Raw genomic sequence first — 57671 nt, 5'->3', positions numbered from 1 at the left:
TTATCTGTGCCTGTACTTCCACCTGAACCTGCTGCAAAGATAACTTGGTCGCAGCCATTAATGGCACTTGAAAAGTCACCTTCTAAATCCTGTTCAACAATACTTAAAAATGGGCTATCTAAATCACGCAGTTTGCTTTTGTCTCTTACAAGTGCAACAACATTTTGCTCATTTTCTAAAAGTAGTTTGGTAGCCATTTTACCAATTTGACCACTTGCGCCAATAATTAAAGTCTTACTCATAATTAATTCCTTCTCAATATAGTGTAAAGATTGTTCGTACAAACAGACCTTGGGGTAGGAAATTATTTTTAAAGAGTAAATGGGATTTAAACGAGCTTATTTAAAAAAAACATATTAGTGAAAAGTTATTACTTAACTGAGTATTAAAATTAGCTATTTTTTTAGGCGTTTTTTAGAACTTTTTACTCGATCATTATACTTACTTCGGTTACAAAGCTACGGTGGTATAAGCCAATACGTACACTGCGTTCTTGGTAATTACAGTAAAGGGCTTTGTAGGTATTATTACCTTTAAATTTTATTGCGAATAAGGTCACGAACAATAAAGCGGCCTGGGTGAATAGCTTGGCTTACGCGTTCGCTTAGTGGGCGAGGTTCATTGTTTAAACTACTAATTAGGTGCTCGGCAGATAGCGGTGCACTGCATAATGCTCGCGCGCCAAAGCCGGTAAAAATATGCAGGCCCTGTTGTGGTTTTTTTAATGCTTGGTATTGATAGCGCTTACCCAAACGTAAATTAGCAAATGCATGTGTATAGTCAGTTTGCTCCACCCATTCACCGGCCATAGGTAAGTGATCAATAAAACTACAGCGAACAGCGGCTTTAGCAGAGCTAATATCGCCTAAGCTGGTGGCAAATTCAGTGTTGTTATAAAAGCTCAGCAGTTGCTCGCGGTTAGTGTGGTTGTCTTGCTCGGTCACTTCACGGCTTTTACTGTTTTTTTCAAAGGTGGCGCCCATACAATGGTGATCTAAATAAGCGGGGGTGAAATACCCCTTGTGACACAACACGGTTTTTAGCTTACGTGATTGCGTGCTTGCTTGAACATGTGACACCTGTCCGCGTACGCCAACAATAGGGAGCGTTTTAGTTTGCGCAAATGCATCGCTGTGTTCACCGGCGCAAATAATCACATCGCTAAAGGGGCCAAATGTTTGTTTTTGCGTGGTTAAGTACCAGCCATCGGGTTGTTTGTTAAGTTGCTCAATGTGGCAATTAAATAGGCTCTCAAACTCATTTAATTGCTGTGCGGCATCTAACATAGCACTGACTAACTGGGGGGGATTAACCCAGCCGCCTTGTTCAAAAAACACCCCTGAGTAACCTGTTTTAACCCCAGCAATAGCATCACCCTCATCAGCAGTCATATTTCGCATAAGCAGCTCTGGCCACAGTTGTTTATCAGCGAGATTTTGATGACGCTCTGCCAATGGTTTTTTTACTGCATGTTGCAGCACACCACACCACTGGTGATCAAACAAAAAGCCATTGTTGAGTAATTGATTGTAAAGCCGCTTTGCGTATAAAAAACTATGGGCAAATAGTTCACTGTGTGGCGAATTTTTTGCTTGTAAATGCGGATATATCGCCCCTTGTACATTGTGAGATGCCCCCATGGCCGGTTGTTTATCTTGGCAAAATAAGTGGCTTGGTATACCGCGTTTCGCAAGGCTATAAAGAATACAACTGCTGGCTATACCACCGCCAATAACAGCCACATTGGTAAGGGGAGAGAAGTGATGCTCAAAATAGGCGGGGGCCGATTGTTTTGAATTAGCCTGAGCGAGTGTGCCAACTAGCATCTCTCGTTTTCGGCCAAAGCCTTTAGCTTTTTGCATGCTAAAGCCCGCTTCAATTAAACCACGGCGAACAAAGCCCGCAGCGGTAAACGTGGCTAATGTCGCGTTGCATCTGGAAATATCAACCATGGCGTTAAATACACTTTGCTGCCACATGTCGGGGTTTTTACTCGGTGCAAAACCATCTAAAAACCATGCGTCAACGAGTCCACTTTGTGGGTAGCTCATGCTATTAATACATTCCAGCACATCACCAAAGTAGAGGTCGAGCACCACAAGGCCATTGGCAAATTCAAGGCGATGACAACCGGTTAAATTAATCGGGTAGTGGGAGACGAGTTGGGCGCTTAAATGACTTAAACTAGGCCAAGCTTGCAAGGCTTGTTTTAAATCATTTACGCTAAGTGGATATTTTTCAAAAGAAATAAAATGCAGTCGTTGCACGTTATTAGACTGTTGACTTTGAACTTGTGGGCATTGCAGGTGGTCATAAAACTGCTGCCATGCATTTAAAAAATTAAGCCCTGTACCAAAACCGGTTTCGGCTATAACAAAGTGCTCACGGTCATGATTTTGTAACCGTGACTCTATATTGTTTTGTTGATAAAACACATAATGAGACTCAGCGAGGCCGTCGTCATTAGAAAAATAAACATCATCAAAGTCATTAGCAACCGGTGTCCCTAAATCATTAAAGTGTATGTGGGCGTTTTTTATCATGACCAATTCATTTTTATAGATAATTTTTTAATTATTTTACGTGTTTTCTTTGAAATAGTCTGGCGTTATTTATAAGCTGTAGCTTCAGAGTACAAGTGTACGCTAGAAAGCTGACCACTTAGATGATTAAATTCGCGTAAAATAGAACACAATTAAGTATTAAGCTAAGGGAATTACCCATGAGAAGAGCCGTAATAACAGGCATCGGTGTTGTATCAAGCATCGGCAATAATAAAGAAGAAGTATTAGAGTCACTAAGAGCGGGTAAAAGCGGTATTGCTTTTAACCAAGAATTTGCTGATTACAAATTGCGCAGCAATGTATCAGGTAAAATTGATATTGATGTTAAAGAGCATGTTGACCGCAAAGCAATGCGCTTTATGGGTGATGCAGCGGCTTATTCTTATATCTCAATGGCACAAGCGATTGAAGATGCGGGCCTTAGCGACGAACAAGTATCAAACGAGCGCACTGGTTTATTAGTGGGTTCTGGCGGCGGTTCATCAAAATGGCAAGTAGAAGCGGCCGATATCCTTCGCGAAAAAGGCGTTAAGCGCGTTGGCCCTTACATGGTGCCACGTACTATGGCGAGCACCACCTCGGCTTGTTTAGCAACGCCATTTAAAATTAAAGGCGTTAACTATTCAATTAGCTCTGCGTGTGCAACCTCTGCGCATTGTATTGGCCATGCTGTTGAGCAGATTCAACTAGGCAAGCAAGACGTTATTTTTGCAGGTGGTGGTGAAGAACTTCACTGGACGCTAGCGATGGAATTTGACGCTATGGGCGCGCTTTCGACTAAATATAACGACACACCTGAAAAAGCATCACGTACATACGATGCTAACCGTGATGGTTTTGTGATTTCAGCCGGTGGCGGTATTGTGGTTGTTGAAGAGCTAGAACACGCACTTGCACGTGGCGCGCACATTTATGCTGAAATTACCGGTTACGGCGCAACCTCAGATGGTTACGACATGGTTGCACCATCGGGTGAGGGCGCAGTACGTTGTATGCGCCAAGCAATGCAAAACGTTGATAGCATTGATTACTTAAATACCCATGGTACGTCAACACCCGTAGGCGATGTGAAAGAGCTGGGCGCTATTCAAGAAGTATTTGGTGGTAACTCGCCAATGATCAGCGCAACTAAAGCAATGACAGGCCATGCACTGGGTGCGGCAGGTGTACACGAAGCCATCTTTTCATTGCTAATGCTTGAGCATGGTTTTGTTGCGCCATCTATCAATATTGATGAGCTTGATGAGCAAGCAGCGGGCTTGAACATTGTAACTGAAGCCAAAGACGTTGAACTAAATACGGTTATGTCTAACAGTTTTGGTTTTGGCGGCACCAATGCCACATTAGTAATGAGCAAATACAAAGGCTAAGTTAACCTTTAACTATTTTAAAGCCGAGCAAAATGCTCGGCTTTTTCGTTTGTGCAAATAGGCGGTTGTTCGTTACAATAGAGCCTCATTTTGCCAAACGGATTCACAATGAAAATTCTTGCCGATCAAAATATGCCTTTAGTTGAGCAATTCTTTAAAGATATGGGTGAGGTTGAACGATTTGATGGCAGGCAATTAACTCCAGAACAACTCATTGATGTTGATGTATTACTCACTCGTTCAGTCACGCAGGTCAATAGTGAATTATTAGCACAGGCTAATAAGCTAAGCTTTGTAGGTACAGCCACTATTGGTGTGGATCATATTGATACCGATTTGCTCAACGCAAAAAATATTGATTTTACCAGTGCGCCTGGCTGCAATGCGATTGCGGTTGCTGAATATGTGATCAGTAGTTTATTTGCATTAAGTCAAGAAAACGCCAGCCCATTAAGCGGGAAAACAATTGGTATTGTGGGTGTGGGTAATATTGGTAGTTGCCTCGCGCACAAGCTAAAAGCACTTAACGTTAATTTACTATTGTGCGACCCAATAAAGCATGAGCAAGGGCTATTAACCGAGCACGTTGAGCTTGATGAGCTATTAGCGCAGTCAGATATAGTCACGTTTCATGTGCCGTTAGTAAAAACAGGTACGCATAAAACACTGCACATGCTTGATAAAAAGCGCTTAACTACGCTTAAACCTGGACTTACTTTAATTAACGCCAGCCGAGGTGATGTGATTGATAATCAAGCATTACTTGAGGTGATGGAAGCCGGCGCTGAGCTCGATTTAGTGTTGGATGTGTGGGAAAACGAACCTAACATTTTAACCGAGTTACTTGAGCATGTTCGCTATGCCAGTGTGCACATTGCCGGACATACTCTTGAGGGCAAAGCTCGGGGTACACAAATGTTGTATCAAAGCTTGTGTGAGCTAAAAGGGGTTAACGCAATAAAATCGCTTGATGATTTTTTACCGCCTCCTGCAATTAAAAAAGTCGCCCTAGGAAGTAGTTTTAGCGAAACAGATATAGCCCGTTTAGTGCACTTAGTTTATGACGTACGCCGTGATGATGGCATTTTACTGCGTCACTTGGCCGATGAAGGCTTTGACAGTTTACGAAAAAATTATCCAACCCGACGTGAATTTAGCACCGTGGTGGTTGAAGGTGATAGCACCGAGCTTGCTGCATTTGCGCAGCTTGGTTTTACTACAGCAAACTAATTTAATTAGCACGGTTGTTTTAATCGTGCTTACAGAGGATGAAATATGTCGCAAAAATATAACGTTGCCGTACTCGGCGCTACAGGCCTTGTAGGTCGTCAAATCATTGAAACTTTGGAAGATCGTAAATTTCCGGTCGATCAGCTGTTTTTATTAGCAAGCAGCCGCAGTGCTGGCGAAGATATAAAGTTTCGTGGTGAGACCATAGAAGTACGTGATGTTGAAGGCTTTGACTTTAGCCAAGCGCATATCGGTTTATTTTCTGCTGGTGGCAGTGTATCAGAAAAATATGCCCCTATTGCCGCAGACGCTGGCTGTATCGTTATTGATAACACATCGCACTTTAGAAATGACTTTGAAGTGCCGCTCATTGTGCCAGAAGTAAATGCATCGAGTTTAGCCGATTTTAGAAATCGTAATATTATTGCCAACCCTAATTGTTCAACCATTCAAATGATGCTTGCGCTTAAGCCTATTTATGATGCATACGGCATTGATCGTATTAACGTTTCAACTTACCAAGCGGTGTCGGGAGCGGGTAAAGAGGCAGTTGATGAACTGGCTAAACAAACTGCAAATTTAATGAATGCACGCCCAATGGAAAACGAAATATTTCCTAAGCAAATTGCGTTTAATGTAATACCGCAAATCGATAGCTTTGAAGATAACGGCTATACGCGCGAAGAAATGAAAATGGTAAACGAAACGCATAAAATTTTAGGCGATACAACCATTGCGGTAAACCCGACTTGTGTTCGCGTCCCTGTATTTTTTGGTCATTCTGAGTCAATTAATATTGAAACGCGTATGCCTTATGATTTTGAGCATGTAAAGCAACTATTGAGTGATGCGCCAGGTGTTGAGCTAATTGATGATGCTGGCGACTACCCAACGGCTGTGTCGGATGCCAGTGGTAATGATACTGTTTATATCGGCCGTTTACGTGCTGATATTTCACACCCACATGGATTAAATATGTGGGTAGTAAGTGATAATACCCGTAAAGGGGCTGCAACCAATAGTGTACAAATAGCAGAAGAACTGATTGCTAATTATATGTAATTAGCCTGAAAATAGTGATAATTTCAATAAACGGTAAACCACAGTGGTTTGCCGTTTTTTTATGCTTTAACCGCCATTTTTTTGCCACTTATTAACTGAGAGAGTGTAAACATCTTGATAAACAACATAAAAACATTTTTATCATGATGTTTAAGGTATTTATTTTCAATGCGTTGCGATGGATATTATGGCTTAACTGGTTTATAGTTTGTAACTGGAATAGAGCTTGCAATAAAAATAGATTGTAATAAAAATGTGCGTTGGCCACGTGGCTAACAACGGCAAGAATAATCAATGTTTAAGCGCCAATTTTAAAGCGCTGCGTTAACATTTAAACATTAAAGGATCAGCATGCGCGGTTTCGTTTCACTTATTATATTAGCGTCTGCACTGATGGTAACGACTGTTTACTCTCAAGACAGTACCCAATTAAGAGGGCCTAAAGGCGCAGATTACGGCGCGCAGGGTCGCTCTATTGGGCCAATAAAACCAACCGATACACTTTGGCGTATTGCCGTTAAAGTTCGCCCAGATAACTCAGTCAGCATTTATCAAGTTATGCAGGCCTTGTATAACAAAAACCCCAACTCATTTTTAGAACAAAACTTAAATCACATGCAAAGTGGTTCGTATTTAAAAATACCTACTTTGGCAGAAATTAGACGAGTAAACCCGCAATTAGCTAAGCAACGTTCTGAGCAAGACGATGAACTGTGGGAAAAAAAGAAAAATGGCACACTCACTCAAGCAGAGATCAATTCAGCACAAACACAAGTAACCCAAGCCCGCAAAGCAGACGTTGATGAAGCCAAAAAAGAATTACAACAAGAATTAAAAGCGATTAAAACAGATCAAGGTAATAAATTAGTTGAGCTTCAGCAGCAGTTTAAAAGTTCGGTTAGTAACGTAGAAGAGATTTTAGTTGAAAACAACAACCTTAAAAAACAGCTGACAGGTATTTCAAACGAGTTAGAAAACGTTCGTTTACAACTAGGCCAAGATAGTGAAATTCAACAACAGTTAAAAGAATTAATCGTTAAGCAAAACGAGATCATTGCACAGCAAAAATTAAAAGATGCAGAGCAAGAGAATGAATTTAGCTTTGCTGCATTACTCTCGAATCCTTTGGTACTCATTTTATTAATGACCATTCCAGCGTTGTTGATTATTTTTGCTGTAGTTATGTGGCTGCGTAAGCGTGGTAATAACCAAGAGCCTGAGAGTAACGATGATGAATTTATACCACAAGCGCCTGCTTATACTGACCCTCTAGATGAAATGCCAGAACCCACGCTTGACGAAGCGCCTGCTCCCGATCCACTTGATGATTTAAGTGTGCAGTTAGATGAGAACATGGATGACGTATTACTTGATGATGATGTGGAGTTTAATGATGATCTCGATGATGACAGTTTATTAGATCAAGATGAGTTAGAAAGCTTACTTAATGATGATGTTGTTTTTGAAGATGAAAATACTGAGGGCGATGAACTTGATGTTTTCATGCAACAAGATTTTGATAGCCCTGATGAAGATGACACGGGCGATACAATTAATCTTGACGAATCGGATGATATTTTAAGTGCGGATGATTTAGATAGCCTGTTTGATGAAGAAGATGACGATTCATTACCAGATGAACCCCAAGGTGAATCGAATGATGATATGGCTGCACTCAGTGAAGAGCTCGCCGAAGAGGGCGAAGACTTCGACATTGATGATTTACTCGATGAAAATAATGAGCAGGCAACTGACACATCAGCAGACGATGACGAATTTGATATTGACGATTTACTCGATGCAGAGCAACCCGCTACTGCACAGAGTGAAGAAACCGATATTGACAGCTTAGTTGATGAAGATGACGAATTTGATATTGACGATTTACTCGATGCAGAGCAACCCGCTACTGCACAGAGTGAAGAAACTAATATTGACAGCTTAGTTGAAGAAGATGACGAGATTGACATTGATGACTTGCTTGATGCAGAGCAACCCGCTGCTGCAGAGAGTGAAGACGCGGATATTGACAGCTTAGTTGATGAAGATGACGAGATTGACATTGATGACTTGCTTGATGCAGAGCAACCCGCTGCTGCAGAGAGTGAAGAAACTGATATTGACAGCTTAGTTGATGAAGATGACGAGATTGACATTGATGACTTGCTTGATGCAGAGCAACCCGCTGCTGCAGAGAGTGAAGACGCGGATATTGACAGCTTAGTAGATGAAGATGACGAAGTTAATATTGACGATTTACTTGATGCAGAACAATCGGCTACTGAAGCTCAAAGTAAAGAGCCAGACATCGACAGCCTAGTTGATGAAGACGAAGTAGATATTGACGATGTACTGGATGCGGAGCAACCTGAAAGTGATGTTCATGATTCTGAAATAGATCATGCATTGGCGGACTCAATTGAAGATTTAACTGACGCGCAAGAAGAGTTAAATAGTGAAGATGTAGAATCTATCGCTTCATCTTTTGCTGAGCCAGAAGTTGAAGCTGAGCCGGAGCTTGAAGTAGAACCAGAGCTTGAAGCTGAACCTGAACTTGAAGTAGAACCTGAGCTTGAAGTAGAGCCTGAACTTGAAGTAGAACCAGAACTTGAAGCTGAGCCAGAAGTTGCAGCTGAGCCAGAAGTTGCAGCTGAGCCGGAGCTTGAAGAAGAACCTGAACTTGAAGTAGAACCAGAGCTTGAAGCAGAGCCTGAACTTGAAGTAGAACCAGAGCTTGAAGCTGAACCTGAACTTGAAGTAGAACCTGAACTTGAAGCAGAGCCTGAGCTTGAAGCAGAGCCTGAGCTTGAAGCAGAGCCTGAGCTTGAAGCAGAACCAGAGCTTGAAGTTGAGCCGGAGCTTCAAGCAGAACTTGAACCTGAGCCTGAGTTTGACGTTGGATCTGAAGGTGATTTCACCGATACATCTTCTACATTACTCGATCAAGAGGATGCCTTAGATGAATTTAACGATGAAAACCTTGAAAGTATTGATGATCTGTTAAGTGAGTTAGAACAACCTACCGACGACTATGTAGAAACACCAGATTGGTCAGTTGATGGTGTAGATGATGAACTTAAAGTAGAATCTGAATTTGAAGTAGAAGCTGAGCCAGAAATTGAAGCTGAGACAGAACTTGAAGCAGAGCCAGAACTTGAAGCAGAGCCTGAACTTGAAGCAGAGCCTGAACTTGAAGTTGAGCCTGAACTTGAAGTAGAACCTGAGCTTGAAGCAGAGCCTGAGCTTGAAGCAGAGCCTGAACTTGAAGCAGAGCCTGAGCTTGAAGTAGAAACTGAGCTTGAAGTAGAGCCAGAACTTGAAACTGAACCTGAGCTTGAAGCAGAGCCTGAGCTTGAAGCAGAGCCTGAACTTGAAGTAGAGCCTGAACTTGAAGCAGAGCCTGAGCTTGAAGTAGAGCCTGAAATTGAAGCAGAGCCTGAGCTTGAAGCAGAGCCTGAGCTTGAAGCAGAGCCTGAGCTTCAAGCAGAGCCTGAACTTGAAGTAGAGCCAGAGCTTGAAGTAGAACCAGAGCTTGAACAAGATCCTGAGTTTGACGTTGAATCAGAAGATGACTTTACCGATACGTCTTCAACCTTACTCGACCCAGAAGATGCGCTCGACGAGTACGACGGTGAAAACTTTAAAAGCGTTGATGATCTTTTAAGTGAACTTGAGCAAACAAGCGATGAAGGTGAACACGTTCCTGATTGGTCACTCGACGATTTAAACGATGAGCTTGATGAAGATGAAATTGATTTAGGTGATGATCCGCTTGCTGGTGATATCCAAAACAATGATTTATCGACAGATGACGATGAGCTATACGAGCCAGAAATAGTTACACCGAGTGAAGAGCTTGAAGAGTATCCTGAGTTAGAGCTTGATGATGAGTTGCCTTTATCTGATGAAGAGCATCAATTACTAACACCAGAAGAGCTACAAGGTGATAATTTAGACGGTGATGCAACGGGCATGTCACCAAGTCAAGCAGAGCAAGATCTCGCTAATGCACTATCCGCAGGCAATGATCTCGATAGCTTAGAAGACGATTTTGATGATGAATTATTACTAGACAATGAGTTTTCAGAGTCAAACACTGCGCAAGGTCTAGATAATGAAGCTTCAGAGCCTGAAAAGCTGACTGAACAAATTACAGATGAGCAAAGCGTTAGCACAGACGATGAGTTTGATGATGAACAACTTGATGTTTTAGCTGAATCATCAGAGTTTACTGACGAGCAAACGAACGCTGACCGTGAAGCTGATTTAACGCAAAGCCCAGTATCGCCAGAATCAGACATGATTTCAGATGATGAGCTTGACGATGAGTTCATGGCTGATTTAACACAAACTGATTTTGATGCCTTGCTTAATGAACTGGCAGAACCTGAAAATGTTGATTTAAGTGACAGCAGTGAGTTTGATGTTGATTTTAATAGCTTACTAAGTGAAGACTTAGCTGACGAAAGCGCATCCTCGTTGCAAGAGCCTATTGAGCAACCTGAGGTTACTGAGCCATTAGCGCAGGATGACTTTGTTGATATTGATGCATTGTTAAAGCAAAGTGATGAAGCTGATTTAGATCACGAACCTTACACAGACGTCGATATGGATGTTGGTTTAGGTGAGTATGATTCACTTCTGGCTGGTGATAACCCTATGGATGTTGATACCCAAAGCGGGGGTTACTCAGCTAAGCTTGATCTTGCACATGCCTATATTGAGATTGATGATGCAGACTCAGCAGTTAAAATCCTGGATGAGATCATTAATAATGGCCCGGATGATGTGCAAGAAGAAGCGCAAAGCTTAAAGGCTAAACTTAAAAATTAATAACCAAGCTCCTGTAAGGTATGGTTGATATGAAAACCCGTTATTAGTGATGCTAATAGCGGGTTTTTTGTATTGCATAGTTAGGAACCTTAGTTCGCTGCTTTTATTGAGACGCCATATAGCATAAAATGCAGCGTCGATTAGCACAGTAGGTAAAGCAGTAATTATGCGAGTAGCACTTGGAGTAGAATACAATGGCGCACGTTACAGTGGTTGGCAGCGTCAATCACACGTAAATAGTGTACAACAAGAAGTAGAAAAAGCGTTGTCGCGCATTTGTAATCATCCAGTTGAAATTGTATGTGCAGGGCGTACCGATGCCGGTGTACATGGCACTGGACAAGTAGTGCATTTTGATACACATGCTGAGCGTGAAATGGTGGCCTTTACATTAGGTATGAACACCTTATTACCCAAAGATATTGCTATTCGTTTTGCACAACCTGTGGCAGAAGACTTTCATGCCCGCTTTAGTGCAACTGCTCGTCGTTATCGTTATGTTATTTACAATTATGCGTTTCGTGGTGCGGTATTAAATGAAGGTGTTACACATTTTCATCACCCACTAGATGAAGTGAAAATGCAGCAGGCGTGTCAATATTTACTAGGTGAGCATGACTTTACCTCGTTTAGAGCGCTGCACTGCCAAGCTAATACGGCAACGCGAACGATTCATCATTTATCGGTACAGCGCCAAGGTGCTTATGTCATTATTGATATTAAAGCCAATGCGTTTTTACACCATATGGTACGTAATATTACGGGTTGTTTAATGGATATTGGCTTACATAAACATGAACCAATTTGGTTAAAAGAGCTGCTAGATGTTAAAGAGCGAGCTAAAGCGAGCGCTACAGCAAAAGCAGCAGGTTTATATTTAGTGGATGTTGATTATCCAGAACATTTTAATATCCCTAGAACGCCGCTAGGACCATTGTTTTTAGCCGATAGTGATATTTGATAAGTAACGAGATGTGTATATTTTCAGGCTAAATTTATACGCTGTTATTCGTATTGCTAACTACTAAGACCAGTTTTTTATACCGTGACAGCGTAATTCATGTTTTAATTGGAAAAATTTGTTTGCATGGTTAACATGTAGACTCGCGACACAGAACAGCATTAAGAGAGTTGCAAATGAGTTGGCTAGAAAAAATCTTACCAAAAACGACTAAATCTTCAGGTCGTAAAGAAATTCCAGAAGGTGTATGGGCTAAATGTACGTCATGTGATTCAATTTTATATAAAGCAGAATTAGAAAAATCACTGAACGTATGCCCTAAATGCGATCATCATATGCGTGTTAGTGGTCGTAAACGTCTTGAACAGTTTTTAGATGAAGGCGATCGTCACGAGTTAGGTGCCCAACACGAACCTAAAGATGTGCTTAAATTTAGAGACTCAAAAAAATACTCAGATCGTATCAATGCAGCTCAAAAGTCAAGCGGTGAAAAAGACGCGCTTGTCGCAATGAAAGGGAACCTAAAAGGCATTCCGGTTGCTGCTGTTGCATTTGAATTCTCATTTATGGGTGGCTCAATGGCATCGGTAGTGGGTGCTCGTTTTGTTGACGCGGTTGACCAATGTTTAGAGCATAATATGCCGCTGATTTGTTTTTCTGCATCGGGCGGTGCTCGTATGCAAGAAGCCCTTATGTCACTTATGCAAATGGCTAAAACCAGTGCGGCACTGGCTAAAATGACTGAAAAAGGCCTACCGTTTATTTCTGTAATGACAGATCCAACAATGGGTGGTGTATCAGCATCATTGGCAATGCTTGGTGATATTAATGTTGCAGAGCCTAAAGCTTTGATTGGTTTTGCCGGTCCGCGTGTTATTGAACAAACTGTTCGCGAAACGCTACCAGAGGGTTTCCAACGCAGTGAATTCTTGTTAGAACATGGCGCAATCGACATGATTATAGACCGTCGAGAAATGCGCGATACGCTAGCACGTATCTTAGCAAAATTTATGAACTTGCCTTCTACGGAACAAGAGCATAGAGTAGCGTAAATTTCAGCTTTACTGATTACATGCTATGACAAAAACAATTCCTAGCCAATCATCAAGCCTTGATGATTGGCTTTGTTATTTAGAGAGTGTTCACCCTGCTAATATAGAAATGGGTTTAGAACGCGTTGCTCGTGTTGCTAACAACATTGGGCTTTTAACCTCCTCAAGTAAAATCATTCTTATTGCAGGCACCAATGGCAAAGGCACAACAGCACGTTGTTTAGAGTCACTGTTATTAGCCCAAGGTTATCGTGTTGGTACGTATGCTTCTCCGCATTTAATTCGTTACAATGAGCGCGTACGCGTTGATGGCGCAGAGCTTGACGATCAATACCATGTCGATGCGTTTAATTTATTAGAACAAGGTCGTGGTGACACCCCACTGACATATTTTGAATATGGCACCTTAGGCGCGTTAGCAATATTCAAGCGTTTAGAGGTTGATTACGTGCTGTTAGAGGTAGGTTTAGGCGGGCGTTTTGACGCGACCAATATTGTTACCCCCTATGCCAGCATCATCACCACCATCGACTTAGATCATAAAGAATACTTAGGTGACACGCGTGAATTAGTTGCTTATGACAAAGCGGGTATTTTTCGAGAGAGTACTCCTGCAATTATTGGGGACTTAAATATTCCGCATACAATGACCGATTATGGTAAAGAAATTAACGCTAATATGGTGTTATCTGGCAGCGACTTTATTTTTAAAGAGCACGCGCAGAGTTTTAGTTGGCAATTTAAAGAGCATAATCTTGAGTTACCTAAACCAGCAATTCCTTGTCAAAATGTAGCCACGGCATTAACCGCTCTATCGGTATTAAACTTATTACCGAGCGATGAGGTGATTACTCAGTGTTTAGCGAGCTTAGTCGTTGAGGGACGTTTTCAACAACTAAGTGCAGAGCCATTAGTGTATACCGATGTGGCACATAACCCTGAATCAGCTCGCTATTTAGCGACTAAATTAGCAAGCTATAAAGATAAAGGCTTTAAAATTCATGCATTAGCCGCTATGCTTGCTGATAAAGATAAGGTTGGTGTGCTTAAAGAAGTTAGTGATGTAGTAGATGAATGGTCGTTTGCGAGCTTAGAGGGCCCCCGCGGCGATAGCGCTGCTAATTTACATCAGGCACTTCTAAGCATTCCTAATAGTTATTTTAAACAGGGTTATAATAGCGTAGAGGCAGCATTGGATGCTATCTTGCCAAACCAGCCAAGTAACACACTATTAATTGTATTTGGTTCATTTTTTACCGTGGCTGGCGCTATTCATTACTTTAAAAAATAGAGAGGATGTCGGTGAACTCAGGTTTTATTAATCGCTTAGTCGGAACAAGTATTGTGGTGATCGCAGCAATTGTGTTTATTCCCAATATACTCGATGGTGAAAAAGTGCACTACAAAGAAGGCTTTAAAGCGATTCCAGAACGCTCTGAGTTCAAGACCATTGATTTGCAAGAATCAATCGATCAAAAAGTGGCAAATGCACAGCCTTTAAAAGAGGATGAAGTTGAAGATATTCAGCCTGATGATGCCGCATTTGAACAGCAAAACAGTGCTGCTCAAACAGACATTACCGACCAGCCTGCAATGGTTGAAGCGGTAATACCTGATACAAACCAAAGCAGTACGGCTGCAATTCAAGAACCTACGCGCCCAGCTAACGAAAACTTAACTAGCATGGCGTATGTTATTCAGTTAGGTAGTTTTTCACATGCAGCCAATGTAAAAGCGCTGCAAGCTAAGCTCAAGGCTAAAGGGTTTAAAACTTTTACTAAACCAGTTAAAACGCCAAATGGGACGTTAACGAAAGTTTTTGTCGGACCATCACTGAATAAACAAGAACTGCAATCTCAACTTCCTGCACTTAAAGAGTTAACCAAACTCAACGGTAAAGTCACCCAATTTGAAGTGACCAAATAAATTCAATAAGGAAGTGTGTTTATCGCGAGATATTACACACTTACCTCGTCTTATTTTATACGTTTAAATAGACCTTTATCGCATTTTTAGCTCGCTACCTTTACTTATCAATGCCCACACAAAAATAGCAAAATAGATGCGCTATAAACAAAATGTTTGTTGTTTTTATAACGGTGAGACTGCGCTATTTTTAATCTAAAAATGGTGCGTGTTTACTCACCTGTAATCTCACGCTTAAACTTGCATCACAAGGAGGTTTAGGTATAGAATGCGCCCAAAATTAGCGACTAATTGGTTCTTATGATCTGGGTTGATTACGCCATTCTTGGCATTATTGCACTCTCTACCATCATCGGTTTAATACGCGGCTTTGTTAAAGAAGCTATGTCATTAGCGGTATGGGCAGGGGCTTTCATCATCTCCAGCTTATTTTATCAATATTTAGCTTCCTTCCTAACATCCATTTCTGAACCCCTTTTAAGAAATGCGGCGGCCATTGCCATATTATTCTTTGCGACGCTATTGTTAGGCGGTTTACTAAACTATATTTTAGGTGAGCTTGTACAGCGAACCGGATTATCCGGCACAGACCGTGTTTTTGGTGTGGTGTTTGGTGCTCTTCGAGGCGTGTTGGTCGTGAGCGCGTTACTCTTCTTTCTTGATGCTTTTACTGGTGCGCCAAGTACGCATTGGTGGGGCAACTCTATTTTGATTCCAGAATTTGGCTTTGTAGTTGAATGGTTCTTTTCGTACCTAGAAAACAACTCGAGCTTTTTAAATTCAGTAAACCGTTAATCGGCGAGGATAAATTACATGTGTGGTATCGTTGGAATAGTCGGAACATCGCCAGTTAATCAGGCGATTTATGATGGCTTAACCGTTTTGCAACACCGTGGCCAAGATGCTGCGGGTATCATAACTATTGAGAACAATACATTTAGCTTGCGCAAAGCAAATGGCCTAGTGAAAGATGTATTTCACACTCGTCATATGAAACGTTTGCAAGGCAATATTGGCATTGGCCATGTGCGTTACCCAACAGCGGGTTCTTCAAGTTCGTCAGAGGCTCAGCCGTTTTATGTAAACTCTCCATTTGGTATAGCGCTTGCGCATAATGGTAACTTAACCAATGCCGAGTCGTTAAAAGAGCAGTTATTTTCAGAGGCACGTCGCCATGTTAATACGACCTCTGATTCTGAAATTTTACTTAACATCATGGCGCATGAGCTAAGTAAATCAGACAAACTAAAATTAGACCCTGAAGATATTTTCACCGCGGTTACTGAAGTTAACAATAAAGTAAGTGGCGGTTATGCCACTATCGCCATGATTATCGGTCATGGTATTGTGGCGTTTCGCGATCCAAACGGTATTCGTCCATTGGTGTTTGGTAAACGTGAATCAGCAAACGGCACTGAATACATGTTTGCCTCAGAAAGTGTAGCATTAAAGCCTGACGGTTTTGAATTTGTTCGTGACGTTGCCCCAGGCGAAGCTATTTATGTCACTGAAAATGGAGAGTTTCACTCTTTAAGCTGTGCAGATAAAGTGTCTTACTCACCGTGTATTTTTGAATTTGTTTATTTTGCACGACCGGATTCAACCATTGACCGCATGTCAGTGTATGCAGCGCGTGTAAATATGGGGACTAAGTTAGGTGAAAAAGTAGCGCGTGAATGGGCAGACAAAGACATTGATGTGGTTATTCCTATTCCTGAAACCTCGTGTGATATTGCATTAGAAATGGCACGCGTGCTTGACTTACCGTATCGCCAAGGCTTTGTTAAAAATCGTTATATTGGTCGTACGTTTATTATGCCTGGCCAAGAGCTTCGTAAAAAATCAGTTCGCCAAAAACTCAATGCGATTGACCGTGAGTTTAAAGGTAAAAATGTCCTACTTGTTGATGACTCAATTGTACGTGGTACCACCTCAGCACAAATTGTAGAGATGGCACGCGAGTCAGGCGCTAAAAATGTTTACTTTGCATCAGCAGCACCTGAAATACGCTTTCCAAATGTATACGGTATAGATATGCCATCTGCGGCAGAACTTATTGCACACGGCCGTGAAGTAGAAGATATTAACCAAAGCATTAGCTCTGATGGTTTAATCTTTCAATCGTTAAGCGATTTAATTGCTGCCGTTAGCCAAGAAAACCCAGAGATCACTAAGTTTGAAACATCAGTGTTTGACGGACAATACATTACTGGCGACATTGATCAAGATTACTTAAACCGTATAGATAAGCTGCGCAACGATTCAGCTAAAAGCATCCGTGAAAACGCAATGTCATCTGGTTTAGAAATACATAATCAAGATGAAAACGAATCTGATTAATAATGTAATGTTAGCCTGATAGTATTTTAAGGCTAATAAAAAAAGGAGCTTAACAGCTCCTTTTTTGCGTCTATAGAAAAGGAATATTTAAGTAAACATGGGGCTGATAATACCGTTGGTCCATAGCATAGCGGTAAGTGCTAATATAATAACCAGTAAAATTAATCCACAGGTAACAACAGAGCTTGCATAAATAAAGCCGCGCTCTTGCGGAATGTGCATCAAAATTGGCACGCCGGTGTACAGTAAATAAACTGAGTAGGCGAGTGCAACTAATCCAACACACACCACAAACCACAGCTCAGGCCAAAAAGCGGCCAATGCCGACATAAACACCGGTGTAGCGGTATAAGCTGCCAGCTCAATTGTTTGGGTAAAAGTCGGTTTAGCACCAAAAGTAACCGCCATCCAATGGGCTAAATAGGCCAGTGCAAATACACCGCCAATTAAAGCGACATACATGGCTGCGCCAATCATCAGTGCGCTTTCATGGGTTAAAAATACTGGATTACCTGTACCTATACTCCAGCCTAAGTAAACCGATGAGTAGTACCCCATTGCAGAGGGAAATAAAGCGATAAGCAAAATGTGCGATAAGCTATAGGTTAAGCTTTCGTGACGGTTATCAATTGTTTGCCATTCTTCGAGTGGATGGGCGTATAAACCCCATAGGTGATTTAGTATCATTGCGTGCTCTCCATAAAAGGATATATTACTGTTTGGTTATAATTGGTTTGTTTTTATACAGTCCATTTAGTTATGGTTCAGTAAGTATACAAAGTCAAGTTATCCACATGCTTGCAATAAGGACGAGTGTTTATTTTATTCAGCGTAATATTTCATGTTAAAATGCCATAATCGCAATTTTTAGCAATGAGTAGTCAGCGTGCCACATAGCCAGCTTTTAGAGCCAATTAACAATTTTTTATTATGCAGTACTCCCGATGAGTGGGTTGAACAAGCAATCAAAAAAGAAAACTTACCCATCATATTAATTGATCACTTAATATGTGAATTAAAAGCGGCGCAAAGTGCCATGTTTTTAATTCGTAAGTATGCGGTAGATAAAGAGAGCAGTGATGCACTGCTTGAATGGCTTAAACCGTTTGAAACGCTTATTTATAAACGTGAGGGAAATTGGCGTGATTTAGCGGCTAAAAATAAACTCACTAAATCCATTATCCCTAAATCTGACTCGCCTTATGGCCAAGATTTAATTGATAAAATGGTAATGCTGATAAAAGAAGAGCTGCATCATTTCTATCAAGTGCTCGAGATTATGGATGAATACGGTGTTGAATATAAAAGTATAACGCCATGTCGTTATGCCAAAGGCATGCTACGCAATGTTAAAACGTTTGAGCCTAATGCCTTAGTTGATAAGCTTATTGTAGGTGCTTACATAGAAGCTCGCTCGTGTGAACGCTTTGCCAAGCTTGCACCCCATGTAGATAAACGCTTAGGGGATTTTTATATTTCATTGCTGCGCTCTGAGGCACGTCATTACCAAGATTATTTAACCCTTGCTCAAGACATTGCTGATTTTGATATTACCGAGCGGGTAAAAGAATTTGCTGAAATAGAAGCACAGTTAATTTTATCTGATGACGAAGACTTTAAGTTTCACAGTGGAACACCGTTAAGTAAAAGTGCTTAGTATACTTGAGTGCTACAAATGGGTTATGTTGTTGTAGCACATACTTTAGTATCAAAATTATTTTTAAATTAGACACTTCCAAAACTCTCTCCTAATATTTAAGCAAGTCGAATTTTGAGTTATCAACGGTCTATATTGCTTTGTAATTCATTTTAATAAAAGGGCCATACCTTATTTATTATTGGGTGAGAATGTATGCAAGATAAAGAGGGATTATTTGTATTTGCAGCTGAAGAAGAACCAGCAGATACAGATCTGAAAACTTGGAAAATATTAACCGTTGAGGATGATCTTGATTATCAAAACGCGTTAGTTAACAGCTTAAAAGAGCTAAAAGCCAAAGATGGTTATAAATATGAGTTGTTAACAGCAAATTCGGTACCAGAGGCGGCTTTGGCGTTGAGCATGCACCCTGATATTGCACTTATTTTTATAGATGTGGTGATGGAGGAGGATGACTCAGGTCTGCGTTTAGTGAATACTATTCGAGAGGTCATCGGTAACGCAGAAATGCGTATTGTGCTCTTAACAGGGCAACCTGGTTTTGCACCAGAGAGCGATATCATGAAAATGCTCGATATCGATGAATACTGGAATAAATCAGACCTATCTGCCGAGAAGCTGCAATCAATTGTTAATAGCAACGTGCGCACTTGGGAGTATATCTCACAAATTAGGTCAGCCAAGCAAGGTTTACAGTTGGTGCTTGATGCATCTAGAAGTATTAACGGTAAGCACGATATGGCCTCTTTCTCTTATGCTGTGCTTAAAGAAATTAGCAACATTTTAAAAATAACCGAAGGTGGTGGTATTTTTTGTTCGAGTAATTCAGACCCTAGCTCTGAATGTTTAATACTCTCAACCCATGGTTGCTTTAGTGGCATTAAAGGGCAACCTGTGGGACCTAATCTGCCTGCAGAAATGCTGCAAGACTTTAAACAAGCGATTAGAGAGCGTCGTCATATTTTTTCAAAGCACCACAGTGTGTTTTTTTTCGAAACGCCAGATCAGCAGGGCGCTGATTACATAACTATCGTCAAATCAGACAACCCAATTAGTGAGCAAAACGAATATTTACTTAAAGTATTTAGTGAAAATGTGAGCACAGGATTTGCTAATATTTCGTTATTAAATCGCTTAACCGAGCTTGCTTATACCGATGTGTCACTTAACTTGCAAAACCGTAACTGGCTAACCCGTGAAATAAAGAACATGAATGCGCAGGAGCGGCTAAAAACGCGATTGGTCATTTTTGATATTTATCAGTTTGACGAAAAAGCATTCACCTTTGGTCATGAATTTTGTAATAAATTAATGAAGTTAGTTTACCAGAGTATTGTTGATAGCTTTACTAGGTATGACCCCCGCATAGCATTGATTAGTAACAAAGCGTTTGGCATGTTAGTGAGCGTTGACTTTGATATCTCAGATGCAGTTAGTTACTTTCAAAATAAACAAAAATTCGAAATTGAACAAGTTAAGCAATACATTGATGTCCGTATTTTAGAATTAAAATTAAATGTAGCTTTAAACTTAACACCTGAAAAAGTAATCAGTCTTGCAGAGTCGAGCCTGAACTCTTCGCAGCTAAACCAAACTAAGTATATTCAGCATACCGAGGAAAAAACAGATCAAATTACTCGTCGTTATGAGCTGATGGCTGAGCTCAGAACGGCTATAGGTAATAAAAGTTTACAGGTGGCGTTACAACCCAAAATCAGCTTATCAACCTTGAAACCAGCAGGTTTTGAAGCGCTCGCTAGGTGGCAAAGAGCTGATGGCAGCTTTGTACGCCCTGATGAATTTATAGAGTTAGCTGAAACAGCCGGATTAATTAATGAACTAGACCATGTAATTTTCGAAAAAATACTAGAGACTATTAATCAACTTAAAGAGCAAGGCTGCAACTTACCCGTTGCATTTAATGCATCCTCTTATGATTTAGTTGAACCTAGTTACTTTGAGCAAATAAAAACTAAAATTGAAGAGTACAACATTCTGCCTTCTATGCTTGAGCTAGAGGTGACAGAAACGCAAGCCATAAGTAACTATAACTTAATTAAAGAAGCACTTGAACGGTTTATCGCCTTAGGTATGAAAGTCAGCATTGATGACTTTGGCACTGGTTACTCGTCGTTAGCTCACATTAATGAAATACCGTCTACGTCGATAAAAATAGATCGCTACTTTGTTAGTGATCTTGAATTTAATGACAACAATCAGTACATGATTAAGATGATATTATCTTTAGCGAATCAGTTTAACTTCTCGGTAATTGCTGAAGGTGTTGAGAATGAATTTGAGGCTCAGTGGTTACATCAGCAGGGGTGCGAAACTGCTCAAGGATACTACTTTTCTAAACCATTATTTTTAAAAGATTTAATTGTGTGGCTAAAACAGTTTGAAGTGAGTAAGAATGAATAGCCTTAACAGCTTGCCGGTCGGCTCAAAAAAAAGTGTGTTATTAAAGTCTTCGTTCAGTTTATTTATCACTTTATTTATTGGCTGGCTTATATACGAACAAACATATCAAGAAAAAATAAACACCATAAAAGCTAAGCAAGATGAAAAGTTAGTCCTTATCAGTGGAGATTTTTCTAAAGAGCTCAGTAGTATTAAAAAGCTTACGCGTATCCTGGCCCAAGGGCCGATTTTAAAAAGCGACACACCAAACAAGCCTATACAATCAAAGCAAAGAAGAGATGAAATAAATAACTATTTTTTAAATTTTGCTGCTATCTCTACTAATATCGCGCAAATTCGCTGGCTAGATACACAAGGCCAAGAGCAATACCGCATTAACGCAGCCAATGGTATTGGCGAAATTGTATCGCCTGATGAGTTGCAAAATAAGCAAACCCGTTACTACTTTCAAAAAGGGATGCAGGTCAGTGCGCCTGACATTTTTGCCACAGAAATAGATTTAAATATCGAACGCAACCAAATTGTAATGCCTCATCAACCAACAATCCGTGTAACCTATCGTACGGATAAAGAAAATTACCTATTAGATGGTTTGCTAGTGGTAAACTTTAACTTAGATTATTTGTTTGATCAGATTAAAAGTTACAACCAAGAGAGCACTTTAATTAGCATTTTAAACCACGATGGCTTTTGGTTATTAAATACTGATGCTGAATTAGAGTGGGGGTTTATGTATGGTAAAAATGAGCAAACACTCGCTTTAAAAAAACCAGAGCTTTGGCAGCAAATTATTGATGGCAATGTAGAATATGGTTCGCACTTTTTTAACCATAGTCTTTATACCTACCGCCGTTTTTCTATTTTTTCGTTGCGCGAGAACAAAGGTAGAATTAGCAATGCTGACAAAGAATTAATTATTCTTATAAGTAGCCCCAATGAATTGTTAATAACTGTACGAAATGCGGCCTTACGGTTAGCGTTAATTTGCAGTGGATTACTATGTTTAATTAGCTTTGGTTTTATTTATCGTGAGTATAAGTTTCAAAATCAGCTATTAGCCCTGTCACATAAATTACATATTGAAAAGATAGAACTAGATATCGTTAACCGTGAGCTTGATGCCACAATTAAGCAGCAGCAGCAACTGCAAGAAGGGTTAATTGAAGCGCAAAAACTATCCTCATTAGGGTTGCTCGTGGCAGGTGTTGCTCATGAAATGAATACGCCTATCGGTGGAGCCGTTATTTCTGTTTCAAATGCAGATATGGCATTGAATAAATTAAATGAAGCGATGAAACAGGGGCTGACTAAATCAACGTTAGAATGTACTACAACAAGTATTGGAGAGAACCTAGCGCTGGCTAAAATTAATTTAAATAAAACCGCCGTATTAGTAAAAAGTTTTAAAAAAATGGCGATTGATCGCCATAATGATGAATTTATAGCATGTGATATTGAAAAAATTATTGAAGAGCTATTATTGTCATTAAACTCCAGGTTAAAAAACTCGCCAATAAAAGTGAAAACTGTTTTTTTACTTAATAAACAGATGATTAGCTTGCCAGGTATTATTTCTCAGGTTGTCGAAAACTTAGTGGTTAATGCGCTAAACCATGCTTTTGATGAAAAGCAGGAAGGGGTAATAGAAATAAAAGTCGAACAAGCGACTAATCATAGGGTGAGGCTGAGCGTGTCAGATAATGGCAAAGGTGTTGATGGTGAGATAAAGGCAGATATATTTGAACCCTTTTATACTACAGCTAGAGGTAAAGGTAACACGGGTTTAGGTTTATATATGGTTTATCAATGGGTAACCCAGATTTTAAAAGGGGACATCAAACTTCATTCAGAACCACAAAGCGATACCTATTTTAAAACGCAATTTATTATTACTTTACCTGACTTAAAAGCAAAGTCTCATTACGGTTAGTCAATAAAGGCTAAAAACCCTACAAGGGGGTCGAAACTAACTCTTGAGAATCAGGGGTAACCACTAAATACGAACCTTGAGTATACCAATCGCCCAATACTGTGCGAGTAAGCGTTTGGTTATTAACTTCATAGGTATGTACATCAGGGCGGTGAGTATGGCCGTGGATCATATTAGCCACGTTATGTTTGGCGAAGGTTTCGAGTACTGCGCTTTGCACTACATCCAGTATTTCTATAGGTTTGTCTGCTTGGCTAAGTTTACTTTTTTCACGTGCATCACGCGCTATTTTTTTACGATACCACAATGGCATAGCAAGCATAAGTTTAGGCCACCACCAACCACGGCTCTTTCGACGAAACTTTTGGTACTCAACATCCTGGGTACACATTTCATCACCGTGCAAAATGACAGTAGGAGTGCCGTAGAGGTCGATCACTGTTTGCTCATTCAGTAAGGTCATTCCTGCCATATTGGCGTACTGTTCTCGCATGATAAAGTCGCGATTACCGTGTACAAAATAAATAGGAATACCTAAGTTATTAACCGCTTTTAGCTGTTCTGCCACTGCCGCTGAGAGTTCGCTAACATAATCGTCACCAACCCACACTTCAAAAAAATCACCTAAAATATATAGGGCGTCTACTTTTTGAGGAGTAATATGGGCGTGTAAAAATTTAAAAAATGCCGCTGTAATATCAGGGCGATTTTCACTCAAATGTAAATCGGCGATAAAGTAGGTTTGGCGAGTCATGGTGATTCCATTTAGATAAAAGCGGGTGAATACCCGCTTTATGTATTCTTTGAAGAATAATGCGGTCTTAGCTGACAGTTACACTTTCAATTACCACATCTTCAAGTGGTACATCTTGGTGGAAGCCATTGCTGCCTGTAGCAACACCTTTGATTTTATTTACTACGTCCATGCCTTCTACTACTTCAGCAAACACACAGTAACCCCAGCCCTGTGATGTTTCACTGCTGTGGTTTAAAAAGTCGTTGTTATTCACGTTAATGAAAAATTGCGCTGTAGCCGAGTGTGGATCAGGCGTGCGTGCCATTGCTAATGTACCTACTTTGTTAGATAGGCCGTTGTTCGCTTCATTTTCAATTGGGTCGTTTACTTCTTTTTGTTCCATACCCGGTGCAAAACCACCGCCTTGAACCATAAAACCATCAATTACACGATGAAAAATAGTGCCGTTATAAAAACCTGAGTTTGCATACTCTAAAAAGTTTTTTACTGTATTTGGAGCTTCGCTTTCGTGCATTTTAATGGTGATATCACCAAAATTTGTGTGTAGAACAACCATGAGATTTCCTATAGCTGGTTTGAATATTGACGCTATTTTATCGTAGTTGACCCAGATTAACAAAGAGCTTTGATAAACCGCTAGAGCCCATGCTTAGCAAGTGGTAACATAGCTTTTCTGTTAATCGTGAAGGAAAGCAACTAAATGGTACAAATATACAACACACTGACACGCCAAAAAGAAGAGTTTAAACCTATGGTCGATGGAAAAATCGACATGTATGTGTGTGGTATCACCATTTATGATTACTGTCACATTGGCCATGCACGCACATTTGTGGGTTTTGATGTAATTGTTCGCTACCTTCGCCACTTAGGTTACGATTTAAAGTATGTACGTAATATTACCGATGTTGATGATAAAATTATCAAGCGCGCAAATGAAAACGGTGAGGCGATTAACGACTTAACCGTGCGTATGACTAAAGCCATGCATGAAGACTTTGACAGTTTAAATATGCTACGTCCTGATATAGAGCCAACCGTAACCGGCCACATGGATGAAATTATTGCTATGGTTGAGCGTTTGATTGCCAAAGGCCACGCTTATGTTGCAGCCGATGGCGACGTTTTATTTGATGTTTCTACCTTTGAGCAATACGGAGCTCTTTCGCAACAAGATTTAACCATGTTGCAATCAGGTTCGCGTGTTGAAGTAGCTCAAGATAAAGACGATCCTCTTGATTTTGTTTTATGGAAAAAAGCCAAAGCAGGGGAGCCGTCGTGGTCATCACCTTGGGGTGAGGGTCGCCCTGGTTGGCACATAGAATGTTCAGCAATGAGCTCTAAGCATTTAGGTGAGCATTTTGATATTCATGGTGGTGGTTCAGACCTACAGTTCCCGCACCACGAAAACGAAATCGCGCAATCGTGCTGTGCAAATAATGGCCAGTATGTAAATACTTGGATCCACACCGGTATGGTACAAGTGAACAAAGAGAAGATGTCTAAATCGTTAGATAACTTTTTTACCGTTCGTGAGGTATTAAAACAATATGACGCAGAGTCGGTTCGTTACTTTTTAATATCAGGTCATTACCGCAGTCAGCTCAATTACTCTCAAGAAAACTTAGACCAAGCACGTTCGTCTCTTGAGCGTATTTACACCGCATTACGTGGCGTTGAGCCAGTTGAATGTGAGCTTGAGGGTAATGAGTATGTGGCTAAGTTTAGAAAAGCCATGAATGATGACTTTAATTCGCCAGAAGCATTACCGGTTGTGTTTGAAGTTGCTAAAGAGCTAAATCGTGTAAAAGACAGTGATAGCGAAAAAGCAGGACATTTAGCCTTTATTCTACGTAGCTTAGGTGAAATACTTGGTATTGCTCAACAAGCACCAGAGGCATTTTTACAAGGCGGTCAAAACGACGATGAAGTGGCTGAAATTGAGGCACTGATTGTAAAACGTAATGACGCACGTGCCAGTAAAAATTGGGCTGCAGCAGATGAAGCTCGCGATGCTCTAAATGCGTTAGGTGTAGTACTTGAAGATTCAGCGGGAAAAACAACGTGGCGTAAAGCTTAGGGTTTGTTGAGCTTTGCGGATTTAGCCATAACGCGCTGAACACAAAAAAAGGGTTGCCATAGGGTAACCCTTTTTTGGTTATATCAATTGCATTAGATTGATTATGCTTTTAATAAAATTGATATTGTTGACCTCAATTATAGTTGAGGTTTTAAACTCGCATTCATCAATTTAAAAATGGAAAATTAATGAATATTTTACTTGCCATGATCCCAGCTTTTTTATGGGGAACGACTTATGCGGTAACTAAATACGCAACCCCAGAGTGGCCGCCAATCTTGCTAGGAGCCATACGCGCACTCCCTGCTGGTTTATTATTGTTGTTATTTAAACCTTCTTGGCCAACGGCTAAACAGTGGCCAGGCATTTTTCTAATAGGCGCAATCAATATTGCGTTGTTTTTTAGTTTTATTTTTGTAATGGCGATTAATTTACCTGCTGCGATTGCAGGTGTCGGTATGGTGTCTGTACCGGTAGTGGCATTATTGTATGCCTGGCTTGTTAAACGGCAACAGCCAGCGTTAGTGCAAGGATTTTGTGCCCTTGCTTTATTAGTTTTAGCATGGCGCTTATTTGACCCACAACATATTGCACTTAATTTATTGGGAGTAGTGGCACTGATAGGGGCGCTATTGACTATTGTTATAGGCAGTACGCTGGTAAAAAAAGTGACCGCTAAAGTGCACTGGTGGACAGTATTAACGTGGCAATTAATCATTGGTGGCAGTTTGCTAGCGATTGCTGCTGCAATACAGGCTTTTTATTTTGCTCCCCAGCAGTATCAATTTTTAACTGCATCAATAAATACAACCCAATGGCTGGCGCTATTTTGGCTGGTGGTGCCTAACACTGCTTTAGCCTATATTTTGTATGTTTGGTTATTAGGGCGAATGACAGTGGTTGAATTTACTTTTGGCACTATAGCTAACCCAATTGCCGGCATTTTATGTGCAGGGTTATTGATTAACGAACAATATGAAAGTTGGCAGTACGCGATTATGTTATTAATGATCGTATTTTCGGTATTGCCACAAGGCTTGGACTTAATAAAACGAAGAATGATGATACAAAAAGCCCGCAATTAAGCGGGCTCTTCATTACTTTATTTTTTGTTTATTAGCTGTGATATTTTTCACACGCTTCTAGCGTATTTTCAATTAAGCTGGCAACCGTCATTGGGCCCACACCGCCTGGTACAGGGGTAATAAAGTCAGCTTTTTGCTCTGCGACGGCGTACTCTACATCACCCACTAATTTACCGTTGTCTAAACGGTTAATACCTACATCAATAACAATGGCGCCGTCTTTTATCCAATCGCCAGGAATAAATTCAGGTTTACCCACTGCTACAACCAGTAAGTCAGCACGGCGTACATGCGTTTCTAAATCTTGGGTAAACTTATGGCAAACAGTGGTGGTACATCCGGCGAGTAACAGCTCAAGTGACATAGGTCGACCCACAATATTAGAGGCACCAACAACCACAGCATGCATGCCTTTGTAACGTACGCCGGTTGAATCTAGTAAAGTAATAATACCCTTAGGTGTACATGGACGAAGAGCAGGCATACGCTGTGCTAATCGGCCAATATTATAAGGGTGAAAACCATCAACGTCTTTGTGTGGAGTAATACGCTCAAGAATTTTTTCTGCATCTAAGCCCTCTGGTAAAGGGAGCTGCACTAAAATACCATCAATTTCACCATCAACATTCAACTCATCAATTAATGCTAATAGCGCTTGCTCTGTGGTGTCTGCTGGTAAGTCGAATGACTTAGAAATAAAACCAACCTCTTCACAGGCTTTACGTTTTGAACCAACGTAAACTTGGCTTGCTGGATCTTGTCCAACAAGTACCACAGCTAATCCTGGGGCTCTAAGGTTTTGTGCAACACGTTCTGAAACTCGTTCAGCCACTGCGCTACGTACTTGTTTTGCTACTGCTTTACCATCAATGATGTTTGCCGTCATGGGTGACCTTTAATTAGGTTAATTAACTTGATACCGATACATTTAAAAAACGAATGCATATATAGGGGTTAAAATGCCGATAAAGAAAACACCTTTATCTTACTCATTTTTTAATATGGCGACTATTTTCGCAGAAAAGCGGTTAAGCGCCAAGTTGCTTTTAAAGTATAAGCGCTCGAATTATAAAAAAGAGTTTAAATTTTATCCCTGTATCGTAATATTTGACCATTATGAACTAAAAATGAGCAATTGATTTGTTTTCTTAAAAAAACGTTTGACCTAACCCAGTCAAATCACTATTATGCACCCCGTTGTCAACGAGGACACTCGCAGACAATAGTAAGTATCGGCGATTAGCGCAGTTTGGTAGCGCACTTGGTTTGGGTCCAAGGGGTCGCAGGTTCAAATCCTGCATCGCCGACCATTTTTTATGTTTATTCATAACAATTTAACTTACTAGTGAACTATGAAGTTTTCGATGCGCCCATAGCTCAGCTGGATAGAGCAACGCCCTTCTAAGGCGTCGGTCGAAGGTTCGAATCCTTCTGGGTGCGCCATTTTGAAAACACTGTAATGCCGTGGTGATTGTAGCTCAGTTGGTAGAGCCCCGGATTGTGATTCCGGTTGTCGTGGGTTCGAGCCCCATCAGTCACCCCAATTTACAAAAAGAATATCGGCGATTAGCGCAGTTTGGTAGCGCACTTGGTTTGGGTCCAAGGGGTCGCAGGTTCAAATCCTGCATCGCCGACCATTTTCCCCTAAGTAAAACACATCTAAATTCTACTTTTATTACACAACATCCTTAATTTTTTCTTTATTAATCGTATTTTCACTTAATTAGTCTGTTTTTTATTCGCTTAGTCGTTATCTACCCTGATCTACCCCAAATAATTGCCCCCTACACTCGACTATCATAAATATTAGGTTATAATGCCGCGTCTATTTGTTTAATAATATAGTGCCCTAAGGGCAGAGCAGCAATGGTATCTCCTGGTAGCGACGGATTTTTTTAAGCCCCAAAGCTTGAATTTTATCAAGACGCCTATAGATTACTTTGTTTGTAAGGAAGGCGAACAGTCGCCAAAATTGAATATTGAGGTAAATCATGCAAGTTTCTGTTGAGACGACTCAAGGCCTTGAGCGCCGTCTGACCATCACCGTTCCTGCAGAGAACGTTGAGACCGAAGTAAAAAAACGCTTACAACAACTGTCAAAAACGCAGCGTATCGACGGTTTCCGTGCTGGTAAAGTTCCAGTATCAGTAATCAACAAGCGTTTCGGACCAGCTGTTCGTCAAGAAGTTGCTGGCGAAGTAATGCAACGTAATTACATTGAAGCAATTGTTGCTGAAAAAATTAACCCTGCAGGCGCACCAACATTTGCTCCTAAAGCACTTGAAGCAGGTAAAGATTTAGAATTCTCAGCAACATTTGAAGTTTACCCTGAAGTTGAAGTTCAAGGTTTAGAGAAAATTACTGTTGAAAAACCAGCGGTAGAAGTTACTGACGAAGATTTAGCTAACATGCTTGAAACACTTCGTAAGCAACACGCTTCTTGGGCTGATGTTGATGCAGCGGCTGGCGCAAACGACCGTGTAACGGTTGATTTCGTTGGTACTATCAACGGCGAAGAATTTGAAGGCGGCAAAGCTGAAGACTTTCCATTAGAACTTGGTCAAGGTCGTATGATCCCGGGTTTTGAAGATAACATCGTTGGTAAAAAAGCAGGCGAAGAAGTGGTTGCTGATGTAAACTTCCCTGAAGATTACCATGCTGAAAACTTAAAAGGTAAAGCGGCTCAATTCACTATCACAGTGAAAAAAGTTGAAGCGCAAGAATTACCTGAATTAAGCGATGAGTTTGCAACTAAATTCGGTGTTACCGAAGGCGGCGTAGACGCGCTTAAAGAAGAAGTTAAAAAGAACATGACGCGTGAGCTAGACCAAGCGGTTAAAGCTAACGTTAAAGACCAAGCAATCAAAGGTCTTTTAGAGCAAAACGAAGTTGAAGTGCCTAAAGCATTAATCGACCAAGAAGTTGACGCACTACGTCAGCAAGCTGCTCAACGTTTTGGTGGCAATGGTCAAAACATGCCAGAGCTTCCAGCTGAATTGTTCCACGAGCAAGCTGTAACACGTGTTAAAACTGGCCTATTATTAGGTGAAGTGATTAAAGCGAATGACATCAAAGTTGATGACGCTAAAGTTGAAGCATTGATTGCTACTGTAGCTTCTGCATACGAAGATCCAACTGAAGTAGTAGAATACTACAAAGCAAATGATCAACTAATGCAGCAAATGCGTAATGTAGCAATGGAAGAGCAAGCTGTTGAAGCTATTTTAGCTAAAGCAACTGTGACTGATGTTGAAAAAGCATTTGATGACATCATGAATCCACAGCAAGGTGCATAATAAGTCATTGACTTAAGCGCTCGCTAACGATTAAATGGCTCGTGTTACTCTGTTTATGCAGTGTGCCCGGGCCATTTTAGTTTGTGGTTCTTAATTAGCTAAAAATGATCATTATGCTTTTCTTAGAATAAGTATAAGCGCATAAGGAATTAAATAAGTATGAACACTGGTATGACAGATCCCCTAAACGCATTAGTCCCTATGGTTGTTGAGCAAACAGCTAAAGGCGAGCGCTCGTTTGATATTTATTCGAGACTATTAAAAGAGCGTATTATCTTTTTAACGGGCCAAGTTGAAGACAACATGGCAAACCTGATCTTAGCGCAAATGCTATTTTTAGAATCAGAGAACCCAGAGAAAGATATTTTCTTATATATCAATTCACCGGGTGGCTCTGTCACTGCGGGAATGGCTATTTACGATACAATGAACTTCATTAAACCAGACGTAAGCACAATCTGTGTAGGCCAAGCGGCTAGCATGGGCGCATTTTTACTGTCTGGTGGCGCGAAGGGTAAACGTTTTTGTTTACCAAATTCACGCGTGATGATTCACCAACCGTTAGGTGGATTCCAAGGTCAAGCGTCTGACTTTGAAATACACGCAAAAGAAATCCTGTCTATTAAAGACAAGTTAAATCGCTTAATGGCTGAGCATACTGGCCAACCGCTTGACGTTGTTTCACGCGATACAGACCGTGACAATTTTATGAGTGCAAGCCAAGCTGTAGATTACGGTATTGTTGACTCAGTATTTACTAATCGCGGTAGCAAGTAAGTATGCCTGCAAGCAGTGATGCTTGCTAATGAGAGTTACTATGCGAAAAACACTAAATTTTGGTATAGTTAAAGCGTATTAAAATAGCCACCAAGACTTTGGTGGCCAACGTAATAAAATGAGGTAGCTGAATGTCTGACACTCCTACAGACGGCGACAAAAGTAATAAATTGTTATACTGCTCTTTTTGTGGCAAAAGCCAGCATGAAGTTCGAAAGTTAATTGCAGGACCTTCAGTATACGTTTGTGATGAATGTGTAGAGCTGTGTAATGATATTATCAGGGAAGAAATTAAAGACATCGCGCCTAAGCATGATGCCGCTGACAAATTACCTGTGCCAAAAGAAATTCGTAACCACTTAGACGACTACGTTATTGGTCAAGACCATGCGAAGAAAGTATTGTCTGTAGCGGTTTACAATCACTACAAGCGTTTACGCAATCAATCAACTAAACAAGACGTTGAACTAGGTAAAAGTAATATTTTATTAATTGGCCCAACCGGGAGTGGTAAAACATTATTAGCTGAAACGTTAGCTCGTTTACTTGATGTGCCGTTTACTATGGCCGATGCCACTACACTAACCGAAGCCGGTTATGTAGGTGAAGATGTTGAAAACATTATTCAAAAGCTTTTACAAAAATGTGACTATGACGTAGAAAAAGCACAACGTGGTATTGTTTACATTGATGAAATTGACAAAATTTCTCGTAAATCAGATAACCCATCAATCACACGTGATGTATCAGGTGAAGGTGTACAACAAGCCTTACTTAAACTGATTGAAGGTACAGTGGCTTCTGTTCCGCCACAAGGTGGACGTAAACATCCACAACAAGAGTTCCTGCAAGTAGACACCTCTAAAATACTGTTTATTTGTGGTGGTGCATTTGCTGGTCTTGATAAAGTTATTGAGCAGCGTAGCCACAAAAACACCGGTATTGGTTTTGGTGTTGACGTTAAAGAGTCGGCGGCGAGCCGTTCTTTGAGTGAAACATTTAAAGATGTAGAGCCAGAAGATTTAGTAAAATATGGTTTAATTCCAGAGTTTATTGGACGTTTACCTGTGGTTGCAACACTGACAGAACTTGATGAAGCCGCGCTGGTACAAATTCTAAGTGAGCCTAAAAATGCCATTACTAAACAGTTTTCAGTATTGTTTGGTATGGAAGATGTTGAGCTTGAGTTTCGTGATGATGCACTGCGTGCTATTGCTCATAAAGCAATGGAACGTAAAACCGGTGCACGTGGCCTACGTTCAATCGTAGAAGGTGTATTACTTGATACTATGTATGAGCTGCCTTCAATTGATAACGTTAGCAAAGTGGTTGTTGATGAAACCGTTATTAAAGGCGAGTCTGATCCTATCTTAATTTATGACAGCAGTAATCAAGAACATGCTGCGGCAGATTAAATTCTGAGCGAATCATAAAAAAAGGGAGCCAATGGCTCCTTTTTTTATAATTAATTTAATCGAGTTAACAAAAATTGTTGAACTTTAATTAGGTTATCCCCATATACTTGAGTAATCTTTAAATAAATGAAGTGCAAAGAGAAAATACAATGACGCTTGAGAGAAACGATCGAGTCGAAATCCCTGTGCTAGCACTGCGCGATGTGGTGGTGTATCCACACATGGTGATCCCGCTTTTTGTAGGCCGTGAAAAATCAATAAAATGCCTTGAAGCGGCAATGGATAAAGACAAACAAATTTTCTTAGTTGCACAAAAAGATGCAACTGTAGATGAGCCTGAGAAAGACGATATTTATCGTGTTGGGACAATTGCGACTGTACTTCAATTATTAAAGCTGCCCGATGGTACAGTAAAAGTATTAGTTGAAGGCACGCAGCGTGCAAATATCGAAGAGTTTGTTGATAACGAAGACTTCTTTGTTGCCAATGCACAGTTTATTGAATCTGATTCAGTGAATGAACAAGAACAAGATATTTTTATTCGCAGTGCATTAAGCCAGTTTGAAGGCTACGTAAAATTAAATAAAAAAATCCCACCTGAAGTCATGACCTCGGTATCGGGTATTGATGAGCCTGCGCGTCTTGCTGACACTATGGCAGCACATATGCCATTGAAAGTGCCTGAAAAACAAAAAGTACTTGAAATATCTAGCGTTACAGAACGTTTAGAGTACTTAATGGCGCTGATGGAAGGTGAAATAGACTTATTGCAAGTTGAGAAGAAAATTCGCACCCGCGTTAAAAAGCAAATGGAAAAATCGCAGCGTGAGTATTACCTCAATGAGCAAATGAAAGCGATTCAAAAAGAGTTGGGTGAAATTGATGACGTACCGGATGAATTTGAAGCGTTGAAAAAGCGCATTGAAGAGTCTGGCATGCCATCAGAAGCGAAAGAAAAAGCCACAGCTGAGTTAAATAAGCTTAAGATGATGTCGCCAATGTCGGCAGAAGCCAGTGTTGTTCGCTCATACATAGATACGTTAATTAACGTACCGTGGAAAAAGCGCTCTAAGGTGAAAAAAGACTTAGCCGGCGCGCAAAAAATATTAGATAGCGACCACCACGGCCTTGATAAAGTCAAAGAGCGCATTATTGAGTATCTCGCAGTACAACAGCGCACAAATAAACTTAAAGGGCCAATCTTATGTTTAGTTGGACCGCCAGGTGTAGGTAAAACATCACTTGGACAGTCTATTGCGCGTTCAACGGGTCGTAAGTACGTTCGTATGGCACTCGGTGGCGTACGCGATGAGGCTGAGATTCGTGGGCATCGTCGTACTTACATTGGCTCTATGCCTGGTAAGTTAATTCAAAACATGACTAAAGTGGGCGTTAAAAACCCATTATTCTTGTTAGATGAAATTGACAAAATGTCAGCGGATATGCGCGGTGACCCTGCATCAGCATTGTTAGAAGTATTGGATCCTGAGCAAAACAGTCACTTTGCGGACCATTACTTAGAAGTTGATTACGACTTATCTGATGTGATGTTTGTTGCAACCTCAAATAGCTTTAATATTCCAGGTCCTTTATTAGACCGCATGGAAGTGATTCGATTATCGGGTTACACCGAAGACGAAAAGCTAAATATTGCTAAAGAGCACTTAATTCCTAAGCAAATTAAGCGTAATGGTTTAAAAGCTAAAGAAGTTGAAATTGCCGACAGTGCCATCATTGGTATTATCCGTTATTACACCCGTGAAGCGGGCGTGCGTAATTTAGAGCGTGAAGTATCTAAGCTATGTCGTAAAGCGGTTAAAAATATCTTAATCGAAAAAGACACTAAAACAGTGACAATTGATGCAGATAACCTTGAAGAGTACTTAGGTGTGCAACGCTTTGATTATGGTAAAGCAGAAGATGGCGACCGTATTGGCCAAGTTACAGGCCTTGCATGGACAGAAGTAGGCGGTGACTTACTCACGATTGAATGCGCTGCAGTACCAGGTAAAGGCAAATTGACTTACACCGGCTCGTTAGGCGATGTAATGCAAGAGTCGATTCAAGCGGCAATGACCGTTGTTCGTAATCGTGCTGATGAGCTGCGTATTAATAGCGACTTTTATGAAAAACGCGATATTCACGTACACGTACCTGAGGGTGCAACACCTAAAGATGGCCCAAGTGCCGGTATTGCAATGGTAACGTGTTTGGTTTCAAGCTTAACCGGTAATGCGGTGCGCTCTGATGTAGCCATGACAGGTGAAATTACCTTACGTGGTGAAGTATTGCCTATTGGTGGTTTAAAAGAGAAATTATTAGCGGCTCACCGTGGTGGGATTAAAACGGTCATCATTCCAAAAATTAACGAACGTGACTTAAAAGAGATACCTGACAATGTATTGGCGGGTCTTGATATTCACCCAGTTACATGGATTGATGAGGTATTAAAGCTTGCTTTAGTGCATCCAGTTGATAGTTTTTCAGTCGAAACACCGAAAAAGCAGTAAAAAAGCCAAAAAAAGTGCTTTTAGGGGCTTTTCAAATCTAAACGGTATGATAAGTTAAGCACTGGTTTTCAAGCCTAGCCCTTGCAGGGCCTAGGCTTAAGAAAAATATAATCATATGAGCTTTAAATAAATGCTCAGAAATTTCAAAACAGTGATGTTAGTTTAAAAAAAACAATCGCTCTTGATAACAACAATGAAAGAGGATGATATTGTGAATAAATCTCAATTAATCGATCAAATCGCAGCTGATGCTGACATTTCTAAAGCGGCTGCAGGTCGTGCACTAGATTCATTCATCGAATCTGTATCTGGCGCGCTAAAAGATGGCGACTCAGTTGCACTTGTTGGTTTTGGTACTTTCTCTGTACGTGAGCGTGCTGCTCGTGCAGGTCGTAACCCACAAACTGGTGAAACGATTCAAATTGCTGCTGCTAACATCCCAGCTTTTAAAGCCGGTAAAGCGCTTAAAGACGCAGTAAACTAATCACTGTGTAAACAAATTAGTTATGGCGAGTGAACAATACGCTTAATTATTCTAATCGATGAATTAAGTTACTTCACCGCCAGTTACTTCAAGTGAAAAAGCGTATCTGGTAAGATACGCTTTTTTTACATATGACAAGGTAGAAAAGACCTTGGTCAGAAAAGAGATAAACAAATGCTTGAGAAAATCAGAGAAGGTTCGCAAGGGCCGGTAGCCAAAGTCATTTTAGGCGCGGTGATTTTATCTTTTGCCTTAGCTGGGATCGGTAGTTACTTAGGTCAAACCACAGAACAACCCGTTGCTGAAGTAAATGGAATTAAAATTAGCCAAACAGAATTTAGCCGTGCGTTTCAAAATGAACGTAGCCGCTTAGAACAACAATTTGGTGAATATTTTACCCAAATAGCAGCCGATCCAACTTATATGGCTCAAATACGTCAAGGCGTGATTGACCGTTTAGTACAACAAGAATTACAAAGCCAGTTAGCGACTGAGCTGGGTCTGCGTGTGAGTGATGAAAGTATTCGTCAAACAATTTTAGAGCTTCCTTATTTTAAAATTGGCGATCAATTTAATAACGACCGTTACTTACAAGTGATTCGTCAAATGAACTTCCAACCTGATTCATTTCGAGAGTACCTTCGTGATGATATGACACGTAGCCAGTTAGTGTCAGCGGTTGCAGGAACTGACTTTGCATTGCAAAACGAGCTTAAATCAGCCATTGCACTGCAACAACAAACTCGCAGCATTGATTATTTAGTCATTGATAAACAAGCAATGCAGGCTGATGTTGACGTTACTGATCAAGAAGTGGCTGATTATTACGAATTAAATGCAGGGCAATTTTTATCGCCAGAGCTTATTTCAGTTAATTACATTGAGTTAGATGCAGATGATATCGATGTTGCATCGGTAAGCGAAGACGACGTAAAAGCATATTATGAGCAGAGTAAAGCGCAATATGTTGAGCCTGAAAAACGTCGTGTATCACATATCTTAATTGATAACAGTGAAGATGACGATGCGGCAAAAGCGAAAGCTGAGTCTTTATTAGCACAGCTTAATGCGGGTGCTGATTTTGCACAATTAGCTGAATCGTCGTCAGATGATATTGTTAGCGCCGAAATGGGTGGTGACCTAGAGTGGATTGAACGTGATGTCATGGAGCCTGCATTTGAAGATGCTGCTTTTGCACTGCAAAACAAAGGTGATTACTCTGATGTAGTAGCCTCTGAATTTGGTTATCACATCATTAAACTTACAGACATTCAATCGCAGCAAGTTAAACCTTACGATGCCGTGAAAGCCGACTTACGTGCTGAACTTGAACAAGCTGAAAAAGTGGATGCGTTTTACGAGAAGCAAACAGAAATGGGTGCGTTAGCATTTGAGATTTCTGACCGCTTAGACGATGCTGCTGAAGTGGCGGGTGTTGAAGTACAATCTACACCGCTATTAGCACTGAGTGCGCTTCCTGAGCCGCTTAATAATCCTGCGGTTATAACCGCATTATCATCAGTTGAATTACTAGAAGATAAAGTAAACTCAGAAGTAATCGAACTAGGTAATGAGCACGTGATTGTGGTTCGTGTTAACGAGCATCAACCGGCTGCAACTAAAGCATTGAGCGAAGTAAGCGAGCAAATTAAAACACGCTTAGAAAACGAAAAAGCGTCGGATCTTGCTAAAGAAAAAGCACGTACCTTATTTGCACAAATCAAAGACGGTAAGAGCTTAAACGATGTTGCTGCTGAGCAGTCACTAAGTGTTCGTCAAGAGTCGCAACTTACTCGTGAAAGCTTTGCTGTTTCGCCTGCTATTGTTACTCAAGTATTTAAAATGGCGCACCCACGTGATGGCGCAGTTTATGATGTAGTTAACTTAAACAATGGTGATGCTGCCATTGTTGCGCTTAACTCAGTCACGGATGCACCTGTAAGTGACAGCATTGAGCCACAAATGAAGCAAAATATCACGATGGCCCAAGCACAGAAAAACTATACGGTATTTATTGAGTCGCTTAAGCAACAAGCGGAACTAAATGTACCAAAAGCAGCGCAACCTGCTGAATAAGTAATAGCTAAACTATAAAAGGCGCCAATTGGCGCCTTTTTTGTTTTTGTATTAACAGCTTAATAAGCGTTGAGTAACCTTTGACTGTGGGCTTTGAAAAATAGCTTCAGTGGGACCGTATTCAACAATTTCACCTTTATTGAGAACGACTAATTGGTCGCTAATATGACGCACTAAACTTAAGTGATGGGTGATCAAAATATAGGTTAAACCGGTTTCGAGCTGTAATTTAAGTAATAGGTTAACTATTTGCGCCCTCACAGAGGGGTCAAGCGACGAAAGTGCCTCATCGAGTACAACGACCTTGGGATCTAAAATAAGTGCGCGAGCGAGCGCTATACGCTGTAATTGCCCAATACTAAACATATGCGGATAGTATTGTTGGTGATCAACCAGCAAACCGACCTTAAGTAAAGTACTGCCAATTTTTTCACTGCGCTGATCTTTATCAAAATCGGTATTAAATTTTAGGCAATCGTCGAGCATTTCTGCAATGGTTAGTGCTGGGTTTAACGAGGTGGCGGAGTCTTGAAAAATCATTCGGATATAACGGCACTGAGCATCGCGCTGGCCGTTGTTTTCAATGGTGTTATTTTCTAATAATATTTGTCCGCTGTCTGCACTGTATGCGCCAACTAACAATTTAGCGAGGGTGCTTTTTCCTGAGCCGGTTTCACCAATAATGGCAATCGTTTCACCTTTACCAATACTAAATGAGATGTTTTTTAGTACATCAAATTTTTTACGGCTAAATAAACCTGCACGCATGTTAAAGGCTTTTGACAAGGCTTGAACTTTTAACAAGGGTTGCATTATTTTACTTCCTTGATCAATGGAAAGTGACACGCGTAACTATGGCCGTGGTGTTTAGAGAGTTTAGGGGCAACCACACACTCTTTTTGTGCTTGTGGGCAACGCGGTCCTAAACGACAACCAATCGGTAAATGTTGTAGTGTAGGTATAGTGCCTTTTAATGCATAAAAAGGTTCTTTATGGGCTAAGCCGTGCTCATAATCAGGTAAGCTTTTTAATAAAGCCTGCGTATAAGGATGACGCGGTTGGCTAAAAATACGGTGCGTTGGACCCGCTTCAACCATTTGTCCGCAATACAAAACATGAATACCATGTGACCAATTTACTATTTCTTCTAGCTCATGGGAAATCATCAAAATAGACATATTCTTTAGCTGATTCAAACTTTTTAATAATCGAAATACCTGCGCACGAGTGGTACTTTCTAGTGCGGTTGTTGGCTCATCAGCAATGAGCAATTTAGGTGTACGCGCAATGGCCATGGCTATCATGACTTTTTGACAAACGCCTTCAGAGAGTTCATGAGGGTAGCTATCAAGCACGGCTTCATGATTTTTAATGCCCACTTTGTGTATCAGTGCTTTTACACGATCTTTACGCTCTCGGTTGCGTTTTAAGAAAAACCCTTTGGCGGCCACTTCAGGCAGTGTTTCAGCGATTTGGTTAAATATTTTTGCAGTAGGGTCAAGGCAGCGACTTGGATCTTGGTAAATCATTGCAATGTCTTGGCTGACGGTTTTACGGCGCTGCTCTGGTGTGAGGCGCATTAAATCGACACCGCGCCAATGCATTCTATCGGCGGTTATAACCCAGCGTTCGTTAAGTACGCCTACAATGGCTTTTGCAATTAAGCTTTTTCCTGAGCCGGATTCTCCCACTAAGGCGTGTACTTCACCTTCTTTTAAACTAAAACTTACTCGGTCAACAGCGCGAATAGCAGTTTCAGACGTTTGCAGCTCTATGGTTAAATTTCGAATATCTAGTAAATGCATTTAATCTGCCTTACGCGCTTGTAAAACTTTGCGAAGTCCATCGCCCACCAAGTTTGTTGAAAGAACGGCTAAAAATAGCAGTACACCCGGAAGAGCCACCGTCCATGGCGCTAAATAAATAAGCCCTAAGTTTTCGGCCAAAATAGCACCCCATTCAGTGGTCGGCGGCTGTGCGCCAAGTTTTAAAAACCCTAGCGCAGCAATGTCTAAAATAGCAGTAGAAAGTGCCATAGTAAAAATAACCACAATATATTCATACACATTAGGAAAAATACCACGCGATAAAATATGCCACTTAGAGGCCCCATCGAGCCGATACGCTGTGACATAATCTTTACCCAGCTCATCAACGATTAGGTTTCTAATGGAATGAATAAACTGTGGTAACAGCGCTAAAATAATTGCCCAAACGGTATTCATTAATCCAGGACCGAGTATGGCAATAATAATAATGGCCAATAATAATGAGGGGATAGACAAGGTTACATCAAGTAAATGGTTCAAAAAGCTAGAGCGTATGCCTTTGCTAATACCAGCAAATGTACCGACTAACACACCAATTATGGTGGTAATTAGTGCAGCCACGACCGACAAGCCAAATGTATAAGTCGCGCCATTCATTAAGCGTGAAAGCACATCTCGGCCTAAGTCATCGGTGCCTAAAATAAACCGCACATCGCCCATTTCATTCCATGAAGGTGGCAGCAGTAGTGCATTACTGTGCTGTTGGTTTACTCCATAGGGCGCAAGAAACGGCGCTGTTGCAGCTAATATACTAAAGGCAATAAACACCCATAAACCCACCAAAGCAGGATGGTTATTTTTAAATTTGCGCCATAGTCTCGCTAATGGCGATTTATTTGAATCTTCTGAAAATAAATTAAACTTTGCCATGCGCTTGGTTCCGAGACAGAGGATCGAGTAGGGTGTATGTTAGTTCAGCTATAATTGTGGCAATAATAATAAAAAAAGAAACGGCCATTAACCCCCCTTGTATGGCAGGGTAGTCACGTTGATAAATACTGTCTATTAACCAACGGCCAATCCCCGGCCATGAAAAAATAACCTCGGTGATCATAGCAAGGGTGATTAAGGTGCTAAATTGCAAACCTATTTGCTTTATGACTGGCAGTAATGCATTTCTCAGGGCGTGATGAATAATAAGCTGTCCACGGTTAAGGCCTTTGGCGCGAGCTGTTTTGATAAAGTTTTGATCCATTACTTTTAACATTGATTCGCGAGTAAAGCGCACCAATACAGTAGTCGGATACATAGCCAGTACAATGGTGGGTAACGTTAGGTGATGCAGTGCATCAAGCATTGCCATGCCATTGTAGGGAAAATCAGCTAGTAAAATATCCAGTAAGATAAACCCCGTACTGGCAGGTATTTCATACAATAAGCTCACTCGCCCCGACATAGGAAACCAACCAAGTTTGAGCGAAAAAACCATAATTAGTAATAACGCGAGCCAAAAAATAGGCATAGAATAGCCAACCATAGCTGTTGAGCTAATTAATTTATCAGGCCATTGTTTATGATAAGCCGATGCTAAAATCCCGACAGGCACGCCAACCACAACCGAGATGACTAACGCATAAATACTCAGCTCTAAGGTCGCTGGAATTAAATCAACCACGTGAGCAAAAACACTATCTCCTGAGGCAAACGACACGCCCCAATCGCCTTGTACTATTCGCCCGACAAAGGCAATGTACTGCATAAAGTAGTTACTGTTAAACAGGTACTTTTCTTCTAGCTGTGCATTTTGAGTAAAGTTAGTGTCTTGTATGCCACTTAAGTTACTCAGTGGATCGCCAGGGAATAAGTAGCTCAGCGAAAAAGTAAAAATACTCAGTAATAACACCATGAAAAATAACAATCCGAGGCGGCGTAAAATATAATCGAATAACATTACTTCTTCCTCGCGTTAGCCAATGAAATAGCGCCAAATGGCCCGAGTGTGATCCCCTCAACATCAGCACTACTTGCCTGAAAACGCATGCCGTGGGCTATTGGGTATAAGGGTAATTGTTCGATGATCATACTTTGTGCAGCGTCGTAATATTGTTTACGTAAGTTTAAATCGGTCGTATCGAGAGCTTTAGTTAACAGTAAATCAAATTCAGGATTACACCAGTTCGCTGGGTTTTTGCCACTGAAGGTCGCGGTGCAGCTAAGTAACGGGCTAAAAAAGTTATCAGGATCAGGCGTATCTGCTGCCCAACCTAATAATACACTGTCGTGACGGTGCTCGCCTATGCGTTGAATAAAGGTGTTCCACTCATATTCGACAATATTAACGTTAACGCCAATTTTGCGTAAATCGCTTTGCATCAGCTCTGCCATTTTTCGTGCATTGGGGTTATAAATACGGCTGACAGGCATAGCCCAAATGCTCATATCAAACCCTTTTTCATAACCGGCTTCAGTTAATAGTTTTTTTGCCAGTTGTGGGTCGAAAATTGGCATGTTCTTTTGTGGTTCAAACGCCCACGACGTGGGTGGTAATATTGACCGCGCACGAAGTCCATTACCGTAGTAAACTGCCTGCATTATTTTTTCTATATCAATGGCATGCACTAAGGCTTGGCGTACTTTTAAGTTATCAAACGGAGGGCGTTCGGTATTAAATGCCCAATAACCTATGTTTAAGTTGGTTTCTCTTTCAACGTTAATATCATCTCGCTGAGCTAAAATACTCAACTGTGCACTGCTAGGATGCGCAGTTACGTCGCACTCTTTGGTAAGAATTTTAGCAATACGCGTGGTGCCATTAGGGGTAATGTCGTACACCAACTGCTCAAGTGCCACCTCATGTTTCCAATAGTCAGCGTTTTTATAAAAGCGTACTAAATGGTCTCGTCGGTATTCTTTGTAAATATAAGGACCGGTGCCAACTGGATATTGATCAAATAGGTTTTCTTGGTTGTTGGCTTTGAGCGCCATGGCATATTCTTTAGAGAGCACCACGGCGAAATCGGTCGCCATATTCGCTAAAAAACTGCTTTCTGCGTTAAATAATTCAAACCGAACTTGGTGATCAGACACCCTGACAATTTTACGAATAAGTTGGTCAATACCCACACTTTGAAAGTAGGGGTAATTCGCATCACCGACAAAGTGATAGGGGTTGTATACATCAAATAAACGACTGAAAGTGAAAATGACATCATCAGCGTTAAATTCGCGTGTTGGGGTAAAATACGCGGTGGTATGAAATTTAACACCTTTACGCAGAGTAAAAGTGACAGACTTACCGTCTTTGCTAATTTTCCAGTCGGTGGCTAGTTCGCTTTTAAATTCAGCAGTCACAGGGTCAATACTAATTAACCGGTCGTACAACTGGTTAGCAATAATATCGATGGTTGATCCTGTGGTTGTGACTTGTGGATTGAACGACACAGGATTTGCCTCAGCGCAATAAACGAGGCCTTGGTTTTTTTCTTCTAAGATTTCTTCTTTACTATCAATGCAACCTACTAAACTCAATGATAATAAAGCAAGTAATAATTTATGCACCCGCACAACCTCTACTATTCCAGCAAATTGTATTTTTTCAAATAACCACGTAATTGATGATACGTTAAACCAAGTACTTCTGCAGTCTTCTTTTGATTAAATTGGCTATGTTCTAATGCTTTTTTTATTAATGTGATCTCAAATTCATTAGAGAGTGTTTTTAAGTCACAAGGAAACTCAGGTTCTGCGTTACTCAAACTCGGTGTTACAGGCGCTTCTATGGGCTGGGTGTTAACAACTTCATTTTGCACAGCAACAGGGGCTTGTGTATGTTTAATACGTGCTTTAGGTCTAAAGCGGCTTTCGAATGGGTCTAGAATAATTTTATGCACAGGGATGTGTTCATTGCCGTGGCGATACAGACTTCGCTCCACCACATTTTTAAGCTCACGCACATTACCCGGCCACTCATAACTGAGTAAACTTTCTTGTGCATTGCGAGTAAAGCCACTAAATAACTCCCACTCTAAGTCGCGTGCCATATTCATTGCAAATTGCTCAGCCAGTAACATAATATCGTCTTGGCGTTCGCGCAGTGGCGGTAGAGTGATCACATCAAATGCGAGCCTATCGAGTAAATCGCTTCTAAATTCACCTTGCTGCGCTAAATGCGGTAAGTCTTCATTGGTCGCACAGACTAAGCGCGTATCTACTTTAACCGTTTGTTTGCCGCCAACACGCTCAAACTCACCATACTCAATTACCCTTAATAGCTTTTCTTGCACTAGGGCAGAAGTATTTGCCAACTCATCTAAAAATAAGGTGCCGCTATTAGCCCGCTCAAATCGGCCTTCATGGCGTTTACTTGCGCCAGTAAATGCACCACTTTCATGGCCAAATAATTCACTTTCGAGTAGATTTTCGTTTAATGCCGCACAGTTAAGTTTGACGTAACTTTGATCCCAGCGCTTGGATAAAAAGTGTAAACGTGCTGCAATAAGCTCTTTACCGGTACCACGTTCGCCAATAATAAGTACGGGTTTATCTAGGTTTGCTAGCTGCGATACCTGATCAAGAACCGATAAAAAGCTGTCTGATTGGCCGAGCAAATTATCCTGTTGGCGATATTGACTCATATTTCCTAACTCTTAGTCATTTTTACTAACAGTTAGTGTATTTCATTATGATTGATAACAAAAGCAATTTGTAATTTGGATTTAACTATTTGAAATTTATTGCTATTTTAAAATTAAAAAAGTTGGCAAGCATATTGATACTAATAAAAGCAGACACATTTAGATTAAATAATAGAGGTATATGTTATGGGAATTTTTTCACGTTTTGCAGACATTGTTAATTCTAATATCAATGCCATTTTAGATAAAGCAGAAGACCCTGAAAAAATGGTTCGTCTTATTATCCAAGAGATGGAAGATACACTGGTAGAGGTACGCTCTACATCAGCAAAAACACTCGCTGAGAAAAAAGAATTAGTACGTCGCGTAGACACACTAAAAGCCCAAGTAAACGATTGGCAAGACAAAGCCGAATTGGCACTGAGCAAAGATCGTGACGATTTAGCACGCTCAGCATTACTTGAAAAGCAAAAATCAGCCGACGCAGTTGCTGCGGTAGAAAGTGAACTTGACCATGTCGAGTCTCATATTGAGAAGCTACAACAAGAGGTAACTACGCTACAAGAAAAGCTAGCAGATGCTAAGGCACGTCAAAAAGCGATTATTTTACGTCAACGCTCGGCTGAGTCGCGCCTTGAAGTTAAAAAAGCGCTTGATAGTTCTAAAGTAGAGGATGCACTTAATCGCTTTGAACGTTACGAAACCAAAATTGATGGGCTAGAATCTCAAATAGAGTCTTATGATTTAGGTAAACAAACGTTAGCTGATGAAATTGCAGACTTACAAAAGAATGAAAAGATTGATGACGAGTTAGCTGAACTTAAAAAGAAACTCGCAAATAAATAAAACGATAATATCAGGGGCCACGTGCCCCTGACATCAACATAGAATACGGATTGTCAGGAGAGGATTATGTTTGATCCAGAGATACTAGTTGCCCCCTTTATCTTATTTATGATTTTTGTTGCGCCACTGTGGTTAATTTTACACTACCGTAGCAAAAAGCAAGTAAGCCAAGGGTTGAGTGAGCATGAGCATCGCCAATTATTGGAGCTTGCACAAAAAGCTGAAAAAATGGCTGATAGAGTTGAAACATTAGAAGCGTTGCTTGATCAAGAGTCACCTCAGTGGAGACAAAAAGTATGAACACTAAACGCGAATTATTCAGAGACCCACAACGCGGCAAAATAGCTGGCGTATGTGCCGGTTTAAGTGACTACTTTAATATGGAGTTATGGTTAGTTCGCATTATATTTGTTAGTGCGGTACTACTAACCGGTGGCCCATTATTTGTGGTAGCGTACATTGCAGCATGGTTTATTTTAGATAAAAAGCCTGCTGCAACACATAAAACGCATTCAACTTATAGTGATGACCCACTGGAAGTTAAGTTTAAAGTATGGCAAAAGGGCGAGCCACCTCGTCGTGCATTACAAGACTTAAAAGAGCGTTTAACACGTGTTGATGTTCGCTTACAAGAGATGGAACGTTACGTTACCTCAAGCGAATTTACGGTCAGTCGTGAAATTAATAAACTTTAAAGGATTGATAAGCACCTTGTTTGTAACGTGAACAATTACGGCAGATAGGGTGCAAAACACTTTATGAGCCAATCATTTGCAAAAAAGACCTTTAAAACCTTTAAAGGCAAAGCACAAAAAGCCCTGCACCGTAGTTTAGACCAACATGTTAAGCTTGCCGTAACGGGGTTGAGCGGCAGTGGTAAAACCGCGTTTATCAGTGCGTTAGTTAAGCACTTAACCTCTCAGGCGAATGACAACAACTTACCTTTTTTTGATGTGATGCGCGAGCATCGTCATATTGCCACTAAAATTGTGCCGCAAGAGGCATTAAACGTGCCCACCTTTGACTATAACCGTGCAATAAATGCTTTACTGCCAATGGAAGGTGATCCTGCATGGCCGGCGTCTACAGAGCGAATAAATACCCTGCGCTTGGCGATTAAATACCAAAGTAATGCGGGTCTGCGAGGTCATTTTTCACCGCAATCAACGTTATACCTTGATATTATTGACTATCCAGGCGAATGGCTGCTCGATTTACCTATGCTTGAACAAAGCTATACTGCGTGGTGTGAACAGCAATACCCATTATTAAATCAGTCTCCTCGCAGCGCTACCTCAGGCGATTTTTTACACGCCGTAGAGCAACTTGATTTACATGCGCCTGTGGATGAAAGTGAGCTTGCTAACATTGCACAACTTTATCAACGCATGCTAGTAGGGCTAAAAAAAGACACCAAACTTGCGATGTTACAACCCGGGCGAATGTTAATGCCAGGCGACTTGCAAGGTGCGCCGTTATTGTTATTTTTTCCAATTAATCCTGAAAAAATGAAAGACGATGTGGTGGCCGGTTCTAATTTAGCGCATTTAATTAAACGTTTTAATGCTTACGTGAAAGAAGTCGTTAAGCCATTTTATAATGAGCATTTTCGTCATTTTGACCGCCAAATTGTGTTGGTTGATGTACTCAGTGCATTAAATGAAGGCCATGAAACGTTGCATGAGCAAAGCCGTGTTATTAATCAATTGTTGGCACATTTTAGTTATGGGGAGTCTGGCTTTTTTAAACGTTTATTCAAACCGAATATTGATAAAATATTGTTTGCTGCTAATAAGTCAGATCACATCAGTGCTAAGCATCATAAAGCGTTAGCCTTGTTACTAGACTCGCTGGTCAAAGAGCAAAGTAATCATTTAAAGTTTGACGGTGTACAAATTGAAACTATGGCTATGTCATCAATTACCGCAACCCAACCTCGCCAAGTGGTTGATAAAGGTCAAACCCTTGATTGCGTTTACGGTAAACCTTTAAATGAGCATGAGTGGCTGACTTATTTACCACCAGAGCCGCCAAGTAGAATGCTTAATAAAAGTGAGTGGCCAGCGCAAGGGTTTGAATTTTTGTCATTTTCGCCGATGCCAAGCCCCGACAAACAACTTAAACATATTCGATTAGATCATGTGATGCAGTACTTGCTAGGAGATAAATTAACATGAGTGAGTCAACGCAACGCTTTCAAGCAGGGCGTCGTATTAGTGCACAAAGTATTGAGCAAAACGAGCCTGCGTTAACACCTGCTAAAATTATTGAACACGGACAAAGTGATTACACCTCTGAGCTTGAGGATGATGCGCTTGAGCCTGAAGTTGATTTAGAGCCGGTGTATAAAAAGTCAAAATGGCAAACGCTCAAAGGCTTGTTTGCGCTCAGCTTTATTATTTTAGTACTGCTAGAGTTTGGGTTTTCTATTGTGCTTGCTTATCAGCAATCGCTTATTTTGGGCAGTGTTTATTTAACCGCCGTGGTAAGCGCTCTGCTATTAATAACAAGATTGTTATGGCGAGAGTATCGGATGTTGCGCAGTTTAAAGCGTAATCAGCTGCATCGCCATGAAGCCGATAGGCTATTAAACAGTGAGCAAGTGGGTGGTGCACTCCCTTGGCTTGAAAAATTGAACAAGCACCAGCAGTTAGACAATTTTGAAAACTTTAAAAACCAAGTTGCTACGCACCATAGTGATAAAGAAATAATGACACTTTACGCTAATAGCCTACTGGTAACGCAAGACACCCAAGCTAAAAAGCTTATAAACCGCTTTGCAACAGAGTCAGCCTTATTAGTCGCATTAAGCCCTCTTGCGCTGGTGGATATGATAGCGGTGTTATGGCGCGGTACAAAATTAATTGAACAAATAGGTAAAATTTATGGCATTGGTTTTGGTTACGCCAGTCGTATTAAACTCTATCGAATGCTGTTAAAACAAGTCATGTTTGTAGGTAGTGCAGAGCTTGTATCTGATTTAGCTGCCACGGCACTTAGTGCTGAGCTATTAGGCAAACTTTCAGGGCGAGCCGCGCAAGGCGTCAGTGCGGGTATATTTACAGCACGTATAGGCTATAAAGCCATGGAATTAAGCCGACCCTTACCGCGTCTTGAAAATAAACGCAGCTTGTTAAAAGGCACTGTTCAAGGGATTGCGAGTAAAATTATGAGTCGCACTAAGAGAGCGGAGAGTAAATAGTTGGCAATATTTGTGTACAGCTTTTTGAGTAAAGTTTGCACAAATAGCCATCTGAGCATCCGGCATGCTTGTGATTTAAAGTGCGGTGCGTTTTATTTATGTAATTGACACACATAATAAAAACGAGAGCACACAATGAGCAAGCATCATCCACACACCCAATGTATTCATGGCCCACAAAAAGCCAATGATCCCCATGGCGCATTAACCTCGCCATTATACCAAACATCGACATTTCATTTTGAAAATGCTGCGCAGGGTGCTGCACGGTTTGCTGGCGATGAGCCAGGTTATATTTATACGCGTTTGGGTAACCCTACCACCACTGAACTTGAACAAAAAGTGGCGCAATTAGAGGGCTGTGAGGCTGCAGCGGCAACGGCTACAGGTATGGGAGCGGTATCGGCTTCGGTACTGAGCTTTTTATCACAAGGCGATCACTTAGTTGCATCGAGTGCGCTTTATGGTTGCACCTTTGCTTTTTTTGCGCATATGTTGCTGCGTTGGGGCATTGAAGTCACCTTTGTGGATATGACCAATGAAGATGAGTTACGTGCTGCAATAAAGCCAAACTCAAAAATGATATTTGCAGAAACCCCGATAAACCCAACGATGGCTGTTATTGATTTAGCACTTATTGGTAATGTAGCAAAACAGCATAATTTAATAAGTGTGGTCGACAATACCTTTTTAACGCCGCTGCTACAGTCACCTAAACAATACGGCATCGATATTATTATGCACAGTGCTACCAAGTATTTAAATGGTCACGGCGATGTAGTCGCAGGTATTGTGTGTGGATCCCTTGAGCACATTACACATATTAAAATGACGGTGTTAAAAGATATAGGCGCGACGATTAGCCCACACGATGCATGGTTAATTAATCGAGGTTTAAAAACATTAGCTATACGGGTAGAGCGTCATTGTCAGAGTGCGCAAACAATTGCTGAATATTTAGAGGCTCACCCTCAAGTGAGTAAAGTGTACTATCCGGGACTGAAGTCGCACCCAGGTTATCGGTTTATTGGTAAGCAAATGAAAGCTGCTGGCGGTGTTATTGCTTTTGAAATTAAAGGGAGTTTAACCGACGGTGAGCAGTTTATTGATAGCATGAAGCTATGTACTTTAGCGGTTAGCTTAGGCGATGCCGAAACACTTATTCAACACCCTGCATCGATGACCCATTCGCCTTACACACCGGAAGAAAGATTAGCAGCCGGAATTAGTGATGGTTTAATTCGCTTATCTGTTGGGCTTGAAGATGTTAATGATATTATTAACGATCTCAACCAAGCATTTACTAAAATATCGTAACGTGTAATTTATTGTTTACAGTTATTTTGATCTGTAAGTGCTGTTAAATATGGGGTGTGTTTTTATCTTTGCTCTGGTGTAATTATAAATTTACGATCTGTGCGATCTGCGAAAGTATTGATCTGAGTCAAGCTATTAAACTTTTGTTCACTTTTGCATAGTATGTCTACATCGAATAGCCGAGCACGTGGCTATTATTTTGACACCGATTTAGGGTTTAAACCCAAAGAAGGTATTTATGGCTAAAGCAAGTAATTACACCTCTAAAACACCAGATGAAAATGGCGTTATACATTGGAGCGATGAAGAAAATAAAATTTGGTCTGAGCTTGTAGCACGCCAACTTGCGTGCATTGAAGGCAAAGCCTGTGACGAGTACATGGAAGGGTTAAAAAAAATTAATCTACCGCATGATCGTATTCCACAGCTAAGTGAGCTAAACGAAGTGCTATTGGCAACAACAGGTTGGCAAGTAGCACCTGTACCTGCACTTATCGACTTTGATGAGTTTTTTAGACTACTGGCCAACAAGCAGTTTCCTGTTGCTACGTTTATTCGTAGCCGTGAAGAATTTGATTATTTACAAGAGCCCGATATTTTTCATGAAATATTCGGCCACTGTGCCATGCTAACAAATCCTGACTTTGCTGAATTTACGCATAAGTACGGGCAACTAGGTTACGCGGCAGAGAAAAAAGACCGCGTTTATTTAGCGCGCATGTATTGGTTTACGGTCGAATTTGGTTTGATGCAAACTGAAAAAGGATTGCGTATATACGGGGGCGGTATTTTATCAAGCCCAGGAGAAACCCAATACGTGTACTCTGATACACCAGAAATTAATCCAATGAATGTGCTAGATGTGCTGCGCACGCCATACCGTATTGATATTATGCAGCCGCTGTACTACACCATTAATTCGATTCATGATCTGTTTGAAATATCGCAAATGGATATAATGACTTTAGTTGAGCAAGCTAAGGCGCTTGGTTTACACGAGCCGAAATTTCCCCCAAAAGAAAAATTAGCTAGTTAGTTTTTTAATAAAAGTAACACTAGAATTAAGGATTTAAAATGTCTTCATTAAGTGAACAAAAATGTGAAGCCTGTCATGCAGATGCTCCAAAAGTATCAGATGCAGAATTGGCTGAATTAATTAAAAAAATCCCTGATTGGGTGCCGGAAGTACGCGACGGTATTATGCAATTAGAGCGCGTTTATAAGTTTAAAAACTTTAAGCAGGCCATTGCATTTACTAATAAAGTTGGCGATATGGCTGAAGACGAAGGCCATCACCCTGGTCTATTAACCGAATGGGGTAAAGTAACTGTTACTTGGTGGAGCCATTCAATTAAAGGTTTGCATAAAAACGATTTTATTTGTGCTGCTAAAACAGACGATGTATTTAACGCGCTGTAATTATATTTGAGTAAATAAAAAGGCACTTTACAGTGCCTTTTTTATTTTTAATTACCGTTTTACCAATACTGGCTGTATCCGTTAAGCTTTATCGGTATTTAACATGTCATCATGTTCGGCCATATCCCAAGGAAGTTCGCCTGGGCTATTACCTAGAAAGTGTAAGTAGTTCTCAAACTGATCAAGAATATCTTTCACAATATCATCTTCAGTGTAGCCATAAACATCGTATGACAGACCACCACGACGTAAAAACACGTCGGCCTTATAATACTTTTCAGCATCGTTGTTATCAGGTTTTAGCTCTGAGTAAGCAAAGCTTGGCATAGGATGCTCGGTAAGGCGAATATCATAAACAAAATCCACATGTTCATGGCGCAGTACCGTTAAATGAGCGCGACCTAAATCAGTATCAAATTCCACCACTGCATGCCATTGTCTAGATTTCAATTCTGCTTGTACGGCTTTCATTGCCTCAACTACCACGCTACCAATAAAAGTATGTACTTTTTCTTTATTAGGGTAATTGACCATAGCCGCTAAACGGCGTTTCCAGTGAGACAAGTTAATGTTGCGGCTATTAAGAGTATGTGCTTGCAAGCTAGTGTCTCGATGGCCTTCAATTTTTAGAGCTCGCCAAAGCCCCGCCGTGGCAATTAGCATAATAATAGCAAAGGGTAAGGCACTGGCTATGGTCATGGTTTGCAGCGCACTTAGTCCGCCTGCCACTAATAAAACAGCCGCCACAGCACCTTCAAGTACCGCCCAAAACACGCGTTGCCAAGCTGGAGTATTAATGCTTCCTCCAGAGGCGAGTGAATCAATGACTAAAGAGCCTGAATCAGATGATGTAACAAAAAAAGTTATGATCAAAATGACAGTGAGCAGTGAAATGAAAAATGACAGTGGTAACACTTCAAATAATTGAAATAATGCGACGGCATGATTTGCTTGTACATCGCCAATAAGGGTATCAAATCCCTCATTCATAATTAAGTTAAGTGCGGTATCACCAAAGACTGAAAACCATAAAAAGGTAAAAATAGTGGGAACTAACATTACCCCAACAACAAATTGTCGGATGGTTCTTCCGCGGCTAATTTTTGCGATGAACATACCCACAAACGGTGCCCACGCAATCGTCCAGCCAAATATAAATAAGGTCCAGTTACCAATCCAATCACTGCGGCTGTATGCCTGTAAATTAAAGGTACGTTCAACAATGCCGCTTAGGTAACTGCCGGTATTTTGTAAAAATGATTCTAGAATATGGATAGTCGGGCCGATAAAAAAGACAAAGGCCATTAATGAGATGGCCAATGCCATGTTTATAATTGATAATCGCTTAACCCCTTTATCCATCCCGGCCACTACTGAGAGCGTAGCTGCGGCAGTAATAACGGCAATCGCGGTAATTTGCACTGTGGTATTAATAGGGATGTTTGGCCATAAGTAATGTAGGCCAGCATTTATTTGTGTAACCGAAAGCCCTAGTGTAGTGGCAATACCAAATAAAGTACCTAATATGGCAAATACATCCACAGTATGGCCGATTGGGCCATAAATTTTATCTCCAATAAGTGGATACAAGGCAGAGCGAATAGACAGTGGTAAGCCATGGCGAAATGCAAAATAAGCAAGCACTAAACCAACAATTCCATAGATAGCCCAAATATGAAATCCCCAATGGAAAAAGGCAATTTGCATTGCCTGCTTGGCGGCATCAACGGTTTCAGCCGCCCCCGATGGCGGGGATGCGTAATGCAGCACAGGTTCAGCAACACCAAAATAAAGCAGTGCCACGCCATAACCGGCAGAAAAGAGCATGGCAAACCATTCACCAAAGCTGTATTGTGGCTCTGCATGATCAGGGCCTAATTTTATATTCCCCCAACTAGAAGCCGCGACCGAGACAATAAATACCAAGAAAATAGCGACAGACAACATATAAAACCAGCCAAAGGTTTCAGTAATCCACGCAAGGGCAACACTAAATGCCTGACCAGCGAGTTCAGGGTTACTACTTGTACCAATCACCAAAAGTAGAATAATAAATACTGCGGGCAAAAATACAGGTAGCAAAATGGTTGAGCGTAAAGCAGTTTTTGTCATATTAATCCTTAATATTAATTGCTAACTTTCAAGTATGCCTGACTACCTTATTATAAATTCACTAGGGTTGGCTAATTTTGCAGCTTAAAAATGTCACTTTTTTAAATTAAAGTTAATATATACAGCAGCTTGGTTTTAAAAAAGAAAGTAAGAGAAAGTTGATGCGAGAGTATTAAGTATTTATTTTAGAGGGGTATAGCCTTATATAGACTAAGGACTAATTCGAGCCTTAGCGTTTCCAATCACATTGCTTTACCAGCTCAAACCAAGGGCTGGTAAAGTCCTTAGCGACAATAGGAGCGGGTAAGGCTACAGCTACATCTAGTTTGTTGGCTAAATAGCGCGCGACCAGTTGTTTCATTTTATCGCTTTCTAATTGCTCATACGCTGTTTGTAACTGTTGTTTGTCTTTTTGGCTTATAAAACCACCGGTCAAATTTTTGTAGCCTATTTCAAGCCAAAAAAGTAATGCTTGTTTCGCTTCATTGGGAAAGGCATGGGTTAATGTGGCCGTTGGGCTATAGAGTCGCTCAAAATTAATTTGCTGCTCTTGAATCAAAAAAACCATTAATAAATTAAGCCCGGTTGAGATTTGCCCCGCGCGTTTATCAATGTTTTGGTTATTTCTTAATGCACTTCTAAAATAGCGCTCAGCTTCGGGTACATTGCCCTCATCCAGGGCTAAATAACCTAAGTTACTTTCTATCAGTGCGGTTACATTGGGAAGCTGTAATTGTGTGGTGATCTTATGACTGTCGAGGTATAAAGCACGCGCTTTTGCAAAGTCATCTTGCGAGCGAGCAACCAATGCCATACTGTTGGTGAGTGTTAAGCGTTGACGATCGTTTTGCGCATATTTGTAAGCACATTTAAATGAGTACTGGGCATCGTCTAAATATTCTGCATGGCGAAGCCATATTCCCAAGGCACTCATAATGGTGGTCAGTTTTTGTTTGAAATAATCAGTTTGATGATGCTGAAATATTGCGTCAATCGATGTATAAAGCTCGTCATAGTGACTTGTAGGTACTGCTGTACGGGCATAGATAAGGTGCCAGCGGATAAATAATTCTGGCGGCATGAGTTGTAACCCTGTGAGGTTTTCTAAAATAGTAATAGATTGAGCTGGATTAACAGTAAGATAATCTTCGGCTTCGTCTAATTTTTTTTCAAAGGTATTGAAGTCATTAGCAAAGACGTGTTTTGAACATAATAATATCAACCAACTTATTACAAAAAGCCGCAACAACTTAACCTCGACAATCGAACTATGCGTTAATTCACTATAGTTGTAGGCATCTAACAAAGCAACGCAATTGCGATGAGCATACTCAACGATGTGGCTATCTGCTATAGCTAAAAAACAAAAAAGCCTTAAACCCAGAAGGGTTTAAGGCTTTTAAAGATTCAATTAAAGTTTAGCTAAAGTACTTAACTTTAAAAGTATCGTTGGGTTTCGTTTCACTCAATCCAAGCACCGTATTACTCATCAATCGAGCGCAGTAGGGCATTAATGCCCACTTTTTCGCGAGTTTGTTTATCTACTTTTTTCACAATAATAGCCGCATACAAGCTATGGCTGCCATCTTTTGAAGGCAGTGCACCTGGAACCACAACAGCGCCGGCAGGTACGCGGCCATAGTGAATTTCACCGGTTTCACGGTCGTAAATACGGGTACTTTGGCTAATGTAAACACCCATTGAAATAACGGCGCCTTCTTCAACAATTACGCCTTCAACAATTTCTGAACGTGCGCCAATAAAACAGTTGTCTTCAATGATGGTAGGATTCGCTTGTAACGGCTCTAAAACGCCGCCTATGCCTACGCCGCCAGATAAGTGTACGTTCTTGCCAATTTGAGCACATGAGCCCACTGTCGCCCATGTATCAACCATGGTGCCATCGTCAACAAATGCACCTATGTTTACGTACGATGGCATTAATACGACATTTTTACCTACAAAGCTGCCTTTACGAGCAACGGCGTTGGGCACGACACGCATGCCGCCTTGCTGAAATTGCTCCGGCGTGTAGTCGCTAAATTTAAGCGGTACTTTGTCGTAAAATTGGTTTACGCCGTCGTTCATTGGCTGATTTTCACGAATTCTAAATGAAAGTAGTACTGCTTTTTTAAGCCACTGGTGAACAACCCATTCGCCTGAAATTTTCTCTGCAACGCGAGCAGCGCCGCTATCTAATAGCTCAAGCGCATCTATAATCGCTTGTTTAACATCGCTTGATACTGTAGCAGGGCTAATGCTGTCGCGGTTATCCCACGCATTTTCAATCATGGTTTTTAAATCTGACATAGTGTCCTCTTATTCAATTTCGGCGTTGAGTTTTTTACGTAATGCCTGATGAATTTTTGCTTGCTCTTCATCAGTCAGCGCTTGATATTCGTTATTTGATACCACAAAGAAATCTTCTGCACGTTCGCCTACCGTGGTAATACGTGCGGCATGTATGTGGAGTAAGTAAGCTTGAAAAACCTCGGCTATTTTAGTTAATAGTCCAGGTATATCAACCGCTTGAATTTCTATTAAGCTACGATCCTTACGAGGGTGCGGGCGCAGTACAATTTTAGGTTTAATATTAAAGTCTTTAAAACGCTGTGATCGGCTCTTTTTAAAGCGTATTTTTTTACGTGGATCATGAAGCGCTTGCTCTAATCCGCGTTTAATCGATTGTGCGCGGCTACTGGCAATCGGATCGCCGTTAACTTCTAAAATAACAAAGTTGAACAGTACGTAGCCATCTTTGGTGGTCAGTACTTGGGCGTGCTGAATTTGCGCTTTTTTAGAGCCAATAACACTTACCAGTCGAGCAAAAAGGGCACCTGAATAGGGGCTATAAGCAAACACTTGGGTACCGCCATGCATCGCTTTATTAGAAACGATAACACTGGGCTGGCTTAAATCAGTGCACTTGAGTAAGTGCTCAGTATGCCAAGAAATTTGTTGCTCACTAAAAGCGGTAAAGTAATTTGCTTTAAAACGGCTCCAAATTAAGTCAATTTGCTCCTCGTGATAATGCAAATTAAGCAGGCGTTGCTTAGCTTGGTGCTTTTTATCACGAATTTGGTCGCGTTGATCCATTGGGTTTTCAAGCCCAAGGCGCAAGGCGCGCTGTGTGTGCAAATAAAGCTCGCGCAGCAGCGTGTTTTTCCAGTCATTCCATAGGTTGTCATTGGTGGCTCGAATATCAGCCACGGTTAAACAATAGAGGTAATCGAGTTGGCGTTCGGTTTTTACTCGCGATGCAAAATCTTTTATTACATCGGGGTCGTTAATATCTTTACGTTGCGCAGTTACCGACATAAGTAAGTGGTTGCTTACCAACCACGCTATGAGTTTACCATCTGAAGAGGCAAAACCATGCAGCTTTGAAAACGCTATGGCATCAACCGCGCCCAGCTCTGAGTGATCGCCACCACGCCCCTTAGCAATATCATGAAAAATACCAGCCAAATACAGTAATTCGGGTTTATCCATGCGCGTAACTATTTCACTGCAAATTGGAAAGTCACTAATGCTGGTTTTATCGAAGTATTGGTAAATATTATTAATTAATTTATGGGTATGTTCATCTACGGTATAGGCATGAAACAAATCAAACTGCATTTGGCCAAAAATATTGCGCCACTGCGGAAGGTAAGCGGCAATCATGCCGTGCTTATGCATTAGCGTAAATGCACGGCCCATGCCGTTAGGGTGCTTTATAATACGTAAAAAAGCTTCGCGGCACGCGGCATAATCTTGTAAGTCACCTAATAAGCGACGACGTACTTGGCGGATAGTTCGAATAGTGCTTGGGTATATATGGGTAATTTCTTGGTGATCAGCAATGTGCTCAAATAATACAAAAAGTTGGTCACGCCTAAAAAATACTGACGGGCTTTTTACCCGAATTTGATGGCCCACGCGTTCAAAATTACGATCAAGTTCTTCAACAGTGGCTTGGCTGCTGTCTGGTGAAATACTTTGCTCAAAGTACGAAAGTAGCATTTGATTAAGTTCACGCACCCGGCTCATTATTCTGAACAAGCGTTTCATCATGCGCTCAACAGAGGCTTTACCATCACTACCAAAACCCAAAATTTCAGCCGCTTGCGGTTGGTGATCGAATAATAAGCGGTTTTCTGAGCGACCTGCGGCTAAATGCAAAGCAAAGCGAATATTCCATAAATTTTCAAGGCACTCTAACAGTTCTTGGTATTCTTCGTGAGTTAGGTAGCCGTGATTTATCAGCTCTTGCAGGGTTTCGGCTCTAAAGTGTTTTTTAGCAACCCAAATAATGGTTTGTAAATCGCGCAGCCCGCCTGGATTTTCTTTTATATTAGGCTCTAGATTATAAGCCGTACCATGACATTTTTTGTGGCGTAAATTTTGCTCTTGTACTTTTGCAACAAAGAACTCTCCAGAGCCCCATACAGGCCTTTCGATGAGGTGACTTTTGAGCTTTTCGAATTCAATATGGTTGCCGAAAATTAATCGGCTTTCTAGTAGGCTGGTGGCAAAGGTAACATCTTCACGTTTTTGCTCT

General features: G+C 40.9%; 45 protein-coding genes and 4 tRNA genes (2 of these 49 running past the window's edge). 33 read left to right on the top strand and 16 right to left on the bottom strand.

Features of this window, described 5'->3' with window-relative positions; all coding sequences use genetic code 11:
- Positions 1 to 242, bottom strand: the beginning of a protein-coding gene (locus PSM_RS10500; RefSeq protein ID WP_013465473.1) for an NAD(P)-binding oxidoreductase. It extends 394 nt beyond the left edge of the window; only the first 242 of its 636 coding nucleotides appear in the window; it begins with the start codon at positions 240 to 242; its stop codon lies off the left edge, out of view.
- A 291-nt stretch (positions 243 to 533) separates the two neighbouring features.
- A complete protein-coding gene (gene mnmC / locus PSM_RS10495) occupies positions 534 to 2543 on the bottom strand; it encodes a bifunctional tRNA (5-methylaminomethyl-2-thiouridine)(34)-methyltransferase MnmD/FAD-dependent 5-carboxymethylaminomethyl-2-thiouridine(34) oxidoreductase MnmC (protein WP_013465471.1) in 2010 nt (669 codons plus the stop codon).
- A gap of 179 nt (positions 2544 to 2722) precedes the next feature.
- On the opposite strand from mnmC, the gene fabB reads away from it, so the two are divergent.
- From fabB to purF, 10 genes are all read left to right on the top strand, one after another.
- A complete protein-coding gene (gene fabB / locus PSM_RS10490; RefSeq protein WP_013465470.1) occupies positions 2723 to 3934 on the top strand; it encodes a beta-ketoacyl-ACP synthase I in 1212 nt (403 codons plus the stop codon).
- A gap of 108 nt (positions 3935 to 4042) precedes the next feature.
- Positions 4043 to 5164 (top strand): 4-phosphoerythronate dehydrogenase, encoded by a 1122-nt coding sequence (locus PSM_RS10485; RefSeq protein WP_013465469.1) that lies wholly within the window; start codon positions 4043 to 4045, stop codon positions 5162 to 5164.
- A gap of 45 nt (positions 5165 to 5209) precedes the next feature.
- A complete protein-coding gene (locus PSM_RS10480; protein WP_013465468.1) occupies positions 5210 to 6226 on the top strand; it encodes an aspartate-semialdehyde dehydrogenase in 1017 nt (338 codons plus the stop codon).
- A gap of 351 nt (positions 6227 to 6577) precedes the next feature.
- On the top strand, positions 6578 to 11059 hold the full coding sequence (locus PSM_RS10475; RefSeq protein ID WP_013465467.1) for a FimV/HubP family polar landmark protein: 4482 nt from the start codon (positions 6578 to 6580) through the stop codon (positions 11057 to 11059).
- A gap of 166 nt (positions 11060 to 11225) precedes the next feature.
- Positions 11226 to 12020, top strand: a complete 795-nt coding sequence (gene truA, locus PSM_RS10470) for a tRNA pseudouridine(38-40) synthase TruA (RefSeq protein WP_013465466.1) — start codon at positions 11226 to 11228, stop codon at positions 12018 to 12020.
- A 176-nt stretch (positions 12021 to 12196) separates the two neighbouring features.
- Positions 12197 to 13072 carry an acetyl-CoA carboxylase, carboxyltransferase subunit beta gene (gene accD, locus PSM_RS10465; RefSeq protein ID WP_013465465.1) on the top strand — a complete coding sequence of 292 codons (876 nt, stop codon included), beginning with the start codon at positions 12197 to 12199 and terminating at the stop codon, positions 13070 to 13072.
- Positions 13073 to 13097: 25 nt separating this feature from the next.
- A complete protein-coding gene (gene folC, locus PSM_RS10460; protein ID WP_013465464.1) occupies positions 13098 to 14363 on the top strand; it encodes a bifunctional tetrahydrofolate synthase/dihydrofolate synthase in 1266 nt (421 codons plus the stop codon).
- A gap of 11 nt (positions 14364 to 14374) precedes the next feature.
- Positions 14375 to 14998, top strand: coding sequence for an SPOR domain-containing protein (locus tag PSM_RS10455; RefSeq protein WP_013465463.1), 624 nt, complete (start codon positions 14375 to 14377; stop codon positions 14996 to 14998).
- Positions 14999 to 15298: 300 nt separating this feature from the next.
- Positions 15299 to 15793 (top strand): CvpA family protein, encoded by a 495-nt coding sequence (locus tag PSM_RS10450; RefSeq protein WP_024601787.1) that lies wholly within the window; start codon positions 15299 to 15301, stop codon positions 15791 to 15793.
- An 18-nt stretch (positions 15794 to 15811) separates the two neighbouring features.
- Positions 15812 to 17338, top strand: coding sequence for an amidophosphoribosyltransferase (gene purF / locus PSM_RS10445; protein WP_013465461.1), 1527 nt, complete (start codon positions 15812 to 15814; stop codon positions 17336 to 17338).
- A gap of 87 nt (positions 17339 to 17425) precedes the next feature.
- Here the strand turns inward: purF and PSM_RS10440 are convergent, their stop codons facing one another.
- Positions 17426 to 18025, bottom strand: coding sequence for a Yip1 family protein (locus PSM_RS10440; RefSeq protein ID WP_008111059.1), 600 nt, complete (start codon positions 18023 to 18025; stop codon positions 17426 to 17428).
- A gap of 199 nt (positions 18026 to 18224) precedes the next feature.
- On the opposite strand from PSM_RS10440, the gene miaE reads away from it, so the two are divergent.
- The 3 genes from miaE (at position 18225) to PSM_RS10425 (ending at position 23349) form a co-directional block, all read left to right on the top strand.
- Entirely contained in the window at positions 18225 to 18995 is a 771-nt protein-coding gene (gene miaE / locus PSM_RS10435; protein ID WP_013465460.1) for a tRNA isopentenyl-2-thiomethyl-A-37 hydroxylase MiaE, read from the top strand.
- 195 nt (positions 18996 to 19190) lie between these two features.
- Positions 19191 to 21419 (top strand): EAL domain-containing response regulator, encoded by a 2229-nt coding sequence (locus tag PSM_RS10430; protein ID WP_013465458.1) that lies wholly within the window; start codon positions 19191 to 19193, stop codon positions 21417 to 21419.
- Entirely contained in the window at positions 21412 to 23349 is a 1938-nt protein-coding gene (locus PSM_RS10425; RefSeq protein ID WP_013465457.1) for a sensor histidine kinase, read from the top strand. The genes PSM_RS10430 and PSM_RS10425 overlap by 8 nt, the downstream gene beginning before the upstream one ends.
- 19 nt (positions 23350 to 23368) lie before the next feature.
- Here PSM_RS10425 and PSM_RS10420 read toward each other — a convergent pair whose 3' ends face one another.
- Both PSM_RS10420 and PSM_RS10415 read right to left on the bottom strand, forming a co-directional pair.
- Positions 23369 to 24103 (bottom strand): UDP-2,3-diacylglucosamine diphosphatase, encoded by a 735-nt coding sequence (locus PSM_RS10420; protein ID WP_013465456.1) that lies wholly within the window; start codon positions 24101 to 24103, stop codon positions 23369 to 23371.
- 67 nt (positions 24104 to 24170) lie between these two features.
- The gene (locus PSM_RS10415) at positions 24171 to 24662 is read right to left on the bottom strand and encodes a peptidylprolyl isomerase (RefSeq protein ID WP_013465455.1); all 492 of its coding nucleotides are present in this window, start codon (positions 24660 to 24662) and stop codon (positions 24171 to 24173) included.
- 144 nt (positions 24663 to 24806) lie between these two features.
- On the opposite strand from PSM_RS10415, the gene cysS reads away from it, so the two are divergent.
- Both cysS and PSM_RS10405 read left to right on the top strand, forming a co-directional pair.
- Positions 24807 to 26186, top strand: coding sequence for a cysteine--tRNA ligase (gene cysS, locus PSM_RS10410; protein ID WP_013465454.1), 1380 nt, complete (start codon positions 24807 to 24809; stop codon positions 26184 to 26186).
- A gap of 188 nt (positions 26187 to 26374) precedes the next feature.
- On the top strand, positions 26375 to 27271 hold the full coding sequence (locus PSM_RS10405; protein WP_013465453.1) for a DMT family transporter: 897 nt from the start codon (positions 26375 to 26377) through the stop codon (positions 27269 to 27271).
- A gap of 31 nt (positions 27272 to 27302) precedes the next feature.
- On the opposite strand, the gene folD is transcribed toward PSM_RS10405, so the two are convergent.
- Positions 27303 to 28157 (bottom strand): bifunctional methylenetetrahydrofolate dehydrogenase/methenyltetrahydrofolate cyclohydrolase FolD, encoded by an 855-nt coding sequence (folD, locus tag PSM_RS10400; RefSeq protein ID WP_013465452.1) that lies wholly within the window; start codon positions 28155 to 28157, stop codon positions 27303 to 27305.
- A gap of 347 nt (positions 28158 to 28504) precedes the next feature.
- On the opposite strand from folD, the gene PSM_RS10390 reads away from it, so the two are divergent.
- From PSM_RS10390 to ppiD, 10 genes are all read left to right on the top strand, one after another.
- Positions 28505 to 28581: transfer RNA gene (locus PSM_RS10390), tRNA-Pro, on the top strand.
- Between the two features lie 56 nt (positions 28582 to 28637).
- Positions 28638 to 28714 (top strand) — tRNA-Arg (locus tag PSM_RS10385).
- A 24-nt stretch (positions 28715 to 28738) separates the two neighbouring features.
- Positions 28739 to 28814, top strand: a tRNA-His gene (locus tag PSM_RS10380).
- A 17-nt stretch (positions 28815 to 28831) separates the two neighbouring features.
- Positions 28832 to 28908: transfer RNA gene (locus PSM_RS10375), tRNA-Pro, on the top strand.
- Positions 28909 to 29262: 354 nt separating this feature from the next.
- Positions 29263 to 30567, top strand: coding sequence for a trigger factor (gene tig / locus PSM_RS10370; protein WP_013465451.1), 1305 nt, complete (start codon positions 29263 to 29265; stop codon positions 30565 to 30567).
- A gap of 159 nt (positions 30568 to 30726) precedes the next feature.
- Positions 30727 to 31344 carry an ATP-dependent Clp endopeptidase proteolytic subunit ClpP gene (gene clpP / locus PSM_RS10365; RefSeq protein WP_013465450.1) on the top strand — a complete coding sequence of 206 codons (618 nt, stop codon included), beginning with the start codon at positions 30727 to 30729 and terminating at the stop codon, positions 31342 to 31344.
- 131 nt (positions 31345 to 31475) lie between these two features.
- Positions 31476 to 32759, top strand: a complete 1284-nt coding sequence (gene clpX / locus PSM_RS10360) for an ATP-dependent protease ATP-binding subunit ClpX (protein ID WP_013465449.1) — start codon at positions 31476 to 31478, stop codon at positions 32757 to 32759.
- Between the two features lie 149 nt (positions 32760 to 32908).
- Positions 32909 to 35269, top strand: a complete 2361-nt coding sequence (gene lon / locus PSM_RS10355; RefSeq protein ID WP_013465448.1) for an endopeptidase La — start codon at positions 32909 to 32911, stop codon at positions 35267 to 35269.
- A gap of 184 nt (positions 35270 to 35453) precedes the next feature.
- On the top strand, positions 35454 to 35753 hold the full coding sequence (locus PSM_RS10350; RefSeq protein WP_256872136.1) for an HU family DNA-binding protein: 300 nt from the start codon (positions 35454 to 35456) through the stop codon (positions 35751 to 35753).
- A gap of 174 nt (positions 35754 to 35927) precedes the next feature.
- Positions 35928 to 37829, top strand: a complete 1902-nt coding sequence (gene ppiD, locus PSM_RS10345) for a peptidylprolyl isomerase (RefSeq protein WP_013465447.1) — start codon at positions 35928 to 35930, stop codon at positions 37827 to 37829.
- A gap of 51 nt (positions 37830 to 37880) precedes the next feature.
- Here the strand turns inward: ppiD and PSM_RS10340 are convergent, their stop codons facing one another.
- The 6 genes from PSM_RS10340 to pspF are packed head-to-tail and all read right to left on the bottom strand — an operon-like array spanning position 37881 to position 44232.
- Positions 37881 to 38642 (bottom strand): ATP-binding cassette domain-containing protein, encoded by a 762-nt coding sequence (locus PSM_RS10340; protein ID WP_013465446.1) that lies wholly within the window; start codon positions 38640 to 38642, stop codon positions 37881 to 37883.
- Entirely contained in the window at positions 38642 to 39634 is a 993-nt protein-coding gene (locus tag PSM_RS10335; RefSeq protein WP_008111028.1) for a peptide ABC transporter ATP-binding protein, read from the bottom strand. Before PSM_RS10335 ends, PSM_RS10340 begins: the two co-directional genes overlap by 1 nt.
- Positions 39635 to 40528: an ABC transporter permease subunit gene (locus PSM_RS10330; RefSeq protein WP_013465445.1), complete on the bottom strand. Its 894-nt coding sequence runs from the start codon at positions 40526 to 40528 to the stop codon at positions 39635 to 39637.
- On the bottom strand, positions 40515 to 41549 hold the full coding sequence (locus PSM_RS10325; protein WP_013465444.1) for an ABC transporter permease subunit: 1035 nt from the start codon (positions 41547 to 41549) through the stop codon (positions 40515 to 40517). Before PSM_RS10325 ends, PSM_RS10330 begins: the two co-directional genes overlap by 14 nt.
- The gene (locus PSM_RS10320) at positions 41549 to 43156 is read right to left on the bottom strand and encodes an ABC transporter substrate-binding protein (protein ID WP_013465443.1); all 1608 of its coding nucleotides are present in this window, start codon (positions 43154 to 43156) and stop codon (positions 41549 to 41551) included. Before PSM_RS10320 ends, PSM_RS10325 begins: the two co-directional genes overlap by 1 nt.
- A gap of 14 nt (positions 43157 to 43170) precedes the next feature.
- A complete protein-coding gene (pspF, locus tag PSM_RS10315; protein WP_013465442.1) occupies positions 43171 to 44232 on the bottom strand; it encodes a phage shock protein operon transcriptional activator in 1062 nt (353 codons plus the stop codon).
- 186 nt (positions 44233 to 44418) lie between these two features.
- Here pspF and pspA point away from each other — a divergent pair, with 186 nt between their 5' ends.
- From pspA to PSM_RS10275, 8 genes are all read left to right on the top strand, one after another.
- A complete protein-coding gene (gene pspA, locus PSM_RS10310; protein ID WP_016899278.1) occupies positions 44419 to 45078 on the top strand; it encodes a phage shock protein PspA in 660 nt (219 codons plus the stop codon).
- Between the two features lie 66 nt (positions 45079 to 45144).
- A complete protein-coding gene (gene pspB / locus PSM_RS10305) occupies positions 45145 to 45378 on the top strand; it encodes an envelope stress response membrane protein PspB (RefSeq protein ID WP_008111014.1) in 234 nt (77 codons plus the stop codon).
- Positions 45375 to 45773, top strand: a complete 399-nt coding sequence (gene pspC, locus PSM_RS10300) for an envelope stress response membrane protein PspC (protein ID WP_013465440.1) — start codon at positions 45375 to 45377, stop codon at positions 45771 to 45773. The genes pspB and pspC overlap by 4 nt, the downstream gene beginning before the upstream one ends.
- A gap of 63 nt (positions 45774 to 45836) precedes the next feature.
- On the top strand, positions 45837 to 47255 hold the full coding sequence (locus tag PSM_RS10295; RefSeq protein ID WP_013465439.1) for a YcjX family protein: 1419 nt from the start codon (positions 45837 to 45839) through the stop codon (positions 47253 to 47255).
- On the top strand, positions 47252 to 48280 hold the full coding sequence (locus tag PSM_RS10290; RefSeq protein WP_013465438.1) for a TIGR01620 family protein: 1029 nt from the start codon (positions 47252 to 47254) through the stop codon (positions 48278 to 48280). The genes PSM_RS10295 and PSM_RS10290 overlap by 4 nt, the downstream gene beginning before the upstream one ends.
- Before the next feature lie 135 nt (positions 48281 to 48415).
- The gene (megL, locus tag PSM_RS10285; RefSeq protein WP_013465437.1) at positions 48416 to 49597 is read left to right on the top strand and encodes a methionine gamma-lyase; all 1182 of its coding nucleotides are present in this window, start codon (positions 48416 to 48418) and stop codon (positions 49595 to 49597) included.
- 238 nt (positions 49598 to 49835) lie between these two features.
- Positions 49836 to 50633, top strand: a complete 798-nt coding sequence (gene phhA, locus PSM_RS10280) for a phenylalanine 4-monooxygenase (protein ID WP_013465436.1) — start codon at positions 49836 to 49838, stop codon at positions 50631 to 50633.
- A 38-nt stretch (positions 50634 to 50671) separates the two neighbouring features.
- Positions 50672 to 51016, top strand: a complete 345-nt coding sequence (locus PSM_RS10275) for a 4a-hydroxytetrahydrobiopterin dehydratase (RefSeq protein WP_013465435.1) — start codon at positions 50672 to 50674, stop codon at positions 51014 to 51016.
- Between the two features lie 81 nt (positions 51017 to 51097).
- On the opposite strand, the gene PSM_RS10270 is transcribed toward PSM_RS10275, so the two are convergent.
- From PSM_RS10270 to glnD, 4 genes are all read right to left on the bottom strand, one after another.
- Complete coding sequence (locus tag PSM_RS10270; RefSeq protein ID WP_013465434.1) at positions 51098 to 53128, bottom strand: BCCT family transporter; 2031 nt, start codon at positions 53126 to 53128, stop codon at positions 51098 to 51100.
- A gap of 229 nt (positions 53129 to 53357) precedes the next feature.
- On the bottom strand, positions 53358 to 54374 hold the full coding sequence (locus PSM_RS10265) for a tetratricopeptide repeat protein (protein WP_016899279.1): 1017 nt from the start codon (positions 54372 to 54374) through the stop codon (positions 53358 to 53360).
- A gap of 236 nt (positions 54375 to 54610) precedes the next feature.
- Positions 54611 to 55438 carry a 2,3,4,5-tetrahydropyridine-2,6-dicarboxylate N-succinyltransferase gene (gene dapD / locus PSM_RS10260; protein WP_013465432.1) on the bottom strand — a complete coding sequence of 276 codons (828 nt, stop codon included), beginning with the start codon at positions 55436 to 55438 and terminating at the stop codon, positions 54611 to 54613.
- A 9-nt stretch (positions 55439 to 55447) separates the two neighbouring features.
- A protein-coding gene (glnD, locus tag PSM_RS10255) for a [protein-PII] uridylyltransferase (RefSeq protein WP_013465431.1) crosses the window boundary here: on the bottom strand, positions 55448 to 57671 show its 3' portion. Its footprint extends 395 nt past the window's final position; the window shows 2224 of its 2619 coding nt (coding positions 396-2619); the start codon falls outside the window, past its right edge — the gene reads right to left on this strand; the stop codon is at positions 55448 to 55450.

Source organism: Pseudoalteromonas sp. SM9913, assembly GCF_000184065.1.
Taxonomy (GTDB): Bacteria; Pseudomonadota; Gammaproteobacteria; order Enterobacterales; family Alteromonadaceae; genus Pseudoalteromonas; species Pseudoalteromonas tetraodonis.
The sequence above is the reverse complement of the archived record's forward strand: the minus strand, read 5'-3'. Positions and strand labels throughout refer to the sequence as shown.

Bases quoted from the DNA above. Each gene is read 5' to 3' on its own strand.
- mnmC (WP_013465471.1), bottom strand. From the start codon at position 2,543: ATGATAAAAAACGCCCACATACACTTTAATGATTTAGGGACACCGGTT.
- fabB (WP_013465470.1), top strand. From the start codon at position 2,723: ATGAGAAGAGCCGTAATAACAGGCATCGGTGTTGTATCAAGCATCGGC.
- PSM_RS10485 (WP_013465469.1), top strand. From the start codon at position 4,043: ATGAAAATTCTTGCCGATCAAAATATGCCTTTAGTTGAGCAATTCTTT.
- PSM_RS10480 (WP_013465468.1), top strand. From the start codon at position 5,210: ATGTCGCAAAAATATAACGTTGCCGTACTCGGCGCTACAGGCCTTGTA.
- PSM_RS10475 (WP_013465467.1), top strand. From the start codon at position 6,578: ATGCGCGGTTTCGTTTCACTTATTATATTAGCGTCTGCACTGATGGTA.
- truA (WP_013465466.1), top strand. From the start codon at position 11,226: ATGCGAGTAGCACTTGGAGTAGAATACAATGGCGCACGTTACAGTGGT.
- accD (WP_013465465.1), top strand. From the start codon at position 12,197: ATGAGTTGGCTAGAAAAAATCTTACCAAAAACGACTAAATCTTCAGGT.
- folC (WP_013465464.1), top strand. From the start codon at position 13,098: ATGACAAAAACAATTCCTAGCCAATCATCAAGCCTTGATGATTGGCTT.
- PSM_RS10450 (WP_024601787.1), top strand. From the start codon at position 15,299: ATGATCTGGGTTGATTACGCCATTCTTGGCATTATTGCACTCTCTACC.
- purF (WP_013465461.1), top strand. From the start codon at position 15,812: ATGTGTGGTATCGTTGGAATAGTCGGAACATCGCCAGTTAATCAGGCG.
- PSM_RS10440 (WP_008111059.1), bottom strand. From the start codon at position 18,025: ATGATACTAAATCACCTATGGGGTTTATACGCCCATCCACTCGAAGAA.
- PSM_RS10430 (WP_013465458.1), top strand. From the start codon at position 19,191: ATGCAAGATAAAGAGGGATTATTTGTATTTGCAGCTGAAGAAGAACCA.
- PSM_RS10425 (WP_013465457.1), top strand. From the start codon at position 21,412: ATGAATAGCCTTAACAGCTTGCCGGTCGGCTCAAAAAAAAGTGTGTTA.
- PSM_RS10420 (WP_013465456.1), bottom strand. From the start codon at position 24,103: ATGACTCGCCAAACCTACTTTATCGCCGATTTACATTTGAGTGAAAAT.
- PSM_RS10415 (WP_013465455.1), bottom strand. From the start codon at position 24,662: ATGGTTGTTCTACACACAAATTTTGGTGATATCACCATTAAAATGCAC.
- cysS (WP_013465454.1), top strand. From the start codon at position 24,807: ATGGTACAAATATACAACACACTGACACGCCAAAAAGAAGAGTTTAAA.
- PSM_RS10405 (WP_013465453.1), top strand. From the start codon at position 26,375: ATGAATATTTTACTTGCCATGATCCCAGCTTTTTTATGGGGAACGACT.
- folD (WP_013465452.1), bottom strand. From the start codon at position 28,157: ATGACGGCAAACATCATTGATGGTAAAGCAGTAGCAAAACAAGTACGT.
- tig (WP_013465451.1), top strand. From the start codon at position 29,263: ATGCAAGTTTCTGTTGAGACGACTCAAGGCCTTGAGCGCCGTCTGACC.
- clpP (WP_013465450.1), top strand. From the start codon at position 30,727: ATGAACACTGGTATGACAGATCCCCTAAACGCATTAGTCCCTATGGTT.
- clpX (WP_013465449.1), top strand. From the start codon at position 31,476: ATGTCTGACACTCCTACAGACGGCGACAAAAGTAATAAATTGTTATAC.
- lon (WP_013465448.1), top strand. From the start codon at position 32,909: ATGACGCTTGAGAGAAACGATCGAGTCGAAATCCCTGTGCTAGCACTG.
- ppiD (WP_013465447.1), top strand. From the start codon at position 35,928: ATGCTTGAGAAAATCAGAGAAGGTTCGCAAGGGCCGGTAGCCAAAGTC.
- PSM_RS10340 (WP_013465446.1), bottom strand. From the start codon at position 38,642: ATGCAACCCTTGTTAAAAGTTCAAGCCTTGTCAAAAGCCTTTAACATG.
- PSM_RS10335 (WP_008111028.1), bottom strand. From the start codon at position 39,634: ATGCATTTACTAGATATTCGAAATTTAACCATAGAGCTGCAAACGTCT.
- PSM_RS10330 (WP_013465445.1), bottom strand. From the start codon at position 40,528: ATGGCAAAGTTTAATTTATTTTCAGAAGATTCAAATAAATCGCCATTA.
- PSM_RS10325 (WP_013465444.1), bottom strand. From the start codon at position 41,549: ATGTTATTCGATTATATTTTACGCCGCCTCGGATTGTTATTTTTCATG.
- pspF (WP_013465442.1), bottom strand. From the start codon at position 44,232: ATGAGTCAATATCGCCAACAGGATAATTTGCTCGGCCAATCAGACAGC.
- pspA (WP_016899278.1), top strand. From the start codon at position 44,419: ATGGGAATTTTTTCACGTTTTGCAGACATTGTTAATTCTAATATCAAT.
- pspB (WP_008111014.1), top strand. From the start codon at position 45,145: ATGTTTGATCCAGAGATACTAGTTGCCCCCTTTATCTTATTTATGATT.
- pspC (WP_013465440.1), top strand. From the start codon at position 45,375: ATGAACACTAAACGCGAATTATTCAGAGACCCACAACGCGGCAAAATA.
- PSM_RS10295 (WP_013465439.1), top strand. From the start codon at position 45,837: ATGAGCCAATCATTTGCAAAAAAGACCTTTAAAACCTTTAAAGGCAAA.
- PSM_RS10290 (WP_013465438.1), top strand. From the start codon at position 47,252: ATGAGTGAGTCAACGCAACGCTTTCAAGCAGGGCGTCGTATTAGTGCA.
- megL (WP_013465437.1), top strand. From the start codon at position 48,416: ATGAGCAAGCATCATCCACACACCCAATGTATTCATGGCCCACAAAAA.
- phhA (WP_013465436.1), top strand. From the start codon at position 49,836: ATGGCTAAAGCAAGTAATTACACCTCTAAAACACCAGATGAAAATGGC.
- PSM_RS10275 (WP_013465435.1), top strand. From the start codon at position 50,672: ATGTCTTCATTAAGTGAACAAAAATGTGAAGCCTGTCATGCAGATGCT.
- PSM_RS10270 (WP_013465434.1), bottom strand. From the start codon at position 53,128: ATGACAAAAACTGCTTTACGCTCAACCATTTTGCTACCTGTATTTTTG.
- dapD (WP_013465432.1), bottom strand. From the start codon at position 55,438: ATGTCAGATTTAAAAACCATGATTGAAAATGCGTGGGATAACCGCGAC.